The organism is Labrys sp. WJW (assembly GCF_001676615.1).
GTDB lineage: Bacteria > Pseudomonadota > Alphaproteobacteria > Rhizobiales > Labraceae > Labrys > Labrys sedimenti.
On record NZ_LYXZ01000039.1, the window covers coordinates 115,344 to 172,265 of the forward strand.

Below are 56,922 nucleotides of genomic sequence, written 5' to 3' on the forward strand. Positions count from 1 at the left end.
GATCGGTGTCCGCCTTGGGATTGCCGTTCATCCTGAGGCCGAAGGAGAGGTTCCGCTCCACCGTCATGTGCGGATAGAGGGCGTAGGACTGGAACACCATGGCGATGCCGCGATCGGCGGGCTCGACCTCGTTGACCACCTGGCCGCCGATGCTGATCTGCCCGCCCGAGATGTCCTCGAGCCCGGCGATCATGCGCAGCAAGGTGGATTTGCCACAGCCCGAGGGACCGACGAAGACCACGAACTCGCCGTCGGCGATGTCGAGGTCGACGCCATGGATGATCTCGAAACTGCCGAAGCGCTTGACCACGGAACGGAGCGTGAGGCCTGCCATGTCGCTCTTGTCTCGCTTTCTTGAGATTACTTGACGGCGCCGGCCGCGATGCCGGCGATGAAGTGGCGCTGCAGGAGGAGGAAGACGGCCAGCATCGGGGCGGTCAGCAGCACGGCCCCGGCCATGATGCCGCCCCAGCTCACATTGGAGATGCCGATCAGGCTGCCCAGCGCCACGGGCGCGGTGAACATCGCCTTGTCGCCGGCGATCAGGAGCGGCCACAGATAATTGTTCCAGCTTGTCAGGAAGAGGATGATGCACAGTGCCGCCAGGGTCGGGCGCGCCAGCGGCAGTGCCACGAACAGGAAGATGCGCCATTCCCTCACCCCTTCTACCCGGGCGGCGTCGAAGAGTTCCGCCGGCATCATGGTGAAGGCCTGGCGCATGAACAGCACGCCCAGCGAATTGAACAGGGGCGGCACGATCAGGCCGAACCAGCTATTGGCCATGCCGAGGTCGCGCGCCACCAGGATGAATTGCGGGATGATCACCACGAAGAAGGGCAGGGAGATCGTGCCGAGGATGATGGCGAGCACCACGCCCCGACCGAAGAAGCGATAGCGCGCCAGCGCCCAGCCGGCCATGGCCGTCAACCCGGCCGAGAGCACGGTATAGGCGAGCCCGACGATGACCGAGACGGTCATGGCATGCAGGAAGTTGGTCGTCCGCTGCAGGTTGGCGAGGTTGTCGAGGAAATTGGTGCCGAACCAGAAGGAGAGGTCCGGCGCATAGATGCCGTAGTCGGGCATGGTGGCGAACACGCCCATCATCCACAGCGGAAACAGCCAGACGAGCGACATCGGCACGATGAGGGCGTGCAGGATGACGGCGTTGAACTTTTGGCGACCGGACCTCGTCATTTCGCTTCCCTCGACAGGCGTAGCTGGATGAGCGAGACGATCATCGCCAGGCCGGCAATGGTGTAGGCGATGGCGGAGGCGTAGCCGACATTGCCGGAGAGAAAGGCCTGGCGGTAGAGCAACAGGCCGAGGGTCTCGGTCGCCCCGCCCGGACCGCCGTGATTGGTGATCAGATAAGGCTCGGTGAAGAGCTGCATGGTGCCGGAGATCGACAGGATCACGCTGAAGGTGATCACCGGCTTCAAGAGCGGCAGGGTGATGAAAAAGAACTGGCGCACCTTGGAGACGCGATCGAGCGTGGCTGCCTCATAGACGTCGCCGGGGATGGCCTGCAGGCCGGCGAGGATGATGATGGCGTTGTAGCCGGTCCAGCGCCAGGTCAGGGCGATCATCACCAGCGCCAGCGCGGCCGTCGGGTTGGAGAGCCAGTCGATGGCGGGCAGGCCGACGGAGGAGAGCAGCTTGTTCACCACACCGAAATCCTGGGCGAACATCAGGCGGAATACCGCCGAATAGGCGACCTCGCCCACCACGACGGGGGCAAAGAAGGCAAAGCGGAACAGGCCCTTGGCCTTGAGCAAAGGCGAATTGAGGAAGACGGCGATCACGGTGGCGAGGCCGATCATCACCGGCACTTGGATGATCAGGATGATCAGCGTGTTCTTCAGGGCGTTGAAGAAGGCGGGATCGGAGATCAGCCGCCCCCAATTGGCCGCCGGCCTGAATTGCCAGGGCGACACGCGCGTCTGATGCAGCGAGATCACGAAGGAAGAGATGATCGGCCAGATCCAGAAGGCGAGGAAGATCGCCAGATAGGGCGCAAGGAAGCCATAGGCCGCGCGATTGTGCCGCTGCATCGGATGGTCTCCGCCAGGAGAGGGAGAAGCGGGTGTCAAAGCTGAATGAAATCCCGACACGGCCGGGAAAGGCTCGATTTTGTCATGCCCGGGCTCGACCCGGGCATCCAGCACGCCGCGAACACCCTTCACGGCCGCTCTGGATCACCGGGTCAAGCCCGGTGATGACAAACGCCCCGTCATTTCGAGTTTCTGCCAGCCTCAGGGGGCCACCGGCAGCCCCGAGGCCGACGAGATCTGGTTGGCGGCATCATCCAGCGCGGCCTTGGCATCGGGGTAGCCGCCGCCCAGGAACTTGGTCTGCACGGTCTTCAGGGCCGCTTCGGCATCGTTGAGGAAGGCGGTGCCGTGGGTGGACTTGATCTTGGGCAGGGTGGCGAGGATGTCGGTCCAGATCGCCTGGTTGCCCCAATAGGGCTGGCCCTGCTTCACATAGGGATCTTCCAGTGCCGAATTCAGCGACGGCACTAGGCCATAGGCCTTGAGCATGGTGACCTGGCCCTCATCGGTGGAAAGGGCGTATTTGACGAAGGCGAAGGCCGCTTCCTTGTTCTTCGAACTGGCGGGGATGGCCAGCGACGAGCCGCCGATATTGGCGGCGCGCGGACCGTCCGCCGTCAGGCTCGGCATGCGATAGACCCCCCATTTGCCGGCGAGCTCGGGCGCGTTGGTGCGGATCGTGCCCTCATACCAGCCGCCGAACATGATGGTGGCGACCTTGCCGGCCTTGAGGGCCTGGATCTTGTCGGCCCAGCCGGCCGAGATGATGGTGCCGGCGTCCTTGAGCTGCTTGAGCTTGTCGTAGACGGCGATGCAGGCGGGCGCATTGACCGTGACGGCGCTGGCGTCCGGGGCGAAATAATTGCACCCCTGCTCGTTGCCGACCATGCGGAACCATTCGGTGGTACCGTCACCGTCGAGATCGGTGGCGCTCATGGTCACGCCGGGATTGGCAGCGGCGATCTTCTTGCCGGCGGCGATGAAATCATCCCAGGTCTTGATGCTGGCCGGATCGACGCCGGCCTTCTCGTAGAAGTCACGCCGGTAATACATCACGACCGGGCCCGAATCCCAGGGCATGGCATAGGCGGCATCGCCCTTTTCGAGTTCCGCCCGCTTGAAATCGGCGAACTTGCCGGCCACCTCCGCCGTGTAGCCGAGCGGCTTGAGATCGGCGAAGCAGTCGGGGAACTGGTTCCAATAACTCTCCGCCTTGTAGTTCTCGATCGAGACGACGTCGGGCAGGCCCGCTCCGCCGGCGGCACAGCCGGCCTGGGTCTTGGAGAAGACCTGGGCGTTGCCGAGATCCTCCACCGTGACCTTCACATTGGGGAATTGCTTGTTGAAGCCTTCGATATTGGCTTTCAGCGAGGCGGCGGCGATGTCCCAGCTCCAGACCCGGATCTCCCCAGATTGGGCCAAGGCCGTCGACGCATGAAGGCCCGCGGCAACTGCCAGCGCGGCGCAGCCGATCGTCTTGCGCATTCCATTCCTCCCCTTTTCATTTGCTCTTGTGCGGCGGGAAGCTACTCTAGGCAGGCAGCTCGGTCTGTCTGCGATAAAGGGAAGATGGACTTGCCTGAAAGTAAGATGCAGGAACGCTCCTATTATCAGCCGACGGCCAACAGCGTCGAAAACCTGCCGACCGTACTGCAGACCTTCCACAATACGCCGCGCGTCATGCTCTCGCCCCATTGGCACGCCCAGGTCGAGGTGAACTTCATCGTCCAGGGCTGGGTGCATTACCGCATGGCCGGCTACGAGCTCAGGCTGGCGGCGGGCGACATGGTGCTGTTCTGGGGCGGCCTGCCGCATCAGATGGACGATGCCTCCGACGATGCCATCTATGCCGGCGCGCATCTGCCGCTGGTGCATTTCTTCCGGCTGCGCCTGCCCGAGGAGGTGCCGGCCCGCCTGATGGCCGGCGCGACCCTGCTCATCCGCGAGACCGACTCGTCGGATGGCGCCAATTTCGCGCGCTGGAACGGCTATACCCGCTCGGGCGACATGGTGCGCGCCCAGCATGCGGTGAGCGAATTGCTGCTGCGGCTGGAACGGGTGCGCTTCGAGCCCTATGCCCTGTTGCCCAGCCTCGATGCCCATGCCGGCCAGGCCAGTACCGCCGATCCGCAGGCCCTGCGCCATGTGCGCAACCTGTGCGATTTCATCGCCGACAATTTCCTCGACGACATCGACAGCGCCGACATCGCGGCGGCCGCCGGCCTCCATCCCAAATATGCCATGAGCCTGTTCAAGAAATGCACGGGCATGACGCTGAACGACTATGTCAGCCTGCTGCGCCTGTCCTATGCGCAGGCGCGCCTGATCAGCGGTGACGGCAACATCCTGCGCGTGGCGATGGAGTCGGGCTTCGGCTCCCTCTCGGGCTTCAACAAGAGCTTCCGCAGGATCGCAGGCATGTCGCCCTCCGATTTCCGGCGCAGCGGACAGGGCGAGCGCCCCATACTCGCTCCCGTCGAACCGGGAGCGGCGCCTCAGGCGTGACGCTTCCCGCCGAAATTCGTCAATTCGCTTGAAATATTTGCCCTCTGTGGCGAAAAAATCACCTTTTCGTCACGATTGATATGCTACAGATCCACCATCTGAGCGCCGCTTTATTGCCCCGCCGGTTATAGATTTTCACATTTCCGAGTTTTCCATGCCCCGTCCCGTTGCCGGCGCGGCGCTGGAGCCTGCCGTGCGGCGGGAGCCCCAGCCGTCCTTTGCCGAGTTCGTTCTCGTGATTGCCCTGATGATGGGGCTCAGTTCCCTCTCCATCGACAATCTCCTGCCAGCCTTCTCCGCCGTGCGGTCGGAATTCGGCATTGCCGATGCCAACCGCATGCAACTGATCATCACCGCCTATATGGCGGGCTTTGCCATCATGCAGCTCGCCTGGGGGCCGATTTCCGATTCCATCGGCCGCCGCAAGGTGCTGATGATCGGCCTGGGCATCTATACTGCCGGCACGCTCCTGGCGATTTTCGCCCCCAGCTATGAGGTGCTGCTGGCAGCCCGAGCCATCCAGGGCCTCGGCGCCGGCTCGGCACGCGTGCTCTCCATCGCCATCGTACGTGACCGCTACGAGGGCCGCGAGATGGCACGGGTGATGTCGCTCACCTTGATGATCTTCATCATCGTGCCGGTGATCGCGCCGGCCACGGGCAGCGCCTTCCTGATGCTGGGCGACTGGCGCACCATCTTCATGAGCATGCTGGGCCTGGTGCTGGTGGTGGTGTTCTGGTTCGGCCTGCGCATGCCCGAGACGCTGCATCCCGAATATCGCCGGCCGCTGTCGCTGCCCGCCGTCGCCAGCGGCATGCGCCGGGTGGTGACCACGCGCGCCTCCTTCGCCAACATGCTGGCGATGGGGCTCGCCATGGGCTGCCTGATGACCTATCTCGGCTCGTCCCAGCAGATCTTCGAGACCGACATCTACAAGCTCGGCCCGCTCTTCCCGCTGGCCTTCGCACTGATCGCCATCTGCATGGGCCTGGCTTCCTTCGCCAATTCCCGGCTGGTGAGGCGGCTCGGCATGCACCGGCTGTCGCGCTTCGGCATGGTCGGCTTCTGGCTGATGGCGATGCTGCTGCTCGGCTTGGCCGTGCTGTTCCAGGGCCGGCCGCCGCTGATCTATTTCGGCATTGTCATGGGCGTGGCGCATTTCCTGCTCAGCCTGACCATGCCGAATTTCAACGCGCTGGCGATGGAACCGGTGGGCGATATCGCCGGCACCGCTTCCTCCTTCATCGGCTGCGTCACCACGCTGATGGGAGCGGTGATCGGCGCGGTGATCGGCGAAGCCTATGACGGCACCATCTTCCCGCTCGCCTGCGGCTATCTCGGCCTTTCCAGCCTGTGCATGCTGGTGCTGGTGTGGTCGAGCGAACGCGAGGCGGCGGTTCCCGACCCGGCAGCGACCCCGGCGCTGGTGGCGGGGGAGTGAGGAACAGGCCTATCGAGGGAGGTGCCATGCCGGCGTGATCCCCGGTGAGCTGACATTCGGGGCTTCAGGCGGCGCGGCGAGTGCCGCCTGGGCCTGCTGGATCTTCGCCATCACCATTGCAGCATCGGGGATCGCCTCGAACCGCGCCGGCTCGGGAGGGGGCGGGTCCTCATCCCGATCGAAATGACCGGGCCTGCCGTCCTGCGGCTTTTGGCGAAGCCAGCCCATGAGGTCGATCCAGACGCCGCCGATCCAAAAACCGCCGGCCAGCAAGGAGTTGAGGCCGCCATCCGGGCCGAAGGTGATGGTGCCCAGGCCGTCGCGTCTTTGCGTGAGGGCGATCTGCTGCAAGGTCCTGAGGTCGATCGACAGCACCTTGCGACTGAAGAAGCCACCGATGATCAGGGCGCGGTGCGAGGTCAGGCCATAGACCATGTCCCGGCGCACATAGGCATCGACAAAAAAGCGCCCGACCAGCAAATAGATGCCAAGCGTGGCAAAGATCGCCAAGGCGGCCATCTCCACCGGATTCATCGTCCTGCCGCGAGCGTCCCAGTAAGGCCTCAGGGCCATTCCGAGGAAGACAAGGCTGACGGGAATGGCGAGCCAGTCCGACTTCCTGAACATCAGACCTTCTTTCGGCTTGCCGGCCCACAGAAAATCTTCATTGCCCAGTAGCGGCGCCATTTCCTGGGGCATGGACGGTGACAACAGATCCGACATGCAGTCTTTCTCCGGTACCAGTCGATCCGCACTGGCTGGGGCGTCGCAGAGGAGGAAGTGGAGAGGAAATCAGGATTCCCCGCACGCAGGTTTGGGTCGTCAGCTCGCCCGAGAGATCGGGTTCAGCAAGGCTGCCTGCGCGTCACGAATGCATGCCATCACCTTCGCGGCATTGGGAATGCCCTCGAATTGCGGTGGAGGCGGGGGCGAGGTCTGGTTGCCAAATCGAAGGCGGCCCCAGGTGGCATTCGAGCCCGTGCCGAAGGTCAAGGTGCCCTTGTCATCACCAGCAAGGGAAAGCGACATTTCCGGCAAGGTCCGCAGTTCGAGCGACGTAACGGTGCGCTTGAGAAGTCCGCCGACGATGAGCACGCGCTCATTGGTGACGACGTAGGCCGTTTTCCCTCGTTCCCACGCATCCGCGAAGAAGCGTCCGGCGATCAGGTAGAGACCGACCAGCACGAAGGGAATGCCCCAGAGCCTGAAGAAGAACGGGGCGCCGGACATCACCGCGGTGGTTTCCCAAAAGATGGCGAATCCACCCCACATCAAGCTGAACGGGATGAAGGCTGCATCCGAACTGCGCAGCATCAGGCCCTGCTTGGGCCTTCCACTCCAGAGAATGCGTTCGCGATTGGTCAAGAGGCGGGAGATTTCAGGCGGCAGAGATTGGAATGACATGCGAAATGCCTAGGCCGCGATACTTGTACACTGTTGATTCTACGCCTTTCCGTAGCGGTTTCAACTGAAACCGGATCGAAGCTCGACCCCCGACTCCATGCGAATTTTGAGCAATGGCACGTTGCGGAGCGTCGTGGCAGCAGGCAAACCAGTGCAAACCTTCTGCTCATTATTTTGCGCCACACTGGCGGCATGAACGCTTCGCCGCCAATCCTCGTCGCTGCCTCCGACCTTGCCGCCGCCAAGGTGCAATGGCTTGCCTATCTCGCCGTCGAGCGGCGCATGAGCCCCAAGACGGTGGAAGCCTATGACCGCGACGTCACTACCTTCCTGCGTTTCCTGACCGGCCATTTCGGTGAGCCGCCGGGATTGGATGACATCGCCTCGCTTGCCCCCCGCGATGTCAGGGCCTTCCTGGCCGCGCGCCGGGCCGATGGGCTGAAGCCCCGCTCGCTGATGCGGGCGCTCGCGGCGACACGCGCTTTCGCCCGTTTCCTCGAACGCCAGGGCCATGGTGCCAGTGCGGCGCTGTCAGCCGTGCGCGGGCCCAAGCTGCCGCAGAGCCTGCCCAAGCCGCTCGCCCCGGAGGTCGCCCGCAAGGTGGCTTCTGCCGATACCCGCCTGGGCGAGGCGCGCGAACCCTGGATCCTGGCCCGCGATGCCGCCGTACTGGCGCTGTGCTACGGGGCGGGCCTGCGCATTTCCGAAGCGCTTGGCCTGACGCGCAAGGATGCGCCAGTCAGCGGGCGCGACAGTCTCACCGTCACGGGCAAGGGCAACAAGATGCGTTCGGTGCCGGTGATCGCGCCGGTCGCGCGGGCGGTGGAGGATTATCTGAAAATCCTGCCCTATCCGGGCGGGCCGGACGATCCGCTCTTCGTCGGTGCGCGGGGCGGCCCGTTGTCGCCGCGCATCATCCAATATGCCATGCAGCATCTGCGCGGTGCGCTCGGCCTGCCGGACAGCGCCACGCCCCATGCGCTGCGGCATTCCTTCGCCACCCATCTGCTCGGGCGCGGAGGGGATCTGCGTTCCATCCAGGAACTGCTCGGCCATGCCAGCCTGTCGACCACGCAGATCTACACCAAGGTCGATGCGACCGAATTGATGAGGGTCTACCAGTCGGCCCATCCTAGAGCACGAAGTTGAGAGTGGTGTGGAGAGGCCTTCCCCGCGATGCGGGGAAGGCAGCTTAGATTTCTTACAGCGCCGCTTCGACCATGATCTCGACATCGAGGCCGGGGCCGGCGAGCTTGGCTTCCACCGTGGCGCGGGCCGGGGCCTGGCCGGCAACCACCCAGGCGTCCCAGGCCTCGTTCATCTCGGCCCAGGTGCCGATGTCGGTGAGCCAGATATTGGCCTTGATCACCTTGGTCTTGTCGGTGCCGGCCTGCTTCAGGGTCTCATCGATCTGGGCGAGAATGTCGGCGGTCTGCTCCTTGACCGACTTGCCGACCGTGGTCTCGGCGACATAGCCGGACAGGTGGATCTTGTCGCCGTGGATGACGGCATCGCTCATGCGGTTGCCGGCGCCGATACGCTTCAGGGTCATGTCAGTCTCCAGGTTTGGTTGGGGTGGCGTTGTCCGGGGCCCTGATGCGTCGGCATCTTCGGGACCGTGGATTACTCGGCGCGCGGGGGACGCGACAGCAATTGCTTGATGGCCTGGTCGACGCTGGCCTTGCCAGCCACCAGACCGGCGACGGCGGTGGCGATCGGCATGTCGACATGTCTGTCCGCCGCCATGCGCGCCAGGATCGGGGCGGTCCAGACGCCTTCGGCCAGGCCGACATCGGCGATTGCCGTTTCCAGGCCGATGTCCTTGCCGAGTTCCTCGCCGAAGCGCCGGTTGCGGGAGCGAGACGAGGTGCCGGTAAGGATGAGATCGCCGAGGCCCGACAGGCCTGCCAGCGTTTCCGGGCGGGCGCCGAAGGCAAGGCCGAAGCGCGTGAGCTCGGCGAAGCTGCGGGCGAGGAGGGCCGCCACCGTGCTTTCGCCGAAGCCGCGGCCGGCGGCGATGCCGGCGGCGATGGCGAGCACGTTCTTGGCCGCTCCGCCGATCTCGACACCCCGCAGATCGTCCGTATGGTAGAGACGGAAGGTCGGGGAGCCGATGGCCTTGACCAGGCGTTCGCCGAGCGAGCGATCCGCACAGGCCAGCGTCAGGGCCGTCGGGTAGGCCTTGGCGATGTCGGCGGCGAAGCCCGGTCCGGAGAGCACGGCCGGGATGCAGCCCGGCAGGATCTCGGCGGCGACCTGCGAGACGAACTCACCACTCGAGCGCTCGATGCCCTTGGCGGCCAGGATGAGCGGGGTATTGGCCGAGACCATGCCGGCCAGCCGCCCGCAGACATCGCGCAGGGCCTGGGTCGGAACCGCCAGGATCAGGGCGTCGGCGCGCGCGGCCTCGGCAAGATCGGCGGTGGGGTGGATGGCTTCGGGCAGGGCAAGGCCGTCGAGCTTCGGCAGCCGGCGTGTCTCCGTCAGTGCAGCCATGGCCGCGGCATCGCGTCCCCACAGGCTGACATGACGGCCGGCGCGGGAGGTGGCGCAAGCAAGCGCAGCACCGAAAGCGCCGGCGCCGATGACCCCGATGCTTTTGAACCCGGAGCCGTTCAAGCCAGAAGCACTCAAGCTTTCGCTCCCTTGCCGACGCCGGCCTTGCCGAGGCCCTGCTTGCCCGCGCCCGGTGCATTTGGGTCGAGCGGCCAGCGGGCCCGCGGGCTCACGTCGAGGCCGTCGGTGATGCCGGCAGAGAGGCGCTCGGCGCCCGCCCAGGCGATCATGGCGCCATTGTCGGTGCACAAAGCGGCCGGCGGCATCACGATGCGCAGGCCCGTCTCCGCGCCGAGGCGCTGCAGGCCGCGACGGATGGCAAGATTGGCAGCTACGCCGCCTGCGATCACCAGGGCGCTGGGGGACTGCCCGGCGGTCTCGCGGAACCGCCTCAGGCCGACGCGCGTGCGGTCGACCACCATGTCCACCACCGCCGCCTGGAAGGAGGCGCAGAGGTCCCTGATATCCTTGGCGGCGAGCGGCGCCAGCCTTTCGGCTTCGAGCCGGACCGCCGTCTTCAGGCCCGACAGCGAGAAATTCGGATCCGGCCGCCCTTGCAGAGGGCGGGGAAAGGCGAAGCGGGCGGCGTCGCCGCTCATCGCCTGCGCCTCGACGGCGGGGCCGCCGGGATAGCCCAGGCCCAGCATCTTGGCGGTCTTGTCGAAGGCCTCGCCGATGGCATCGTCGATGGTGGTGCCGAGCCGGACATAGTCGCCGAGGCCGCGCACGGCCAGGAGCTGGGTGTGGCCGCCGGAGGCCAGCAGCAGGAGATAGGGGAAGGTAACCTGGTCGGTGAGGCGCGGCGTCAGCGCATGCGCCTCCAGATGGTTGACCGCGACCAGCGGCTTGCCGAGCGAAAGCGCCAGGGCCTTCGCGGTGGTGAGGCCGACGATCACCCCCCCGATCAGGCCGGGGCCCGCGGCCGCGGCGATGCCGTCGAGCTTGTCGAAGCGGACATCGGCCTCTTCCAGCGCCTGCTCGATGATGTGGTCGAGCACCTCGACATGGGCGCGCGCGGCGATTTCCGGCACCACTCCGCCATAGGCGGCGTGCTCGGCGATCTGCGACAGCACGACATTGGACAGGATCTCGCCCTCGCCGTCCTGATTGCGTGCGACGATGGCGGCGGAGGTTTCGTCGCAGGTGGTTTCGATGCCGAGAACGAGCATGGGGCGGGTGGGTACCTGGGCGCTTTGCGATAGACGGATCACCAACAATCGCAAAGACGTGTTGCAAGGGGAACCACAGCAAAGAAACGCTTGCGCCGAAACGCGCCTTTGCTTTTGGAGCTGATGGCACACCCTATAGCACGATCCGCTCGCCGGGATAGGGGCGAGGCCATTCCCGCCGAGCACGGGAGGCTCCCGTTTCAGCCGTGCCAGTGCGAGCAGCGGATCACCGAGCAGAAATTGCCGCGCTGGAAATGAGGCTCCTTGTCGGCGATCACGTCCGCCTTGACGTTGCCGAAGGTGGTCTGGGGCTTGTGCCGGATGCCGTCATAGAAGGCCTGGATGATGTCCTCCTTGAAATGCGGCGTGCGCGGATGGGCGCCGACCACGGCCTCGCGTTCGGCCTCGCCATATTGGTCATAGGTCAGGCCGAGCACGTCCATCTCGACGCCTGCCGTCACCAGGGCGACGACCGGGTGCATGTGCTCGGGAATGCCCGGCGTGGTGTGCAGTGCGATCGCCGCCCAGACGAGGTCGATGTCGGCAGGCGTGATGCCGCGGCTCGACAGGAAGTCGCGGGCGGCATTGGCGCCGTCGACCTCGAAGCGCTCGGTCGCGCTGCTATGGCCAGGCATCAGCCCGATGTCGTGGAACATGGCGCCGGCATAGAGGAGCTCGGGATCGAAGGTCAGCCCACGGCGCTTGCCGGCCAGGGCGCCGAAATAGAAGACCCGGCTGGAATGGTGGAACAGGAGCGGGGTTTCGGTGTCGCGGATGAAGGCAGTGATGTCCCGGCACAGGCAGCTGTCCGGTATTTCGATGCCTGAAATGGCGGTCATTTCGATATCTCCAGTGGATTTCACTGGCGCAGAGCCTAGGCTCGTCCTAGGTATGGCTTCAATCGGTGTATTACTCCGATTTCTGCCAAAACCGGTTGCAAGCGGACGCTGATGCCGGGAGTGCCCATGTCGGGAATGCTGATGTCTGGGAACGAGACCAAGACCATTGCGATACTGGCCCTGCAGGGCGTGCAGCTGCTCGACGTATCCGGGCCGATGGACGTCTTTGCCGAGGCCAACACGCAGGCTGGCCGGGAGGTCTATCGCCTCCTTGTCGCGTCCCGAAGCGAGGAGGCGATCCGCAGTTCCTCGGGCGCCCGCCTGCTGCCCGACATCGTGATCGGGGCGGATGGCGGCGAGCCCGTCGATACGCTTCTCGTTGCCGGCAGCCCCAACGCAGCGGTGACCGAACCCGATGCGGCCGTGCTCGCCTGGCTGAAGCGGGTGGCTGCCACGACGCGGCGCTATGGTTCAGTTTGCGCCGGAGCCTTCGTCTTGGCTGCTGCCGGGTTGCTGGCGGGCCGGCGGGTCGCCACCCATTGGGCCGTGGCGGATCGTCTGGCCCGGGCCTATCCCGACATTGCCGTGGACCCCGACGCCATCCATATCCGCGACGGGCGGCTGCGTACCGCGGCCGGCGTGACGGCCGGGCTCGACCTTGCACTGGCGCTGGTTGAGGAGGATCTGGGACGGGAAATCGCCATGCGCGTCGCCGCGCAACTGGTGATGTTCTTCAAGCGTCCCGGCGGCCAGATGCAGTTCAGCCGCCGTGAGGAAGCCCTTCCCGCAGGACGCTCGGCGCTGCAGGAGCTCCAGCGCTGGGTGGCCGCCAATCCTGCCGAGCGGCACAGCGTCGCCAGCATGGCCAGGCGCCTCAATCTGAGCCCACGTCATTTCGCCCGGGTCTTCGCCATGGAGGTCGGCGTGACGCCGGCGAGTTGGGTTGAGGCGTCCCGTATCTCCGTCGCCCGGCGCCTGCTCGAGACAGGTCAAAGCCCGCCCAAACAGGTGGCGGCGACGTGTGGATTCGCCAATGCCGACGTGCTGCGCCGGGCCTTCATGCGGCATGTCGGCGTCACGCCCGCCGATTATCGCAGGCGCTTCACGCCGGAGGATTGATCGACATCTTCGGCCTTGGCGGGGGAAAACGGCCGGCCGGGGTTTGCCTGGCTGCTGCCGGAAACGCTAAACGTTTCACCACTGCCGGATCATTGAGTCGGCGAGAAAGGGGGAAGCATGGGCGAACAATTCGACATGTTTCGGACCGAGGCGCTTCCGGAGAGGCGCCCACCGGCCACACGGGCCAAGCGTGCCCTTCCCGCACCGGCCCGCCAGCACGAGGCGCTCGACGAGGCTGCCCTGGTCAGCATGCTGGAGGCAACCGGCCGCTACCGCATCCTGCGCAAGCTGGAGCCGCGCTCCGTCATCCCGCGGGACAAGAGCCGGTTTCCGCGCCTGGCTGTCATCGTCGATACCGAGACCACCGGCCTCGATCATGAGAAGAACGAGATCATCGAGCTCGGCATGGTGGCGGTCACCTATGATCCGGCCGGCCAGGTCGGCGATGTCGTCGGCGTCTTCAATGCCCTGCGCCAGCCCGGGGAACCGATCCCGCCCGAGATCACCAGGCTGACCGGCATCACCGACGCCATGGTGGCCGGCAAGCATATCTCGCCGGCCGAAGTCGAGGCCTTCATCGAGCCCGCGGACCTGGTCATTGCGCATAATGCGCGGTTCGACCGTCCCTTCTGCGAACGCTTCGCGCCGGGGTTCTCGCCCAAGCCCTGGGCATGCTCGAATGTGGAGATCGCCTGGTCCGACCGTGGCTTCGAGGGTACCAAGCTCGGCTATCTCCTGGGACAATCGGGCTATTTCCACAACGGGCATCGCGCGGTCGACGATTGCCATGCGCTGCTGGAGGTGCTTGTCCGGCCGAGCGGACCGGGCAGGACCGCCCCCTTCGCCGAACTGCTGAAGGCATCGGAACGGGCCCGGATCAGGATCTCGGCGACCAACAGTCCCTTCGACATGAAGGATCGGCTCAAGGCGCGCGGCTATCGCTGGAACGACGGCAGCAATGGCCAGCCCAAGAGCTGGTGGACCGAAGTCGGCGAAGAGGACGCGGAGGCGGAGCTGAAATTCCTCCGCGCCGAGATCTATCAATGGCCGGAGGCCAGGCCCCTGACGCAGCGCCTGGCCGCGACGGATCGGTTCAAGGCCTAGCCGGGTGGACTTACCCCTCCGGCTGCCTGTCTTCGGAGCGTTCAGGCCGCCAGATTGTGCCGGAACCAGGATACGGCGCTGCCCACGATGGTATCGATCTCGCGGTGCTGGGGATGCCAGCCCAGCAATTCGGCAGCCCTGGTGGCGGCGGCGTAGAGGCTGGCGGGGTCGCCGGGCCGCCGCGGCTGGAAGCGGATGTCGAGCTTGCGGCCGGTGCAGCGCTGCACAGCCTCGAGAATCTCGATCACCGAGGTGCCGATGCCGGTGCCGAGATTGAAGGCGGAGCTTTCGCCGCCCGCCTTGAGATAGTCGATGGCCCGCACATGGGCATCGGCGATATCGGCGACATGCACATAGTCGCGGACGGCCGAACCGTCGGGCGTGGGATAGTCCCGGCCCAGCACGTTGAAGATGGGCCGATGGCTGAGGGCGGCCTGGATGGCGAGCGGGATGACATGAGTTTCCGGCTCATGGCGCTCGCCCAGTTCGCCGTCGAGATCGGCACCGGCGGCATTGAAATAGCGCATCGCCGCCCATTTCAAGCCATAGGCGGTGCCGTAGTCGGCCAGGGCATGCTCCACCGCCAGCTTGGTCGCGCCATAGGGGCTGATCGGATTGCGCGGTGCGCTCTCCAGGATCGGCAGGCAGGTGGGAATACCATAGGTCGCGCAGGTCGAGGACAGGATGAAGGTCTCGATCTCGTTCTGGCGTACCGCCTCGAGCAGGGTCAGCGAGCCCACGACGTTGTTGGAATAATATTTGGCGGGATCGGCGACGGATTCGCCCACCGTGGAACTGGCCGCGAAATGCATCACCGCTTCGGGCTTGTAGTGGGTGATCACCTTGTTGAGGAAGGCGCTGTTGCGGATGTCGCCGACTTCCAGCGGTCCCCATTTGACCGCATCGGCATGGCCCAGGGAGAGATTGTCGACGACGACGGGGTCATAACCTGCCAGGGCCAGGGCCTTGCAGGCGTGGCTGCCGATGTAGCCGGCGCCACCAGTTACCAGAACACGAGTCATGTTGGTTCCCATACTTGCAGGGCTCAATCGGCCCGGTCCCGCGTATCGGGACTTCTCACCGCGATTGGCCTGTCAGGTGCGTCACTGCTGTTAACCAAGATGTAACCCCAGATTGCGGGCGCGACTAGCTGGGAATGAGCGGTATTGCCGCACCGAAAGGATAGGGGGCTCACGCGTCGGCCCCCCTCCCAAAAGATTGAGCCACCCGCCCATTTCGGTGGCGGCGCCGGCGCCGGCCTCCCAACGAGCGGGGCGGCGGGTCTTCCCGCAGATCGCGGGGAATATGGAATCGCAGGGCGCCTTTAGCCGTAAACGGCCGCCCGGAGGGCATCGGGATAGGCACCGCCGACACCCGCGACCGCCGTGTTGGTGAACATGACCACCGAAAGCTTGCGTGCGGGATCCACGAACCAGCTGTGACCATAGACGCCGCCCCATTGCCAGCATCCGGGCGAGCCGGGCATGCCGGCAAGGGCGGGATCGCGCAGGATCGACCAGCCGAGGCTGAAGCCGCAGCCGGGGTCCTCGATGGCGAGAGCGGCGACCGCATCCTCGCTCAGGAGGCGCTGGCTTTCCGGGGAGAGAATCGGCGCCCCACCGCTGCGGACCGCTTCGAGAAAGGTGAGGAAGTCGCCGGCAGTGCCCACCATGCCGGCGCCGCCGGAGGGGAAGGACGTGGGGTCGAAAGCCCGCTGCGGCGCGAAGGTGAGCCACCAGCCATTGTGGCATACACGCTGGATCTCGCCCATGCGCACCGGGCGGGGCACGCCATCGGCATAGGCGGTCGCCAGGCGGTGGGGCTTGCTGGCCACGAATTCGGTGTCGGCCATGCCGAGCGGCCCGGTGACGCGTTCGGCCACGATCTCGGGCAGGCTCTTGCCGGCGGCCTTCTCCATCAGCCCGCCCAGCACGTCGATCGCCACCGAGTAGCGCCAGGCGCTGCCGGGCGCGAAGGCCAATGGTTGGGCCGCGATCTTGTCGAGATTCTCCGCCATGCCGCGGCCGAGCCGGTCGAGACCGCTGGAGATGTCGGCGTCGTCGCCGTAGTCATAGCCCAGGCCGGCCGTGTGGCTGAGGAGATGACGCACGGTGATCACCGGCTCGCTGCCATCGGGGAGCCTGGGGCGGAACGTCGGAAGGTGACGGGTCACGGGGTCGTCGAGGCCGAGTTGCCCGGCCTCGATCAGCGCCAGCGCGGCGGCGGCCACCATCGGCTTGGTCACCGAGGCGAGGCGGAAGATGGTGTCCCCGGCCATCGGCACGCCGGCTTCGCGATCGGCGTGGCCAGCGGCACGGCGATAGACGATCTCGCCCGCCTCGGCCACCAGCACCACGGCGCCGACGATGCGTTCCTCGGCGATGGCGGCGTCGATCACGGCATCGAGGCGCTCCATACGGGCTTGGCTGATGGCGGGGGAAGGCTGGCCGTGCATGGGGAAGCTCCGAAGCGGGATGGTGCCGGACAATCGGCAACAAACCCGCTTCTTTCAAGCCCCTTTCCGGGGGCACCCCGTGGTGGTCACTTGCCGGCCTGGTCGCTCCAATTGGCGTTCTCGCTCTTGCCATCGAGGAAGGGCAGGGCGGCAGCCGTGAGTTGCGGCGACAGGAAGATGTCGTAATGGGTCAGGCCCGGCAGGATGGCGAGGCGGTTCCTGGCCATGTGCTCGCGCTGCCAGCCGGCATCGCGCAGGCCACCGCCGAGGAGCTGGTAGAACTTGACCACGTGCTCGGGCCGATACATGTCGCTGTCGCCGAAGATCAGCATCACCGGCATGGTCAGCTTCGGCACGTCGGACGACCAGTCATAGGGCTTGCGCATCAGCGCGCCCATGGCGTCGAGCAGGCGCGGGAATTCGGCCGGATCGGGCGCGACCTTGACATAGGACTGGTACATCGGCGTGGCCTTCATCATCTCGGCCATGCCGGCGCCGACCTGGGCCTGCATCGGCAGCATTTCGGGATAGAAGCCGTCCTGGGCGAAGCCCGCCGAGACCAGCACGAGCCGGCGCACCTTGTCGGGATGCTGGGCTGCGAGCTGGAAGGCGACGCCGCCGCCCATGGAGTAGCCGAACACGTCGACCTGGCCATAGCCGAGCTTGGCGAGGATCTGGCCCATATCGTCGCCCATGGCCTTGAGGTCGATCGGGCGCGTGCCGAGCGGCGTGCGACCATGGCCCTGGAGATCGACGGCGATGATCTGGCGGTGAGCTGTGAATACCGGCATGACGGGCTGGAACATGTCGATCGAGCCGAGGCCGCCATGCAGCAGGAGGAGCGGTTCGCCGCTGCCGCGGATCTCGTAGTAATAGTTCACGCCGCCGGCCTCGACATGGCCGCTCTTCACCGGTGCCTGTTCGGTCGTCGTCTCAGTTGCCGCCACGGCGCCCGCTATGGCGGCCAGGCTGCCGGCACCGACCACAAGGGCAACCAGCAGGGATTTCAGGATGGAGGCTTTCGGCATGGTTCGTCACTCCTGTCTCGACGGATGGGGTCGATGGTTTCCGATTTTTCGCCGCGCGAGCCGTTCTGCGCTCGTGGGGTGTCGGGCAGAGGACGCCGGCAGGCGGGTCTGTCCGACATCGGACGAATGATTTTTTACGCGGAGCGGCTGGCCGGCCGGGGGAGGAATCAAGGAGTGAGTCGATTTGAGACGGACTGTGGCGATTTTGCTCTATCGAAGGAGCGACAAGCGGTGTTATAAATCCGTACAAGATGCTAACTGTATGGCTCTGTTGAATTTTTTGTTTCCGATCCGGTTAAGTGAAATAGCCGGCTCGAAGCAAGGCGAGCGGCTTGGTCAAGACCAAAATTCGTGTGATGCAGGTCGCTGACGCAGGCCGTGTTTCACGTTGATCTCACGCCGAACGCAGACAGTGCCGCGGGGACGCGCCTGGGCCGGGGAACAAGGTAGGTCGACATGATGGATGATATCGATGACCTCGAGGGCAAGAGTGGAGCGATCGAAGCACCGGTGCTGACTAGCCTGCTGCGCCTCGCCTCACCCCCTAGCGGTCGTTTCGTGCTCGCCGAGTTCCATTTCGACGGGGACGCCGTCCTGAAGGTGCCCCTCTCGCCTGAAGCCGCCGAGGCCCTGCACACCGCACTCGGCCTCTGGCTTGCCACCACCGGCGGCTCTCCCCCGGTACGGCACTAGCGGAATCACCGTTGCAGCTTCTTCCGGATGTCGACGCGCCGAGCGATGTCCAGGGCATAACGCCCACCGTCATGCAGGCTTTGTGATCTTCCTCCATAAGGTCGCCTTTGACTCCCCCAACCTCCGGCGCTAAGCAGCCGCGAGCTGTTTGGGAAAAATATCGATCGTGTCCATTCTGTTGCGCCTCGGCACGCGAGGCAGTCCGCTTGCATTGGCGCAGGCCCGGCAGACGCAGGCCCTGCTGGCCGGTCTCCTGGAGATCGCGCCCGAGCGTATCGAGATCCGGGTGATCAAGACCTCCGGCGACATGATCCGCGACCGGCCTTTGTCGGAAGTGGGCGGCAAGGGGCTGTTCACCAAGGAGATCGAGCGGGCTCTGGAAGACGGCGAGGTCGATATCGGTGTGCACTCGTCCAAGGACATGCCGACGATATTGCCCGATGGCCTCATGCTGGCGGGCTTCCTGGAGCGTGAGGATGTCCGGGATGCCCTGATCGCGCCCGGCATCGCCTCCTTCGCGGAGCTGCCGCAAGGCGCCGTGGTCGGCACGGCGGCGCTGCGGCGCCAGGCCCAGGTCAAGCATCTCAGGCCCGACCTCCAGACCGTACTGTTCCGCGGCAATGTCGAGACGCGCCTGCGCAAGCTTGCCGAAGGGCAGGCCGATGCCACGCTGCTGGCCGTGGCCGGCCTGAAGCGGCTCGGCCTCATTGCCCATGCCAGCGCCATCCTGTCGGAAGAAGATTTCCTGCCGGCCGTCGGCCAGGGCGCGATCTGCCTGGAAACCCGGGCTGACGATGGCGAGACCATTCGCCATGTCGCCGGTATCGACCACCGCGATACCCACCTTGCCGTGACGCTGGAGCGGGCCTTCCTCGCCGTGCTGGACGGCTCCTGCCGCACGCCGATCGCCGGCCACGCGGTGGTGGAGGGGGATGCCATCCGCTTTCGCGGCCTCATCCTCAAGCCGGATGGCAGCCAGGTGCACGAGGCCCGTCGCAGCGGTAGCGTCGCCGATGCGGAAGCGCTGGGGCGTTCGGCTGGCGAGGAGCTGCGTGCATTAGGCGGCGAAGGATTCTTTGCCGGCTGATTGCCGGAATGCCCCCTTGCCGCGCAGACCGCGCGACCGGCGGCTTTTCGGCGGAGGGATGATCATGGCGCGCATACTCGTCACCCGGCCGATCGAGGAGGCAAGGCAGACGGCGCAGGCGCTTGCGCTTCTGGGCCATGAGCCGGTGATCGAGCCGATGCTGGAGATCGTGTTCGGCGGCGATGCGCTGCCGGCCGGGCGCTTCGATGCGCTCATCGTCACCAGCGGCAACGCCCTGGCGGCCCTTTACGAGAGGCCGGAGTTCCATGGCCTGACCGCCACGCCGCTGATCGCGGTCGGTCGCCGTACCGGGGCCGTCGCCCGCGCCATGGGCTTTGAGGATGTCGAGACCTTCGGGCGCGATGTCGCCAGCCTGATTTCCCATGTCCGGCAGGCCTGGCGCGAACCGCACCGGGCTCTCTATTTGGCCGGGGCCGACCGCACCGGTGATCTCGTCGGGGCCCTGGGGGGAATGGGGCACCGCATCGAACTCGCCGTCGTCTATACTGCGCACCAGGCGGCGCGATTCCGGCCCGAGATCGCGGCTGCGCTGGCCCAGGGCAAGCTCGATGGCGTGCTGCATTACTCCGCGCGGACGGCCGAGGCCTTCATCGCCTGCGCCGGTGGCGCCGAGGCCGTGGCGCGCCTGCCGGTGCGGCATCTGTGCCTGTCGCGCAAGGTGGCCGAAGTGATATCGGCCACCGGTGCCGCCGAGGTCGCCTTTCCGGCGCGCCCGGAGGAGGATGCGCTGCTGGCGTTGATCTGAGCGCTTCCCCGGCTCGCGCGTTGGAGCAAGCTGCGATCAGCGGCCCTGGCTCGAATGCAGGTGTTCGGGCAGGATTTCCGGCGGAATCGGGCTTTCGAAGGGCCGGCCACCGGTGCGCCGCTTGAGTTCGGCCTTCGCCCTGGCGATCAGGTCTGGCTTGCTCAAGCAGTCGGCGGCCGTGCTGGCAAGCGCCTTCGCGGCCGCGACCATGCCCTTGTGGGCCGCCGGCTCCAGGCCTTGCGTCACCAATTGCCAGCTGTGGAAAGGAGTGCCGATCGCAAAGCAGGCGGTGTGGCACTGTACCGTCGGCGCAATCCAGCTGACATCGCCGACATCCGTGCTGCCCATCTGCACGCTGGCATGCCTGGCCATGGGCAGGATGCCTTCGTGCAGGCTGTGGGCGGCCAGGGCGGGATCGTGCGAGGCCACGCTGGCGGCGATGTCCTCGTCCGACAGGCTGACCCGGCGCAGCCGGTCGGCGAAGTCGCGGTCATCGCCGTCGAAAGCCGGGGCGCCGATGCGAACCATGTTGTCGTGCATGGCTTCGAGCAGGGTCTCGTTGGGCACGAGATTGAGCCCGGCATCGGTCACCTGGTAACTGGCTTGCGTCTCCGTCATCAGGGCGGCGCCCTCGGCCGCCTTCCTGACGCGCTCGAACAGGCGCTTGGTCTCGGCGATATCGGGAGAGCGCACCAGATAGAGCACTTCGGCATTGGCCTGCACGACATTGGGCGCGATGCCGCCGCTGTTGGTGACGGCGTAATGGATGCGCGCTTCTGCCGGCATATGCTCGCGCATATAGTTGACGGCGATGTTCATCAGTTCCACCGCGTCCAGCGCCGAGCGGCCGAGATGGGGGCTGGCCGCCGCATGCGAGGCGCGGCCGGCGAAGCGGAAATAGCACTGGATGAAGGCGAGGCTGGAAGCGGCCACCACCTCGTTGACGACATTCGGGTGCCAGCAGAAGGCGACGTCGACATCGTCGAACACGCCGGCTCGTGCCATGAAGCTCTTGCCCGAGCCGCTCTCCTCGGCCGGGCAGCCATAATAGCGCACGCGGCCCTCGATGCCTGCCGCGGCCAGTGCGTCCTTCAAGGCTACCGCGGCCAGGGCCGCGCCGGCGCCGAGGAGGTTGTGGCCGCAGCCATGGCCGGGACCACCGCGCTGCAGCGGCTCGGCCTTTTCGATGCCCTTGGCCTGCGAGAGATCGGGCAGGGCATCATATTCGCCCAGAAAGGCCAGCACCGGCCCGCCTTCGCCATATTCGGCCATGAAGGCGGTCTCGATGCCGCCCGCCTTGCGCGCGATGCGGAAGCCCTCGGCCGCCAGGGCGGCGACATGCTCCTCGCAGGACCGATACTCCTCGAAAGCAAGCTCGGGCATATGCCAGATGCGGTCGCTCAAGGCGCAGAAGGATTGCGCCTTGGCGTCGACACGCTCGATGATGTGCTGGAGCGTCAGACGGTCATTCTGCGTCATCTCTGCGCTTCTTCCCTGTCGAGGCGGTTGAGCCGCCAATTGTCTTCGATGGCCGCGATTCCGGCTGCCGCAGGCTAGAGGCTGTTATGGACCATGGACAGGGTTTTGACATGAGCGATTTTGGCCGAGGAGAAGGCGTTTGGCGTTCGCTCCCTACGCCGGTCGCTGTCCAGCGCACTTCGGTTCGGGCAAATTGGCTTGTCGGGTTTTCATGCTATAGGCTGGGCCTGTTGGGGGTCTCCATGGGGGTCGCATGGCACGGGAAGACAGCACGCAAGGCAGGCCAAAAAAGCAGAAAAGCGCAGGCCTCGGTCCCGCGACGTTGGATTTGAACGCCACGGAAGTCGTCGAATCGCCCGCAGCGTCGACAGCGCCGCCGACGCAGGCCACCGGCGAGGAAGCATCCGCCTCCAGCCCCGAATCTGCCGCCGAGGCACAGCCCGCCACCGGCGAGACGCCGAAGATCGAGGACACAGCTCCCGCCGCCGCGGCGGAGGCCGGGGAGACGGCGAACCCGTCCATCTGGGCGCAGCCATCGGCCGATGGCGAAAAGGCCAGCGGCGATACGCCGCGCACCGAGGCAGTCGCCGAACCGGAGGCTTCCGCTCCTCCGCCCCGCCCCGATCCCGAATTCACGCCTCCGCCTCCTCGCCCGCCGCCCCGGTCGGGCTTGTCGACCCTCGCTGCGGCGCTGGCCGGCGGCATCGCCGGTGGCGTGCTGGTGCTGCTGGCTGGCGCCCTTGGCCTCGTCCCGCTCGGCAAGGGCGGCGGCGATGACGGGCTGGCTTCCCGGCTCGCGATGGCCGAGCAGGAAGCCGCCAGCGCCAAGAAGACCACGGATGGGGTCCTCGACCGCCTCACGGCCCTCGAAACCGGCGTCAAGACGACGCAGGAAGCAGCGAACAATGCCCTCACTCTCGCAGGCGAAGCCCAGAAGGCTGCGAGCGCCGCCGGCTCGTCGGCACCGGCAGCTCCCTCGGCCGGTCCCGACATTTCCGGCCTGACCGAGCGCCTCGCCAAGGCCGAAGGCGAGCTTGCCACGCTCGGCGACGGCCTGCGCCAGGTCGGCACTGCCGCCAACGGCCTCTCGCAGGAGGTCGCGCAGGTCAAGCAGACGGTGAGCGCGACTCCGGACAAGGCGGCCGCCTATGCCGTCGCGCTCGGCCAGGTCAGCGAAGCCATCCGCAGCGGCAAGCCCTTCGCCACCGAATTGCAGACGGCCACCGGTCTCGGTGGTGATGCCGGAGCCCTGGCACCGCTGGCGAGCCTCGCCGCGGCGGGTGTGCCGTCGGTCGAGGCCCTGGCCACCAGCTATGACGCGCTGAAGCCGAAGATCGAGGCCGCGCTCACGCCCAAGCCCGAGCCCCTGTCGTCCGATGCGAGCGTGATGGATCGTATCACCGCCAGCCTCGGCAACATCGTCACGGTTACGCGCGAAGGCGAGGGCGGGGACGGCGATCCGGTCGCCTCGGCCGAAAAGGTCTCGAAGGCCTTGCACAACGGCGACCTGACGGGGGCCATCGCGGCCTTCAGGGCGATGCCGGAGGCGGGCCAGCAGGCCGGCGCCGCCTGGCTCACCCAGGCCACGGGAGCCGCCGAAGCCCTGGCCTTGATCAAGGCACAGACCGGCGCCGCCCTGCAGAAATTCTCTCAACCGTGAGGCGTCGATGATCCGGGCTCTCGTCACCGTTCTCGTTCTCGCTCTCGCGGCCTACGGGCTCTATCTGCTGGCCGGCCGGCCGGGCGAGGTCGCCCTGACCGTCGGGCTGACAACCTATAAGGTGAAGCTGGTCTGGGCCGCCGTCGCCGTGCTGGTGCTGGTCGGCGTCCTGATGGCCGTTATCGGTTTCCTGCGCTGGCTTCTGCGTTCGCCCGCCAATGTCGCCGGCTTCTTCCGCACCCGCCGCCGCTCCAAGGGCTTCAATGCGGTGACGCAGGGCATGATCGCCGTTGGGTCCGGCGATGTCCGCCGCGCCCAGCGCCAGGCCTCCGATGCCGAGCGTATCCTCGGTTCCGAGCCGCTGGCCCTGCTCCTGCGGGCGCAGGCCTCTCAGCTTTCGGGTGATCGCGCCGGCGCCGAAGCCGCCTTCCGGGCCATGCTCTCGGAAGCGGAGACCAAGCCGCTCGGCCTGCGCGGCCTGTTCGTCGAGGCCCGGCGCCGCGGCGATGCCCATGCCGCCCGCCGGCTCGCCGCCGAGGCGGTGAAGACCTCGCCGACCCTGCCCTGGGCCGGTACGGCCCTGCTCGAATTCCAGTCGATCGAGAAGGATTGGAGCGGCGCGCTCTCGACCCTGGCCCGCAACGCCAATCATCGCCTGGTCGACAAGGAGACGGCCAAGCGTCATCGCGCCGTGCTGCTCACCGCCCAGGCAATCGAGCAGGCCGAGCGCGACCGCGCCGGCGCCAAGGCCAGCGTGCTCGAGGCTCTCAAGCTGGCGCCGGGCCTGGTGCCTGCCGCCGTGCTGGCAGCCAAGCTGCTCTCGGAGGGCAACGATATCCGCAAGGCTTCCAAGGTACTGGAGACAGCCTGGCGCCTGTCCCCACATCCCGACATCGCCGAAGCCTATACCAATGTCCGGCTCGGCGATTCCGCTCGCGACCGCTATGCCCGCGTCCAGACCCTCGCCGCCCAGATGGCCGGCAATCCGGAGGCGGCGATTGCACTGGCCCGGGCCGCCCTTTCCGCCCGCGATTTCGCGGTTGCCCGCTCGGCGCTGGCGCCCCTGCTGGCATCGGGCGCCACCGAGCGCGTCTGCCTGTTGATGGCCGACATCGAGGAAGCCGAACACGGCGCCACCGGCAAGGTGCGCGAATGGCTGTCGCGGGCCGTACGAGCCCCGCGCGATCCGGTCTGGACCGCTGATGGCATGGTCTCGGACGTCTGGCTGCCGGTCTCGCCCGTCACCGGCCGGATCGATGCCTTCGAGTGGAAGACGCCGGTCGAACGCCTGGGCGCACCGGTGGTCTCCTATGCCGACGACGTTCTGGCCGATGTCGACGAACCCGAGCAGCCCAAGCTGGCCGAGACGCGTACCAAGCCGGTCGAGCCGGCTTTGCCGATGGTGGAGAGGCTGGTGGAACCGGCCGCCGAAGTGCCGCCGGTACCCGTCGAGCCCGCCAAGGTCGAACCGGGGAAGGTCGAGCCTGCCAAGATCGAAGTCCTGGCGCCCGAGCCTGCCAAGCCCGAACCGTTGAAGCCGCCGCCGCGCCGTCCGCCGCCGCCCATGCCCGTGGTGCCGTCCCATCCGGTGCCGGACGATCCGGGCACGGGGGAGGAAGAGCCGAGCCGGGTGGTGCGTTTCCCGATCAACGGCTGATAGCGGGAACTATCGGCATCTTTGAAATCGGGCAGTGCAATGCGCGGGCGCACGGACAGCGCGCCCGCAATCTCGTAGAGTATCCCGAGCTGCGCATCGTCGTCCGGAGGGCCGCATGAGACGTCATTTCCCGACGCGTGTTCTGTCGGCACCGGTGGCCCTTGCCCTGATGGCGGGCATGGCGTCTCCCGCCCTGGCGGCCGGCTCTGCGCCCGACGAAGCCTTCCAGCGCCAGGTTTTCGGCCGCGTCATCGGCAAGAACAGGATCCATGCCTGCTATCGGCGGACCTATGACGTGGCGCATCTGGGCAGCCATCCGCAGCAGAATGTGCGCACCATGACCCTGTTGGTCACGGGCTCGGCGGAAGAGGGGGCTGACCCCGGTTATACGCTCGGGCTGGGCGTCACCTTCCGCAAGGCCGGCACGCATTTCGAGACGTTCGGGGGCTGTGGCGCGATCGGCTCCGCCACGTCGCCGGCGGCCAAGGCGAATGTGGCCCATTGCAGCGTCGATTGCGACGGTGGTGCCATTGACATCAGGCTCAAGAACGACAAATCCGTCCTCGTCGCCATTCCCGACGGCGCGCGCATCTGGAAGGCCGGCAGCGACAGCGAGGACAGCGACGAGCGCAAGCGCTTCGGCGCGGACGACAAGCTGTTCCGGCTCGACCGCACCGCGCTGACCGATTGCCTTTCCCTGGTCGGGGACGAGGACGAGAAGGCGATGCTGCGCCGGGGCCAGTGAGCCGCTTCGACGAAAGGGAGCGCGGACATCCTGTCCGCCTATCCCTGACCCAAACACAGTTGTTGAGGAAAGGGAGGGCGGACTGGAAGTCCGCGCTTCGCAGGAGGTCCCGATGGATCGCAGAACCGCCGTGAGGGCCATGCTGGCAAGCGGTCCGGCCATTCTGGTTGCCGGCGCCGGCGGTTCGTTTGCAGCAGAGGCCAAGCCGGTGCCGCGCATCGCCTATCATCTCGCCGATCTGGAGAAGGCCGGCTTCGTGCTCGGCAATCTGCGCAACCATGTCGACGGCATGGGCGGTCCCGATGGCGTGAAACTGGCCGTGGTGGTGCACGGCCCGGCCCTGCGTGCCTTCCGGGCCGATGGCGGCAACGAGGATTTCAAGGCACGTTTCAGCCGGCTCGTGCAGGAGGGCGTTGCCTTCCATGCCTGCCGGCACACTATGGACGGCATGAAGCTCGGCCTTCCCGACCTGCTGCCCGGTTTCGCGGTGGCGGAGAAGGGCGGGGTGGTGCTGCTGGCCGAACTCCAAGGCGAGGGCTGGCTCTATTTGCGGCCATAGTCGCGGCGGCTGATCCCAGACCGCCTTGCGTCCTTGCCATGCGGCAGATGCCTGGGCGTCGTCACCCCATCCTCTCTGACCAGCCACAAGCTGACGCATGTCCTCTTGACGCTTTCGGCAAACTGCCGGATGCAACCGGGAGACGATGTCGAGGCCGCGATGGAAACCTTCGAGTGGATCATTCTGCTGTTGCTGGGCGCTGCCCTGCTGTCGACCCTCGCCCGGCGCCTCGGCGCGCCCTATCCGACCTTCCTCGCCATTGGCGGTGCCTGCCTCGCTTTCGTGCCCAACAGCCCGGAATGGACGCTGGATCCGCACCTGGCCCTCACCCTGTTCGTCGCGCCCGTGCTGCTAGACGCTGCCTATGACACCTCACTGCGGGACCTGCGCGACAACTGGGTGCCGGTTGCCAATCTGGTGATCGTCGCCGTCGGTGTCACCACGGTCGCCGTCGCCCTGCTCGCGCGCTGGCTGGTGCCCGGCATGCCCTGGGCGGCGGCGATCGCACTCGGTGCCATCGTGGCCCCGCCGGATGCGGCCGCCGCCACGGCGATCGTCCGACAGGTCAAGCTGCCGCATCGTCTGACCAAGATCATCGAGGGCGAGAGCCTGCTCAACGATGCCAGCGCCCTCCTGATCTATCGCCTCGCCGTGATCGCTATGGTCTCCGGCGGCTTCTCGCTCGGCGGCATCGGCCCGGCCTTCTTCGTCACGGTGTTCGGCTCGGTCGCCGCGGGCATCGCCATGGGACTGGCCTTTCCCTATGTGATCGGGCGGTTCGACGATGCTCCGACCGCCCTGATCGTGCAGTTCGCCACCACTTTCGGCGTCTGGATGCTGGCGGAAGCGGTGGGGCTGTCCGGCATCCTCACCATCGTCTGCTACGCCATGACCATCGCGCGCCGGCGCGACGCCCCCATGCCGGCGCGGCTGCGCGTGCCCGTCTACGCGGTATGGGAGACGGTGGTGTTCATGCTGAACGCCTTCGCCTTCGTGCTGATCGGCCTGCAACTGCGCCCGATCTGGGAGCGGCTCGACATGGGGCTGCGCCTGCAATATTGCGCCGTCGCCCTGGCCGTGCTGGTCACGGTCATCGTGGTGCGCTTCCTCTGGGTGATGACCTACAACACTGCCGTCCGTTTCAAGATTTCCCGCTATGGTTTCCACCCGCCGCGGCCGATGGCACGGCCGACGGCGCGCGGCGGCATCGTCATCTCCTGGGCCGGCATGCGCGGCATCGTCACCCTCGCCGCCGCCTTCGCCCTGCCGGAGCACCTGGCGGACGGCACGCCGTTTCCCTATCGCGACCTCATCCTGTTCACCGCCTTCTGCGTGGTGTTCGGCACGCTCGTCCTGCAGGGCCTGACGCTCAAGCCGCTGATCCGCTGGATGAATCTGCGCGATGGCGATCCCGTCGGCCAGGAGGTGAAATGGGCCCGCACCGAGGCCTATCGCGCCGCCATCGAGGCGATCAAGGACGACGACTCCAAGCATGCCAGGCTGCTGTGCAAGGAATATGGGGCGGTGGTGGAGCTGAGCGAGGCGAGCCCGCTGCAGGGCGAGATCGGGGATCTGCCCGGCAATCCGCTCAGGCGGCAGGCGATCGCCGCCGCGCGTCTCAAGGCGAACGAACTGCGCCGCGAAGGAGCGATCGGCGACGATGCCTATTACGTGCTGGAGGAAGAGTTCGACTGGGCCGATCTCAGCGCCGGCGCGGCACGGAGCGCGTGAAGGGCCGCGACAACGAGGTGGAGAGAAGTGCGATCCGGAGAAATCGCATTTTGTCCTAGAGCAAAGCGCGTTTACACGGAAAACGCTTGTTTGCTCTCGCTCTTTGGTTCGACGCGTCTTTGCGATTCGAGATGATTCCGTCTAATCGCAAAACGCTCTAGCGCGCCGCCTTCGTCGCCTGATAGAGCCGGCGGAAGGCCGACACCTTTTCGGCATAGGCCTGCGTCAGCTCGGGTCGCGGCTCGGCGACGTCCAGGATCGGCGGCTTGGTGGCAATGGCGGTGATCGGCTCGCCGCTGGCTGCGGCGCGTGCCAGGCGGGCGGCACCGAAGGCCGGTCCCTTTTCGCCGCCGCGATAGCGCTTCAGCCTGAGGCCGAGCACATCGGCGAGGATCTGCACCCACAAGGCGCTGCGGGCGCCACCACCGATCACGGCCGCTTCGCTGAGCTCAGTACCGGCTTCGGCGAGGCAGGCCGCCGCATCGGCGAAGGAATAGGCGACGCCTTCCAGCACGGCGCGGATCAGGTCGGCCTTGCCGGTGCCGCCGGTCATGCCCGTGAACAGGCCGGTCGCCTCCGGATCGTTATGCGGGGTGCGCTCGCCGGCGAGATAGGGCAGGAACATCACACGGCCCGGGCCGGAGGGCTGGGCGGCGACGTCGGCCAGCAGCTTCTCGATCGGCTCGCCCACCAGTCCCGCGGCCCAGGCGAGGCAGGAGGCACCGTTGAGCAGGGCGGCCATCTGCACCCAATGGCCGGGCACGGCATGACAGAACGTATGCAGGAACTTGTCGGGCAGCGGTCGATAGTCGGTTCCGGGCACGAAGAACTGGCCGGAGGTGCCGATCGAGAGGAAGGCACCGTCGGCAATGGTGCCGATGCCGATCGCTCCCGCCATGGCGTCGCCCGCGCCGCCGGCCACCGGGATGCCGGGCTTGAAGCCGAGCCGATTGGCCAGCGCCGGGCGCAGCCGGCCGGAGATTTCGGTGCCTTCGATCAGGCGCGGCACCTGGCTGCGCTCGACGCCGGTTGCCGCCAGCGCCGCATCGGACCAGTCGCGCCGGGCCTGGTCGAGCCACCAGCTTCCCGCCGCGTCCGACATTTCGCTGACATGCTCGCCGGTCAGCCACAGGCGCACGAAATCCTTGGGCAGCAGCACCCGCTTCAGACGGGCGCGCAGCGCCGGCTGGTGGCGGGCGAGCCACAGCAATTTGGGTGCGGTGAAGCCGGGGGCGGCCGGTACGCCGAGTTGCCAGGCGAGTTCGGGATGCTCGCGGTTGAGCTCGGCGGCCTCTGCCGCGGCGCGTCCGTCGTTCCACAGCATCACCGGGCCGAGCGGCCGGTCCTCGGCATCGAGGCAGACGGAGCCGTGCATCTGGCCGGACAGGCCAATACCCTCCACGCCGGCCAGCAGAGCGGGCTGCTCGGCCCGCCAGCGCGTCAGGATGGCTTCGATCGCGGCGATCCAGTCATCGGCGTTCTGCTCGCTGAGGCCTGGCCCGGGCCGCGACAGGGAGAGAGGCTGCTCGCTCTCGGCCAGCACGGTCTCGTATTCGTCGACGATGACGGCCTTGACGGCCGAGGTTCCGATATCGAGGCCGAGATAGAGCATGGCGATCATCTCAATCTGGTGGGGGCCGCAAGCGGCGCCGAAACAAAGGGTCGTTTGCGCCTTTGCCCGTATCGCGCCGGCGATGCAAGGGGGAAGATTGGGGCGCTGCCCCGGCCGGCATCAGTCGGGCCGGATCACCGCGTCGCGCGGCGCGATCGTCGTGCCGGTGGAATCGGGGATGAAGTCCATGCGGACATCGACCTTGCGGTTGCAGCCGCTCAGCGTCCAGGTTTCGGACCAGGGCGCCTTGAGGCCCCCGCCCGTTCCAGGCGGGGGACTCGAAGCCGGAGCCTTGGTATCGATGACCAGAAAATTCTTGCAGTCGGCCACGGCACGCGTGGCGCCGAGATTGGCATAGAGCAGCGCGTCTCGCTGGAGCAGCGGATCGGCGAGCGTGGTGCCGGGCAAGGCGGCACCGGCCTGGGGCTTGCCGTCGGCTGCCACCGAGAAATAGAGATTGAGCACGGTGTCGTTGCCGCAGCCGCTGATCGGAAAGGATTGCTTCCATCGTCCCGCAGCGGGGCTACCCTGCGGGCCGGCGGATACGGGCTGAAGGATGGTGACGGAAGAATCCCGCGCCACCAGCGTCGGACAGCGTGTGAAGATGGCCGGCGGGATGCCTGAAAGGGCTTTGCCGGTGATGTCCCGGTAGCTCTGGCTCGTCATGAAGACTTTCAGGACGCCCATGCCCTGATCATCGTCCTGAACCTTGCCCTGAGCGTGGCCGAGCCCCGGCACGACCAGTGCCGCAAGACAGGCGAGCCAGCGGATGTGCGCGGCCGGAGATGACATCGGAATCGTCCGCACCGGTCGAGCCATAAATCCACCTCCAGTTCCTGCAACAAGCAAGAACTGGGTTAAGCCCATGCATGGCCGATGGCAAGATGCCGGCGATGGCCGACCTCCCGCCGCCGACCAGGCGCCGGCCTTCTATTCCGAGAGGAGCCGGCGCAGCAGATCCACTTCTTCGGCCAGGCCGGTGTCCTTACCGACCAGGCCCTCGATCTTTCGCACGGCATGCAGCACCGTGGTGTGGTCGCGCCCGCCGAAGCGACGGCCGATTTCGGGCAGGGAACGCGGCGTCAGCGATTTGGCGAGATACATCGCGACCTGGCGCGGCTTCACCACCGTGGCAGTGCGGCGCAGCGACAGGATGTCGGCCCGGCTGACATTGTAGTGCTTGGCCACGATACGCTGGATGTCCTCGATCTTGACCCGGCGCGGCTCCCGGTTCTTGACGAGATCGCGGATGGCGGCCTCGGCCGTCTCCAGCGACATGCCCGAGCCGGACAAAGCGGAGTGGGCGAGCAGGCGGTTGACGGCGCCGTCCAGGTCGCGGCCATTGGTGGTGACCTGGTGGGCGACATAGGCCACGACATTGTCGGGCACGTCGAAATTGGCGTGGTGGGCCCGGGCCGCCTCGATGCGGGCCTTCAGGATCTTGATGCGCAGTTCCTCGTCGAGCGCGCCGATCTCCACCACAAGGCCGCCCGACAGGCGCGAGCGCACCCGTTCGTCCAGGGTCTCCAGATCCGCCGGCGGCCGATCGGCCGCGACCACGACCTGCTTGCCGCCGTCGATCAGGGCGTTGAGGGTGTGGCAGAATTCCTGCTGGATCGACTTGCCGGCCAGGAACTGCAGGTCGTCGATGACGAGCAGGTCGATGGCGCGCAGCTTTTCCTTGAACTGGATGGCCGTCTGCGCCTTGAGGGCGGCGACGAAGCCATACATGAAGCGCTCGGCCGTAAGGTAGAGGGCGCGCTTGCCCTGGAGCTCGGACTGATGGGCGATGGCCTGGATCAGATGCGACTTGCCCAGGCCCACCGAGGCATGGATGAACAGCGGATTATAGGGCAGCGGATCGGCTGCGCCGGCCTTGGCGACCTGCAGGGCCGCGGCATGGGCGAGCGCGTTGGATCGGCCGATGAAATAGGCTTCGAACGACATGCGCCGGTCGAGCGGGGAACCGGCAAGGTCGTCCTCGCGTGCCGGCGTTTCCACCGCCCGCAGGAAGGGGACGGCCGGCTTGGCGGCCGCCGTCTCGCCGGCGGGCTTGGCGCATGGCGCAGCATCGCGCGCTGCCAGCGGGCGGGCCACGGCGGTGCGGACATTGAGCGCGATATGGCCCGTGCCCGGCAGTTCGGTCGACAGAAGGCCAAGGATCTTGTCGATGTAGTGCGCCTGGATCCAGCTGCGCAGGAAGCGGGTCGGTACCGACAGATTCACGGTGTCGTCGATGACGGCGTCGAGTTCCAGGCGGGCGAACCAGCTGGAAAACACGTCCTCGCCATATTCGGCGCGCAGGCGGCGCTTGACGCGATCCCAGGCCGCTGCCGGCTGGATTGCGCCATCGGCGACGGAGGAATCGGAATCCAGGCCGGAAACGGCTTTTGCGGTTTGGCTGGCAATGACTGACAGGCGTTCGCTCGAGGTCATAGGGCTATCGTCTGGCAAAATGAGTTCAAGAAACAGCTCCGGCCTTTTCCGGTCCTGGACCGGCGGCTGCAGAGCGCGAATTGGTTTTTTTAGGACTGGATCCAGGGCAAACCGGAGGCTTTCCAGCCTTCGACAATGCCACGATGCCGCGAAGCATCCATCGGGCCCTCGAAGCCCGCGGCTATGTTGCGAGCACCCTTCCAACCGGCAGCCAACATGGCCTGGGCGGCCGCGAGCGAACGAGCGCCCGAACGGCAGAGGAACAGGACGGGCTGGTCCTGTCCGACGCCACGGCGCTCGAGTTCGCGCTCGAGCTGGGAGACGAAATCGGTAGCGACTTCCATGCTGGGGTAGCGCTGCCACTCGGCGAGGACAGGTTCCTTGCCGAGCGCGGAGAGGTCGGGAACGCCAACGAACGACCATTCGGCCCGGGTACGGACATCGACAAGCTGTGCCTTAGGCTGCTGGCTGAGGAGCTCATAGGCTTCCTGCGCCGAAACGTCTCCCGCATAGTCATTCAACCACCCCGACGACATGACACCCCAATTCCGTCTTCTTCAGACTTCGTTCGTAATTATACACAACATGCCGTGTAACGCCGGCACGGGACGCTTCACCAGAAGGTCCATCTCATTATTGGTTTCGAAAGCAGCAATCGAATGCCGACGCTATTACCTTACTGTTTTCAAAACTATACGTAGCCATCAAAGCATACCTCACCGATGCCCCGGAATGGACGGACGTCCGCTCGCAATATCGGGAAGGAACCTACACATGACCCGTTCCGAGAAAAAACATACCGAACCGGCCCAGTCGGGTGCAACAGGCAAATCTCAATGATTCGTTAATGGCCCCTCAATGTTCCCGATTCGGACAGCAGGCGCTTTGACTGCCACAGCCGCAAGGTGTTGAGGAGTCGATGGAATCATGGAGGCGGCAAAATGACTCAAAAATATTCATTTCGGATGCGTAAAGATTGCGAGGCTTCGTAATTTGCCCGGCGCGTGCCGGGATGGCTGCCGGGCTACTTTTCTCTTATCCCATAAAGCTATGAAATATATGGAGAAATTTTGACCGACCACGGAGGGGTGATGGGCATCTCAGCCAAACCTTGAGTCAAGGGGAAAGATTGCCCAGTTCAGCGTTGTTAGTATTATGATACCTTAATTGTCGAATATTGTTACGTGACAATGACAATCATGGGTCGCGGTTTCCGGCGGCACTCCACCCGGAACAAATGTTTCCAGGACGCCGTCCACTGCGTTGTCTGGAACGTCGGTCAGGCAGGGACGGAGCCGGAACAATGTCGTGCGCTACCGGAAAGGGCCGCAGGTTCCGAGCGCGGTCCTTCCCTTCCGCCGGTAAAGCTCAACAAGAAAAACCCGGCCTTGCGGGCCGGGTTTCTTCACCTAAGGGAAATTAAATAAAGCGGCTTGATCGCCTGCCTCTATTCGACTTCCGCCGTTCGACTCAGGCGCTGAGCTTCTTCACGGCATGGGCCAGGCGCGACACCTTGCGCGACGCCGTGTTGGCCGGCAGCACGCCCTTCTGGGCAGCGCGCATGATTTCCGGCTCGGCGCTCTTCAGCGCGTCGGCAGCCTTGACCTGGTCGCCGGCAGCGACGGCGTCCTCGACATTGCGGATGAAGGTGCGCATACGCGAGCGGCGCGCCTTGTTCACTGCGGTGCGCACTTCGATCTTGCGCGTAGCCTTCTTGGCCGACTTCGTATTGGCCATGATCCCTGCCTGTTAAGCCGGCCGCATCCATAACGATCCCGAAAGATCGCCGAAAGGCCGTGCGTTGCCTGAAAATGATAAGCCGCGAGCGCTTCGGGCGCTCGCTATTGGAAGGCGGCTCTTTACATCCCAATGGCTTCGGCGTCAACGATGGACTTCACTGAAACAGCGAAATAACGGCCTGATGCAAGGGATTGGCCGGGTCGAGCAGCAATTTGACGGCAACCGAGCAGCACACCAGCACCAGGAGGGGCCTGATCACCCGCGCGCCCTGGCGCACCGCCATATAGGAGCCGGCCTGGGCCCCGAGGAACTGGCCCACGCCCATGACCAGGCCGACCACCCAGACGATCTTGCCTGCCAGGATGAACAGGATCAGCGAGGCGAAATTGGAGGTGAAGTTGAGGAGCTTGGTGTTGGCGGTGGCATGGATGACGCCATAGCCGCACAGCGCCACGAAGGCGAGCATGAAGAAGGAGCCGGTGCCCGGGCCGAACAGGCCGTCATAGAAGCCGATGAGCGGCGCCATGGTAAGGGTGAACAGGCCTGGGCTCATGCGGGCCTTGCCGTCCTCGATGCCGGCCTTGGGCGAGAAGCGGGAGGAGAAGGCGAAATAGAGCGCCATGGCGATCAGCAACACCGGCAGAGCCGCCGAGAGCAGTGACAGCGGTGCGACGCTGACGGCAGCCACGCCCAGGCAGGCGCCGAGCAAGGTCGTCACCACCATCCAGCGCGTCTGGTGAAAGTCGATATGGCCGCGCCGGGCAAAGGCGATCACCGCCGAGCCCGAACCGAAGCTCGACTGCAGCTTGTTGGTGGCGAGCGCCGCCACGGGGTCGAGCCCGGAGAGCAGCAGGGCAGGGATGGTCAAGAGGCCGCCGCCGCCGGCGAGGGCATCGACGAAGCCGGCCACCAGGCCGACGGCGCCCAGCATGGCGATGAGAGTCCAGGTCAATTCCACGAGCGAGGATCTTCCTTCCAAGAGGCCTGCAGCCGGCACGCTTGGAGGTCCGGAAGGCGGGAGAGCCTCCGGCTAGGCCATTGCAGGGCACTTGGCAAGGCATTCGCGCCGTTGGAAGCGGCGTCGGCAAGGACTCAGGGGGGTTGTCGGACGATCCGCTCTTGGAAACGCTACGCCTGCAGATAAGGAGAGCGGACGGGGACGTCCATAGGCGCTAAGATAAGGCGAGAGGCGCGAAGCCGGCCCCCCCTTCGCCCCGTTTCCGGGGAGAAGGTAAGGATGAGGGGCGGCGCGACCTCACAAACTGACGCCGTCCGTAGCCCCTCACCTCCATCCTCTCCCCGTAAACGGGGCGAGGAGGCTCATATGTCGAGCTCGATCTCCAACCGCCTCATCTCGCCCAAACCCTTATCTTAGCGCCTATGGACGGGGACATTCGCGCTCCCAGGAGTGGAGCCTATTCGGCCGCCTCGGCCAGGACGGGATTGAGAGTGGCGTCCTCGGCTTCGGCGCTTGCCGCGGCGAGGGCTTGGGGTTGGGCCGGAATGCCGGTCCACACCGTCGAGGCCGGGAGCGCCTCGCCCTTCATGATCAGCGTCAGCAGCTCGACCTGGGCGAAGGGGCCGATCTCGGTGTCGTAGAGCACGGTTGCTCCGGTGCCCACGGTGGCGCCCTCGCCGATGCGGATGCGGCCCACCTTCATAACCCGGTCCTCATAGAGGTGGGTCTGCGGGCAGGAACCCATGTTGAGCACGGCATGATCGCCGATCTCGGTGCAATCGAACTCGCAGATGTCGGTGGTGTTGATCCAGGTGCCCTTGCCGATCCTGGCGCCGAAGGGGCGCAGCAGCCAGGGCAGGAAGGGCGTGCCCCTGAGATAGTCGAGCAGCATCTTGCTGGCGAGGCCGCCATAGATCACCGCAACGCCTTCCGTGCGCATGGCCCACCAGGACCACATCGGCCGCATCATCGGCTTGTAGGTGCCGATCAGGAGCCATTTCACCGCGACGGCGGCCAGATACATCAGGCCGGAGATTGCCAGCCCGGCGACGAGGAAGATGCCGGTGGCGGCCAGCCAGGCGCCCTGCGAGATCACCGAGGCCAGGATGTCGGCGGTGATGTAGGCGGCGGCGATCAGCACCGCCGTCGGCAGCGAGGTGTGCAGCGTCTCGAACACCACACGCAGGAGCTTCATGCGGAAGGGAGGCGCATAGGTCGTGCCGGCGGCCGCCACCACCTTCTGGCGGGTCGGCATGGCGATGGGCGGGCTGCCGAGCCAGGTCTCGCCGCTACCCACCTTCAAGGAGTCGGGCAGACGCGACTTGATGCCGATCAAGGCATCGTCTTCGACCACCGAACCCTGCGACACCACCGAGGAATTGCCGAAGAAGCAGCGGTCGCCGGTCTTCAGGCGTTTGAGGATCATGCGGCCATTGCGGATTTCCTCGTCGCCGAAGATCGTCTCGTCGCCGATGAAATTGTCGCGGCCCATCTCGATCAGGTCGTAGCGCCCGGCAAAGCTGGCCGAGATCTCGGTGCCCTTGCCGATTTTGGCGCCCATCATGCGGTACCAGTTGCGCATGAACACGGTGGCGTAGAGCGAGTTGAGTGTCTCCAGCAGGGATTCGGTGGACAGGCCGATCACCCATTTGCGGAAATAGAGCGAACCGAAGATCGAGTAGGAACCCTCGCGCACCTTGGGCAGCAGCAGCCAGCGCAGGGCCACCATCACCGCCATCGAGACCACGATCAGCGCGAGCGCTGCCGGCCAGGCCGCGACCGCTACCAGGCTCCAGGACAGAGGCTGATCGGGATCGGCGCCGAACAGGGTTTCGACTTCCGAGAACAGCGAGAAGGCCGGGAAGATCGGCAGGAGGCCGATGACCAGGCACAAATTGTAGGCGATGAAATAGCCCACTGCCTGGGTGGCGCGGCCAAGGCGGCCGAGGCGGGGATGTTCCGCCGGGTCGTCCTGCTCGGCGGGGCCGATTTCGGCGGCCGGAGCGCCTTCCCAATGGGTGCCCGGCGCCACCATCGTGCCGGGCGGCAGGGCGGTGAGGTCGCCGATCTCCGCACCGTCGCCGATGACGACGTCGCCGCCGATCACGCTGCCATTGCCGATGCGCGCGCCGGCGCCGATCTCGATGCGCCCGACATGGACCTCGTTGCCGATCACCTCGACATTGGCGAGCTTGAGCTTGGTGCCGAGGCTCGCGCGGTCGCCGATGGTGACGAGGTCGATGGCACCCTCCTCGAAATCGTCGATCATGGCGTCATCGCCGATGCGGGCGCCGAGGGCACGCAGATAGATGCGGATCAGCGGCGAGCCCTTGAGGAATTTCGGCGTGGTCAGCTGCACGACGCGCTGCATCAGCCAGATGCGGAAATAATAGGCCCCCCAGAGCGGGTAGACGCCGGGCCTGGTACGGCCGATCACCAGCCATTTCAGGCCGATCACCGCCAGCTTGATGGCCAAGTTCAGGAAGACATAGACCCCGCACAGCACGGCAAGCTCGGTCAGGATGGAAGCATTGTCGCCCACCAGCAGCATGCTGGCGAGCAGCAGGCCGATCCATTGCACCGAGACGAGGGCGACGATGAAGGGCAGCGTCACGGCCTGGGCCAGGCCGCACAGGAAGCGCCGGGCGAGCGGCACCGGTTCGAAGCTGCGGTCCGGCGGCGGCGCGGCCGCTGCAGCAGCCGCGCTCTCGTCCAGGGCCTTGGCGAGGTTGCGCAGAGTGCGATGGGTATAGAGGTCGCGGATGGCGATGCCGGACAAAGCCGGCACGCGGCGAACCTCTGAGACGAAGCGCGCCGCCAGCAGCGAGTGGCCGCCGAGTTCGGTGAAGAAATCGGCCTCGAAGTCGACCGTCGGGGCGCGCAGCAAGTCCTGCGCCGCCTTGAGCAACTGGGCTTCGGTCCAGGAGCGCGGGGGCTCCTGCTCGCCGGCCGTGGCCTGGCGTTCCGGCACCGGCAGGGCGGAGAGGGCCTTGCGATCGACCTTGCCCGACGGCAGCACCGGCAGGGTGTCATGGAGCTGGAAGGCCGAAGGCAACATGTAGCGCGGGATCTTGGCAGCAAGGTCACGCTTGATGCGGTCGAGGTCAATCTCGCCCTGCGGCACCAGATGGGCGACCAGCGTATCGCCGGCCTCGCTCTGGTTGGCCGTCACCACCGCAGTGCGGATGGCGGGATCGGCGGCGAGCAGGCTTTCGATCTCGCCGAGCTCGATGCGATAGCCGCGGATCTTGACCTGGCTGTCGATGCGGCCCTGGAAGACGATCCGGCCATCCGGCTTGAGGCTTACCGCATCGCCCGTGCGGTAGAGCACCGGGTCGGAGCCGTCCAAGGCAAACGGATTGGCGATGAACTTGGCCGCCGTCATTTCCGGCAGGTTGAGATAGCCCATGGCGACGCCGGGGCCGCCCACCAGCAATTCGCCGGTCTCGCCGGGCGCCAGCAGGTTGAGCTGGTCGTCGACGACATAGGCGGTGTAATTGGGGATCGGGCGCCCGATCGTGACGTCGTCGCCGGCTTCCAGCTCGGTCGAGGTCGCCACCACCGTGGTCTCGGTGGGGCCATAGGTGTTGAGGAGCCGCCGGCCGGGCCGGGCGAAGCGGGCGACCAGAGCGGGCGGGCAGGCTTCGCCGCCCAGGATGATGGTGTTCAGCCCAGCGACGTCCCGGCTGAACATGGACAGCAGGGTCGGCACCGTGTCGATCACGGTGATGCCCTCGGCCTCGAGCATCTGGGGCAGGGCGTCGATGTCCTGCAGCACGGCGGCGCCGGCGATCTTCAGCGTGGCGCCGACCATATAGGGAATGAAGATCTCTTCGAGCGAGAGGTCGAAGGCGATCGAGGCCTGCTGGAGCACCACGTCATCAGCCGTGATGCGCAGGCGTTCGTTGCCGGCGCGCAGATAGTGGCAGATGTTGCGATGGGAAACCTTGATGCCCTTGGGCTTGCCGCTGGTGCCGGAGGTATAGATGGCATAGGCCGCATCGGTCAGCGCCGGCGCCTGGCCGGCGGGGACGTCGCGGCGCGGATCGGCCAGCAGCGTCTCGATCGTCACCGTCTCGGCCTCGACGGCGGCATATTTCTCGGCCTGCGGCGCATGCGAGATCAGAAGGCCCGCACCAGCGTCGACAAGGCTCGCCGTCACCCGCTCGGGCGGAATGTCGGCATCGAAGGGAATGAAGCTGGCGCCGGTCTTGATCAGGCCGAGCAATGCCACATGCAGGTCAATCGAGCGCTGGAACCAGAGGCCGACGAACATGCCGGCGCCGACGCCGCGACGGGAGAGAGCGGCCGCGACCCGATCGGAGCGCTCATCGAGCTCGCGATAGGTCAGGCGCTCTCCGCTGCCGATGGCACCGAGGGCCTGCTTGTCGGGAAAGGCCGCGGCGGACGCCTTGAAGATCGTCGCCAGGGTTTCGTCGCGGAGAAGGTCGGGACGCTGCTCGCCGCGAACCACGGCGAGGGGCCCGGCGGCATTTACTGGTACGGGAAAAGACAACACACGCGTAATCCTTCGGCCGGCGATTCGGATGGTGGCCAAAATCGTTTCCAGCTATTCTAGCGAGGTGCGCGTTGCGAGCGTCTGACAGCGCCTGCAAGCCAATTGCAAGCTTGGTTTCGGTAGACTGTGAAGCAAGACTATCGAAAGCAACCTGCAAGTGACCCAACAGTTGCGGAATACCCGGCGAGGCCCGTCGGGAGCCTTGCCAGCTATCCTGCTTAGGAGATTCATGACGGCTTTTAACGCCAGGTCTTTTAGCGTGAGGTCCAGCGCCTGTGCCGGACTGTTGCTGACAATCGCTTGCTTCATGCCGCCGCTTGAAGCGGCGATGGCCGGCCCTGCTCATCACGGCCAGCCCAGCGGCGTGTTGATCCGCCGCCCGGGGGCACATTCGTTCAAGGATATTTCGGCCGCGGTTGCCCGCGAGGTGCCGGGACGCATCCTGCGCGTGCGCGAACTGCGGCGCGGGGGGCGCCTGCTCTACATGGTCCGCGTTCTCAGACCGGACGGCAAGAGGCGCGACGTGCTCGTCGATGCGGTGACACTGGCCTTGGTCGATAAATAGGCCTAATGTCCGGCCCGGCTCGACGACCCGTTTCCTCGCCCGGCCGTGTCAGCCCATGAGATCCTAGCCCCGTACCATGCGCATCCTGGTCGCCGAAGACGAACGAGCCATCGTCGACGATATTCGTCGCAGTCTCGAAGCCCAGCAATATATCGTGGTGACGGTGTTCGACGGCGAGGAAGCCCTCTTTGCCGGCGAGAACGAGCATTTCGACCTGGTTATCCTCGACCTCGGCCTGCCCAAGCTTGATGGGCTGACGGTGCTCAGGCGCTGGCGCCTGGCGCGGCGCGGCATGCCCGTGCTCATCCTGACCGCGCGCGATGATTGGCGCGACAAGGTCGACGGCATGGATTCGGGGGCCGACGACTATTTGACCAAGCCCTTCCGCATGGAGGAACTGCTGGCGCGCGTCCGCGCCTTGGTCCGCCGCGCCTCCGGCCAGTCCTCCCCCGTGCTGTCGAACGGCGTGCTGGAACTCGACACGCGCCAGCGCGCCGTCTCCTTCTATGGCAGCCCGGTGCAGGTGACGCCGCTGGAATATCGCTTGCTTGCCTATCTCCTGCACAATGCCGGTACCGTGATGTCGCAGTCCCAGATCACGGATTCGATCTACGACCAGGACGTGGAACATGATTCCAATGCCCTCGAAGTCGTGGTCGCCCGTCTGAGGCGCAAACTCGACAACAGCGTGATCGAGACGCGCCGCGGCCAGGGCTACGTCATCCCGGCCGAGCCTCAGTGACCGTGACCTCCTTCTCCCTCAGGCGGCGCATGCTGCTCGGCTCGGTGGTGGCGATCGTCATCGCCACCATCCTGGCCGGCATCGGCATCGATGCCATCTCGGGCCTGGCGATCCGGGCGCTCGAACTGTCGGAGATCGAGGATGAGATGCGCCTCCTGCTCGGCAGCATCGAGGTCAATGCCTCCAACCAGCTCACCATCGACGAGGGGCCGCAGGATCCGCGCTTCGAATTGCCCAATGGCGGGCTCTATTGGCAGGTCGGGCGCGGCGGCAATGTCGAGCTGCGCTCGCAGTCGCTATGGGATCAGGGGCTGCCCTGGTTGCAGGCAACGGCGGCCAAGGGCGGCGGCAAGGTCAATGATCTCGTCGGGCCGAATGGCAGCCAGCTGCTGGCGGTCGAACGCTCGATCGTCATCTCGACCGCGAGCGGCGACCAGACCGTCAATGCCCTGATCGCGCTCGACAATGCCCAGCTCTCGCCGGTGAAATGGCGCTTCTTCTATGCGATGGCGCCCTCGCTCGCCGTGCTGATGGCGGCGCTGCTCGGGGCGGTGATCGCCTTCCTGCGCTACGGCTTCCGCCCGCTCGACAAGCTCAGCGTCGAATTGCTGTCGCTGCGCAGCCGTCCGGCCCGCAAGATCAGCGGGCGCTATCCCGACGAGATCCAGCCTTTGATCGACAATCTCAATGCGCTGATCGCTTCCCGAGAGGCGCAGCTCATCGAGGCGCGCAGCCGGGCCGGTGATCTCGCCCACGGCCTGAAGACGCCGCTTGCCGTGCTGGAAGCCACGGCGCGTTCCCTGGCCGATGGCGGGCAGGTGACCGCGGCCAATGCCATCCGCGACGAGGTCTGGCGCATGGATGCCCAGGTCAAGCGGACCCTGGCGGAGGCGCGGGCGAGTCTCGCAGCGGCGCAATTGTCCGGACGCGTCGATACCCATGCCGTGCTGTCCAAGCTGGTCTCGACCATGCACAAGCTCTCGCGCGACAAGGACATGAGGTTCGGCCTCGAGGCCCCGCAGGGCGTCGTGATCGCCATGGATGAGAGCGACTTCACCAATATTGCCGGCAACCTGCTGGACAATGCCCGCAAATGGGGAAACTCCCAGGCAAGGGTACGCCTGACGGCCGAGACGGCCTCGCCCGTGATTGTCCTGTCGATCGAGGATGACGGGCCCGGCCTGCCGCCCGATGCCGAAAAGTCATTCATCGAGCGGGGCAAGCGCCTCGATGAAAGCGTGCGCGGCACCGGCTTCGGCCTTGCCATCGCCAAGGACATCATCGAGGCCTATGGCGGCGAACTCCACATCGCCAGGTCGGGTCTTGGTGGCCTCGGCGTCGAAGTGCACCTGCCCAAGCGGTTGATCGTCACCGATGCGGGCGATGACGCCGCCGCCGGCGAAGGGCGACCCTCGGCCTGAGGCCCGGTTGTTGCTGCTCACAATGCGAGACGCATCACCTGGCGACGCGACCCGGCCTTGCCGGCGGGAAAGAAGCCGCGCCCTGCGAACAATTTGACGAAACCCATGAAACGGTAGCTGGGCGAGCCGGGATCGACCGGATAGGCTTCGACCGCCTGCGCGCCCTGGCCGCGGGAATAGGCGATGGCGCCATCGAGCAAGGCGCGGGACAGGCCGGCCTTGCGGTGGTCGCGTCGCACGAAGAAGCAGGTGATCGACCAGATGCCTGCCTCCCCGTCGTCCTGGTTGGGCGAGAGCCTGAGGAAGCTCTCGCGCGGAGCCACGGAGCACCAGCCGACGGGCTCGCTGTCGAGATAGCCGAGAAGCCCGATCGGCGTGCCGGTTCTGACCCGGTGGTGGAGCGCCTGCTTGCGGGCGGCGTTGTCGGCCGAACCCCGTTCTTCCATGGGGCGCCAGGCCATGCACCAGCAATATTTCGGCGCGCCCCAGCCTTCGAACAGCGCCTCGAAATCGGACCAATTGGCCGCGGTGACGGGCCGGGCAGCGAATGTCGGAGCGATCATCCCGGCTGCCCCCTGATTGTCCGCGGCGCTGGCTTCGCCCATGCCCGGATCCGTGCCGTCCAGTCTCCGGCATTTGGGGCGATGATGCCAGCCGTGATTTTGGATGCCGAGCCGGCGAACCGTCATATGGCTGTCACCTCGAAACGGCAGGGATAAAACGTGGCCTTATTTCTGCACAGCTGTGCAAGAGAGGTTGGCCCGTCAGTAAATCCGTTTTCGTACCGTGGGAGCGGATTCCAACCACTCAGGATCGAGCAGGCGATTGCGATGGAATGGCTCTGCGCTATTGACAGGAGTTTCGGGCAGAGCGAGCATTGCACAGCTGTGCAATCAGACATGGCGATGAGGAAACGAGAAGGGACGGCACCTCGGGCTGCAGGCATCCTGCCCGACCCGGGTTCTGCCCGCGGGAGGGTGTGCCATGAAGCCGAGTGACCAATCCCTGGCGATGGCTCCTTCGGCGCCGGCGCGGCAACCCTTGCTCGAGGTCGACAGGGCCTCGGTGCGGCTGGGCAATACCCAGGTCTTCGAAGATCTGAGCGTGACGGTGGGCGAAGGCGAATTCGTCGCCCTGCTCGGCTCGTCGGGCTGCGGCAAGACCTCGCTGCTGCGCACCATCGCCGGCTTCATCCGGCCGCGCTCGGGCGCCATCCGCGTACGGGGACGCGACATCACCGGCGAGCCGCCCGATCGGCGCGGCATGGCCCTGGTGTTCCAGACCTATGCGCTCTGGCCGCATATGACGGTGGCGCAGAATATCGGCTATGGCCTCAAGCTGCGCCGGCTGGGGCGCGGTGAGATCGCCGCCAAAGTCAGGGATATCACCGCCCTTCTCGGGCTTTCCGGGCTGGAGGAGCGCAAGCCGGCGGCGCTCTCCGGCGGCCAGCGCCAGCGCGTAGCACTCGGCCGGGCACTCGCCATCAGCCCCGACATCCTCTTGCTCGACGAGCCCCTCTCCAATCTCGACGCACGCATCCGCCTCACCGTGCGCCAGGAAATCAGCGCCCTGCAGCGCCGGCTCGGTATCACGGCCATCCATGTCACGCATGACCGCGAGGAGGCCATGGTGATGGCCGACCGTATCGTCATCCTCGATGCCGGCAGGATCGCGCAGATCGGCACGCCGGAGGAGGTCTACAACAAGCCAGCCTCCGCCTTCGTTGCTGCCTTCATGGGCGCCGAAAACAGGCTGAGGCTGCAGGCCCGGCCTGCAGACCCGGGCGAAAGCCTGCTGCAGGTGGTGTGCGAAGGTAGCACGTCCGCTCTTATCGCGCCTGGCCGTCCGGTCGCACCTGGTGCCTGCCTGGCCCATTTCCGCGCCGAGGCGGCGGAGCTGCATGCGGCCGCACCATTGGCAGGGCCGACGCGGGGCTTTCTCGTCCTGCCCGGCGAGGTCGGCCAGGTCAGTTTTCCCGGCGGGTTCTGGCGCCACGTCGTGGCCACCCCGGCCGGTTCCGTCGTCGTGGACGCGCCCAAGGCATGGCCCGCCGGTTCGAAGGTCAATGTTCATATCCCCGAGACAGGCCTGTTCGTCTTTCCGGACGCGCCAGGCTGAGCAGCAAGACAAGACAGGAGAGTTCGGATGAGACTGACAGCGTTATCCGCGGTCGCGGGGCTTCTTGCCGCCGCACTGCCCCTGGCAAGCACCGTCGCATCGGCGGAGGAGCTGACGGTGATCACGGCCGGCGACCAGAACATGGTCGACTACGTCAACAATTTCCTGGCGCCGGCCTTCGAGAAGCAGAATCCGGGCACGACGGTCCGCGTGGTCGGTACCGGCCCCGGTGATGCCGGCTCGCAGAAGATCGTCGAACGGCTCGATGCCCAGAAGAAGGCCGGCAAGGAGATCTATGACGTCGATGTCGCCGTCATCCACGAGAAGGTGGCGGGCAAGCTGGTCCAGGACGGGCTGCTCGACAAATATCGCGGCAATATCGACACCGGCAAGCTGGTGACGCGCACCAATGCCAAGCTGGCGCTTGGGGCCGATGTCGACGGCTATGTCATGCCGATGTTCAACAGCCAGACCGCCATCGCCTACAATCCGGACCTGGTGGCCAATCCACCCAAGACCTTCGACGAGCTGGTGGCCTGGACCGAGAAGAACCCCAAGCAGTTCGGCTATAACGGCATCAAGGGCGGTGCCTCCGGCGTCTCCTTCGTGATCAGCTGGATCTACAATTATGCCGGCGACGCCAAGGTCCTGCAGGAAGGTCCCTATGACGCCAATGAAAAGACCAAATGGGACGACGCCTTCGCCAAGCTCAAGGCCTTCAACAAGAATGTCGCGCTGACCCCCGGCAATGCCGGCACGCTCGACATGCTCAGCCGCGGCGAGATCGCCATGGGCGCGGTCTGGGTCGACATGTTCTATTCCTGGAAGGCCAATGGCCAATTGCCGCCCACCATGAAGCTGGTGCTGCCGGCGCCCGGCATGCCCGGCCAGCCGATGCATTACGTCATCCCGGAAAAGACCGCCCACAAGGCCCTGGCCGAGAAGTTCGTCGCGCTCGCCACCAGCCCCGAGGTCCAGGCCAACGGCATCGTCAAGCAGTTCAACTGGTATCCGGGCATCGATGCCAAATATGTCCAGGACAAGCTCGACCCGGCGATCTGGCAGAAGCTGTTCACCGACATCTCGCCCGACGATCTGGCCCAATACGGCAAGTCCTTCCCAATCGGGCCTTACTACGCCGATTTGCTCGAAGCCTATGAGAAGAAGGTGGCGGAGTAGGAGGCGACGTCGGCACCCCTCATCCGGCTGCCGCCACCTTCTCCCGCAAGGGGAGAAGGGGCCTGATTGGGAGTCGTGAAGCTCCTCGACCCAACCGAAAGAACGCCTTCTCCCCTTGCGGGAGAAGGTCCCGGCAGGGGGATGAGGGGAGTGGTCGCCACGCCATCATCCCCCTGCCGGATGCCCATCATCAGGATCTCCACCATGGCTCCTTCACGCACCGCTCCCTCCCTCGCCGGCCTCATGCTGGTGGCGCCGGCGCTCGCGGTGGTGATCCTGCTATTCGTCGTGCCGCTGGCAAGCTCGGTCACCGGATCCTTCGCCACGCCGGAGGGGCCGGGGCTCGGCAATTTCCGCAAGGCCTTCGAGCTCTACTGGACCGACATGGTCTTCTCGATGGTGATCATCCTGGTCTCCACCGCACTGATCGTGCTGATCGCCGTCGCCATCGCCGGCTATCTCACGCTCGGCTCCAATCCCTGGGCGGTTTCGGTCTTGCGCTGGCTCTATCGCTGGCCGCTCTTCGTGCCCTTCATCGTGGTCGGCCAGATCCTGCGCACCTTCCTGGCCAAGAACGGGCTGATGAACTCGCTCCTGATCAATGCCGAGCTGATCACGCCGCTGCAGGCGGTGAGCTTCCTCGACTGGCGGGGCATCGTGATCGCCTTCGTCTGGAAGCAGATGCCCTTCGTGACCTTGCTCACCGCCGGAGCCATGGCGTCGCTCGATCGCTCCACCATCGAGGCCGCGCGCAATCTCGGTGCCTCGCGCCTGCGCATCCTCCTGGAGATCGTGGTGCCCCAGGTCGCCTCCACCTTGCTGGTCGGTGCCGTGCTCAGCCTGGTGACGATGATGTCGGTGCTCTCCGTGCCGCTGATGATCAATGCGCAATCGCCCACCATGATTACCGCCGACATGGCCTTCCGCATCAATTCCTATGGCGATTATGGCGTCGCCAATGCACTCGGCCTGCTCTCGCTCGCCTTCACCGGGGCGGTGGCCTGGATCTATCTCCGGCAGACCATGAAGGAGAATGCGCGATGAGCAATACCGGTCACGCGCTTTCTGCCAGCACCTCGCAGGCAGAGCCTTGGCGGATCGACTGGCTGTGGATCCCGCGCGGCATCGGGCTCGGCCTCCTCGCCTTCGCCATCTTCGGCCCGCTCGCCAATCTCCTGTTGTGGACGGTGGCGGAGCGCTGGTATTTCCCGCACAGCCTGCCGCTGCAATATGGCTTTTCCTTCTGGCCGCGCGTTTTCGCCCCGCGCGGCGATGCCCTGGCCTCGCTCGGCACCAGCGTCTCCATCGCCCTGCTCACCGTGGCCTTGTCCCTCAGCCTTGCGGTTCCGGCCGGCTATGCGCTGGCGCGGCTGAGGTTGCCCTTCCGCGCCGCCATCCTCCTTCTGCTGCTCTTGCCGCAGGCCTTTCCAAACCTGCCCGTCTACGTCAACATCGCCCGGCTGTTCTACGAGATCGGCCTGAACGGCACGGTCCTCGGCGTGGTGCTCGTCCACACTACCCATGGCCTCGTCTATGCGGTGTGGATCGCCACAGCCTCCTTCTCCGCCGTGCCGGTGGACCTGGAGGAGGCCGCGCGCTCGATCGGCGCCAGCGGCCTGCGGGCCTTTCGCGATGTCGTACTGCCGCTCGCGGCGCCGGGCTTGATGGCGAGCGCCATCTTCGTCTTCCTGGAATCGCTGGACGAGTTCACCGGCACCTATTTCGTCGGCGCCCCCGACATCAAGACCATGCCGCTGCTGCTCTATACCGCCAGCGCCGGCGGCAACTACCAGATCGCCTCGATCACGGCCCTGGTGCTGCTGGTGCCTTCCATTGCCTTCATGTTTGTGGTCGAGCGCTTCCTCAGCGCCGACGTGCTGGCCAAGGTGGGGCGCTGAGATGGCGGAGAATATGCATTCCGTCTGGCTGATGCCGGCTCCCGAGGATGCGCTCGTGCTCGGCCGCATCGTTGCCGAGCTGGCCGAGACCTTTGCTACGCCGCGCTTCCAGCCGCATCTCACTTTGGTCGAGGACAGGCTTTGCAAGGAGGAGGAGCTGGCGCGCCAGCTTGAGGCTGTCGCCACCGGCATCGCGCCCTTCGCCGCCGATATCAGGGAAATCGGCACGAGTGATCTCTTCTTCCGAGCCTTTTATGCCCGCTTCGAGCGCGCGGGGCCTTTGCTCGAACTGAAGCAGCGGGCCATCGCCTCCATCGCCGCTTCCGCGATCGAGAGCTTCATGCCGCATGTCTCTCTGGCCTATGGCGTGCAGGGCGGGCTTCACCGGCAGGCGGCAGCGCGGCAAGTGGAGGAACGCCTGGCCAGGCGCGCCATCCGCTTCGATCGCATCGCGGTCGTCCGGTCGGCGCAGAGCATTCCGATCGAGGATTGGACCGTCAGGGCGACCATTCCGCTGGGTTGATTGGCCAATCCTGGAGAACGGGCAAGATACCCGTACCTCCGGAAGCTCGCTTTCCTTATTTCTGGCAGTGCCGGCACCAATAGGTCGAGCGCCCAGATTGCACCAGGCGCTCGATGCTGCCGCGGCAGTCCGGTGTCGGGCAGGCTTCGCCCTCGCGGTCATAGACGCGAAAACGATGCTGGAAATAGCCGAGCGAGCCGTCCGTATGCCTGTAGTCCTTGAGGGTCGAGCCGCCGGCCTCGACCGCTTCGGCCAGCACCTCGCGGATCACGCCGGAGAGGCGTTCCGCCTGCCCGTCGCTGAGCGTGCCCGCGGCCCGCTCGGGTGCGAGGCTGGCACGGTGCAGCGCCTCGCAGACATAGATGTTGCCGAGCCCGGCAATCAGGCCCTGGTCGAGTAAAGCGGCCTTGAGCGGCGCCATCTTGCCCGCGAACAGCCGGGCGATCGTTTCCCCGCTCAGTTCATTGCCGAGCGGCTCGATGCCCATGGCCTTGAAATGGCGTGAAGTTTCCAGCCCGACGCGTGGAACCAGATCCATGAAGCCGAAACGGCGCACATCGTTATAGGTGATGGTGAAACGATTGGAGAGACGGAAGACGACGTGGTCGTGCTTGGCATCCTCCTTGACCTCGTTTGCGAATTCGCCCGGCTCCTCCACGCCGCCATCCGGCGCCGTGATCAGGAAACGACCGGTCATGCCCAGATGCATCACCAGGACTTCGCCGGAAGAAAGATCCGCCAGGAGATATTTGGCGCGCCGCCCCATCGAGAGGATGGTCTGGCCGGCGAGGCGGCGGACGAAATCGGCGGGCAGCGGAAAGCGCAGATCCGGCCGCCTTGCCTCCACCTCGACGAAACTGGCACCCGTCATGGCCGGCTCCAGGCCGCGGCGGACGGTTTCGACTTCGGGCAGTTCGGGCATGATTCCTCCGGCGTAGGCTGAGGCAGACAGATAGGATGAAGCGCAGCCTTGCGCCAGATGCGGTTCACCTTGGCCTTGCGATGGTCTATAGCACCGGCAGACCTTGTCCGGAGTTCACCCGATGACCGCCAGCACCGACACCCATTTCGGCTTTTCCACCGTAAGGCTGGAAGAAAAGCAGGGGCTGGTGGACGATGTCTTCCACAAGGTGGCCGCGCGCTACGACCTGATGAACGACCTGATGTCGGGCGGGCTGCACCGGCTGTGGAAGGATGATCTGGTCAACATGCTCAACCCGCCGCGCCAGCGGCCCTTCCGCCATCTCGACGTGGCGGGCGGCACGGGCGACGTCGCCTTCCGCATCGTGAAGGCCGGCGGCCCGGATACCCACGTCACCGTGCTCGACATCAACGGCTCGATGCTGGAAGTCGGCCGCCAACGCGGTGAGGAGCGCGGCCTTGCCGGCCAGCTCGATTTCGTCGAGGCCAATGCCGAGGAACTGCCCCTCGAGGCGGGCACCTTCGACGGCTACACCATCGCCTTCGGCATCCGCAACGTGCCGCGCATCGACAAGGCGCTGGCCGAGGCCTATCGCGTGCTCAAGCGGGGCGGGCGCTTCCTCTGCCTTGAATTCTCCACCGTCGACATGCCCGGCCTCGACAAGATCTATGACCTCTATTCGTTCAAGCTGATCCCGCCGATCGGCCGCATGGTCACCGGCGATGCCGAGCCCTATCGCTATTTGGTCGAATCGATCCGCAACTTCCCCAAGCCCGCCGCCTTCTCGGCCATGATCCGCGAGGCCGGCTTCTCGCAGGTCAGCCACCGTTCGCTCACCGGCAACATCGTCGCCATCCATTCGGGCTGGAAGCTGTAGGCGAAAAGCACCTGCGATCTCGGGAACACGTCACCTGCCCGAAATTTATGCCTGCCCGCTGCGATTTTCGGTTGGCGAAGCAGGGTCCTTCGTTGTTCGATAGGCACAATCGAACAATGTGGGGGCGGGTTTGGCTGGAGCGGTCGATCTCTCGGCTTTGAAGGATGCTTTGGTGGTGCTCGGCACGGCCGGCGTGGTGGTGCCGCTCGTGCGTCGCCTGCATGTCAGCCCGGTGATCGGCTTCCTGGCTGCCGGTGCCGTGATGGGCCCGACCGGCGTCGGCGCGCTCTCCTCCTATGTGCCCTATATCGACTGGATCGCCATCAGCGAACGCGAAACCATCGCCCGCATCGCCGAGTTCGGCGTGGTGTTCCTGCTTTTCGTCATCGGGCTCGAGCTTTCGCTCGCCCGCCTGATGACCATGCGCCGCCTGGTCTTCGGCCTGGGCGGCCTGCAGGTCGTGGCTTCCACCGTCATAGTTGCCGTGCTCGCCCGCCTGGTACTGCCGTCCGAAGCCGCCCTGGTGGTCGCCGCGGGGCTAGCCCTGTCGTCCACCGCCATCGTGGTGGAGGTGCTGGCGGGGCAGAAACGCATGGCTTCGGCCACGGGGCGTGTCAATTTCGCCGTGCTGCTCCTGCAGGACCTCGCCGTGGTGCCCGTGCTGTTCCTGGTGGGAACGATGGGCGGGCACGCCGACCGCTCCGTGCTGGTCGGCCTCGGCTATGCCCTCGGCCTGGCAGTGCTCACTATCGCCGCCATCGTCGTCGCCGGGCATTTCCTGCTGCGGCCTTTGTTCCGCCTGGTCGCCAATCCGGAGAATCCGGAACTCTTCATCGCCGCCACTTTGTTCGTAGCGATCGGGGCCGGCGTGGCGGCGGCAAGCGAAGGGTTGTCCATGGCCCTCGGCGCCTTCATCGCCGGGCTGCTGCTGGCCGAGACCGAATATCGCCGCGCCATCGAGGCGACGATCGAGCCTTTCAAGAGCCTGCTGCTCGGCGTGTTCTTCTTCACCGTCGGCATGAGCGTCGATCTCGGCGTGGTGGTCAGCTATCCGCTACTGATCTTGGGCGCCGTGCTGGCGCTGGTGCTGGTCAAGGGCCTGTTGATCTTCGGCCTCTGCCGGCTCTACCGGCTGCCCAAGGCCGTCTCGATCGAAACCGCCTTCCTGCTGGCCTCGGCCGGCGAGTTCGCTTTCGTGGTGTTTACGCTCGCCACCCAGCTTTCCATCCTCACGGCGGAACAGTCCGCGTTGGTTGTGGCCATCGCATCTCTCTCGATGGCCTCGATCCCCCTGCTGGGCGTGCTCGGCCGTCGTATCGCCAAGCGCTACGAACTGGCGGTGCCGGTTGAGGCCGCGGCCCTGGAAGGACCGCCGGAGGACAAACAGCGCCGTGCCATCGTGGTGGGGTATGGCCGCGTCGGCCGCCTCGTGGCCGAAATGCTCGCTGAGCACAAGATCGCCTATCTCGCCGTGGATGCGAACGCCAAGGCGGTGGCGCGCTGGCGCGAAGACAAGAAGCCGGTCTTTTGGGGCGATGCCACCAACGCTGCCTTCCTCGAACGCTGCGGCCTCGCCGAAGCCTCGGCCCTGGTCGTCACCATCGACCAACCCCGCCAGATCGAGGCGGTGGTCACCACCGCGCGGGCGCTACGGCCGGATCTCGTCATCGTGGCGCGCTCGCGCGATGCCGATCACGCCAGCAAGCTCTACGCGCTGGGCGTCACCGATGCCGTGCCCGAGACGATCGAGGCGAGCCTGCAACTGTCCGAGGCAGCCCTTGCCGGTCTCGGTGTGCCGGCAGGGCCGGTGATCGCCTCCATCCATGAGCGGCGCGATGTCTTCCGCCGCGAACTGCAGACGGCGGCCGGGCGGGAAACCCACGCCGTGAAGCCCAAGCGCCCCCGCCGTTCGGCAGTCACCCCGTCCTAGAGCAAAGCGCGTTCAAGCGTGAACGCTTATTTGCTCTAGCTCTTTGATTCGACGCGTCTTTGCGATTCGAGGTGACTCCGTCAAATCGCAAAACGCTATAGACCTGGTCGCGACGGGGTGCCTTGTCATCGCCGGCACCTTCGGCGGCGCCGGGGATGACAAACTCGTTCCTTTCAAACGGGTGCTTCGAAACCTTCGTCAGCGCTTCAGGAATTCGGCGAATTTCTCGGCATAGTCCGGATGCCAGCGCGACAGAGGCGGGCGGTTCTCGATGATGTCGCCGGCAGCCCAGGCGATGCGGCGTTCGTCGAGTGAGCGCGGCACCTCGTTGTCGGGGCAGAGAATGTAGAAATCGCCGGCTTCCAGGCGTTCCAGCATGAAATCCACGGTCTGCTCCGGCGTCCAGGCTCCGGCCGGCTTGTCGGTGCGGCCCTTGGCGGCGAGCGGCGTGAAGACGAAGCCCGGGATCAGCAGATGGGCTGAGATCCGGCAGCCCTCGGTGTTGCGCAACTCGTGCTGCAGGGCTTCGGTGAAGGCCTTCACCGCCGCCTTCGAGACATTGTAGGCGGGATCGCCGGGCGGGGTAGTGATGCCCTGCTTGGAGCCGGTGTTGATGATGAGGCCGGGGCGTCCCCGCGCGATCATGCCGGGCGCAAAGATCTGGGTGCCCTGGATCACGCCCTTGAGATTGACCGAGAAGATGCGTTCCCAGGTCTGGTCCTCGCGGGCATCGAACAGTTTCGAGCCCGGCTGGATGCCGGCATTGTTCATCAGCACATCCGTGCCGCCGAAGCGCTCTTTTACTTTCCGCTGAAGGCCGAGCAGGGCCTCGACGTCGCTGACATCGGTGACCGAGGCGAGTACGGCCTGCCGTCCCCCTGGCGCGGCTGCCGCGATCTTCTCGGCGGCTGTCGCAAGTTTCTCCTCGCCGAGATCGGCGATGGCGACCTTGAGGCCGAGGGAGGCGAACTTGACGGCCGCGGCGAGACCGATGCCGCTGGCCCCGCCTGTCACGACGGCGACAGAGCCAGGCACGAGTGCTGGATGGGACATGGTGATGCTTCCTTGCAGGAACTAAGACTGTTCAACGCTGCCGAAGGAGTTCCTGCAGCGCTGACATCACAACGACATGCTTGCATGTCGTGATGCCTGCTCTTGTAAACACCGCGCCGGGGATGAGGAAGCCGTCGCGACATGCACACACGTCGCTGTGATATTCGGGCTCTCGGAATGTCCGTAGGAGTCAGGCGCTCTTGCCGAAGGAGGCGATCACCCCCTCGGCCATGCGCACGAAACGGGCGCTCGGGCCCTCCGGGCCGGCGCTCTGGCGGCTGACGCGGGCGCCTTCCAGCAGGAGATGCAGTGTATCGGCGACCAGATCCGGCTGGTCGAGACCCGCCTCCCTGCAAAGCAGAGCCAAGCGGTCGCGGTGCCGCTTCTTGAATTCTTCGACCAGGCGTCGGGCCGGGTGATCCTCGCCCGAGAGCTCGACCGCCGCATTGGCGAATTCGCAGCCCCGGTTGTCAGCCTCGATATAGTCGGCGCATTTGCCGACCCAGGACAACAGCTGGGCGTGGGCATCGCCCGGATGCTCGGCCTCGAGCTGGGCCCAGCGCGCCTGATTGTCGATCTCCGCCGCCCGCAGGCATTCGACGATGAGATCGTCTTTCGAGCCGAAATGACGATAGAGCGTCATCTTGTTGGTGCCGGCGACCTTGGCGATGGTGTCGACGCCGATGGTGTTGATGCCATGTCGGTGGAAGAGGTCGCGCGCAGTGACGACGATGCGGTCTCGCGGACGCTGTCCGGGGCAGCAGGGTGACTCTTCGCTTGGTTCCAAAATTTTCTGGCTCATGGCTTGACCAAACTGTTACCGACCTGTAACAGTGTCGCTGTTACTGATCGGTAACAGCTTGGTAAGGCGTCGTCAAGGCCGTTTCGTCATCGCACTGCGATCCAGCCTTGTTAGAGAGACAATTCACCAGGAAACGACACATCGTCAAACGGATTGGGCGGAGCATGCATCCATGTTTCCGCGCTGGAGGAGTCATGGCTCAGCAAGGCTGCAATATGACCGTCGATCAGCTGCTGAACGACCCGTTGACGCTTGCCCTCATGCGGGCCGACGGGGTCGATCCGGTTTCATTGAGGACGATGCTCGCCGGGCAGGCGCGCCGTCTCGCCGAAGCGCAGGACGTGCCGCCGATCCTCCTGACATTTTCTGACACCGTCATGCCACATGGTGGCATCCAAGGCGGCTGACGCAGAGCTTCACCATGGTCAATTATTTCATTCAACGTCCGATCTTCGCCTCGGCCATCGCCATCATCATGGTGATGGCGGGGGCGATTGCCTATTTCCTGCTGCCGGTCGCCCAGTTTCCCAACATCACGCCGCCCCAGATCCAGGTTAGCGCCTCCTATCCCGGCGCCAGCTCGCAGGTCGTCGCCGATACGGTGACCACGCCGCTCGAGCAGCAGATCAACGGCGTGCCGGGCATGATCTACATGTCCTCGGCCAGCTCCAATGACGGCTCGTCCAACATCACCGTCACCTTCGATGTCGGCTATCCCCTGAACATCGCGGCGATGGACGTGCAGAACCGCGTGGCCCAAGCGGCCTCCTCCCTGCCGGCGATCGTCAACCAGTCCGGCGTCTCGGTCACCAAGGCCAATCCCAACTTCGTGCTGATCGTCGACCTGACCTCGCCCGACAATTCGGTCGATTCGGTCGCGCTCAGCAATTACGCCTATCTGCAGATTGTCGATCCCCTAAAGCGGCTGCCGGGCGTCGGCGACGTCAGGATCTTCGGCGAGCGGCGCTATTCCATGCGCATCTGGCTCGATCCCGACAAGCTCGCCAATCTCGGCATCACCGCCGTCGACGTGCAGAATGCCGTCGCCGAGCAGAACGTGCAGGTCGCGGCCGGCAAGATCGGCCAGAATCCGGCACCGGCGGGCACCGCCTTCGAAATGCAGGTCAACGCCACCGGCCGCCTCAGCGACCCGGAGGAGTTCGGCAACATCGTCGTCCGGGCCAATCCGGCCGGCGGTTCGGTGGTGCGCCTTCGTGATGTCGCCCGCATCGAACTCGGCTCGCTGCAATATTCGTCCTCGGCCTATCACGGCGAAAAGCCGATGGTGGTGCTCGGCGTCTTCCAAGCGCCCGGCTCTAACTCGCTCAAGCTGAAGGAAGCCGTCGAAGCCAAGATGAAGGAGCTCTCGGCGCGCTTCCCCAAGGGCATCGAATATTCGATGAAATACGACACGACCCGCTTCGTGTCGGCCGCGATGGAGGACGTCGTCAAGACGCTGGTCGAGGCGCTCATCCTCGTGGTCCTCGTCGTCTACATCTTCCTGCAGAACTGGCGCACCGTGCTCATTCCGGTCATCGCCATCCCGGTCTCGCTGATCGCGACCATGGTGGTGATGCTGGCCATGGGCTTCTCGCTCAACATGCTCTCGCTGCTCGGCATGGTGCTCGCCATCGGCCTCGTCGTCGACGACGCCATCGTGGTGGTGGAGAACGTCGAAAGACAGCTCGAGGCGGGGCATCCGCCGCTGGAGGCGGCCAAGATCGCCATGAAGGAAGTCACCGGTCCGATCGTCGCCACCACGGCGGTGCTGATGGCGGTGTTCGTTCCCGTTGCCTTCATTCCCGGCGTCGCCGGCCAGCTCTACAACCAGTTTGCCCTGACCGTGGCGATCTCGGTCGGCATCTCCGCCTTCAACTCGCTGACCCTGAGCCCGGCCCTGTCGGCCGCCTTCCTCAGCCACAAGCCGGCCTCCCGCTTCTTCCTGTTCCGCTGGTTCAATGCCGGATTCGACAGGCTGTCGCACGGCTATGCCGCCTCGGTGCGCGGCTTCATCAAGCTGCGCTGGCTGATGATGGGGGCGTTTGCCATCGTGCTGGCTGCCACCTACTGGATCTCGACGCGGGTGCCTTCCACCTTCCTGCCGTCGGAAGACCAGGGCTACTTCTTCGTCGTGCTGCAATTGCCGGATGGCGCCTCGCTCGAACGCACCGATGCCGCCGCCAAGCAGGTGCGGCAGATCCTGATGGCAGAACCCGGGGTCGAGGACATCATGTCGATCTCAGGCCTGAACTTCCTCACCAACGCCCAGCAATCGAGCGCTGCGGTCGAGTTCGCCATCCTCAAGCCCTGGGATGAGCGTGGCTCCGGCCTCAGTGCCACCGATATCGTCAACAAGGTGCGTCCGAAGCTGTTCGGCATTGCCGATGGTTTCGTGCTGGCCTTCGAGCCGCCCTCCATCCAGGGCCTCGGCACCACCGGCGGCTTCGAGTTCCAGATCGAGGATCTGAACGGGCGCGGTCCGTTCGCGGTCAACGAGGCGGCGCAGGCCCTGCTTGCCGAGGCGCGCAAGCAGCCCGAGCTCAATCCGCAGACCCTGTTCACCACCTTCTCGACCTCGACGCCGCAGTTCAACTACGACCTCGACCGCAACAAGGCCAAGCTGCTCGGCCTCAACCTGCCGGATATCTTCAACACGCTGCAGATCTATCTCGGCTCGCTCTATGTGAACGACTTCAACCAGTTCGGGCGTACCTTCCGCGTCACGCTGCAGGCCGACAAGGATTCGCGTGCCGATCCCGGCGACATCAGCCGTCTCTATGTCCGCAACGCCACAGGCAACATGGTGCCCCTGTCGACTCTGGGCTCGCTGAAGCCGATCGTCGGGCCGGAGACGGTGACCCACTACAACAATTACGGCGCGGCCCTGATCAACGGTGCCCCCGCACCGGGTTACTCGTCGGGCCAGGCCATCGAGGCAATGCAGAGGGTCGCGGCCGCGACCCTGCCGAACGGCTTCAGCCATGAATGGACCGGCATCACCTTCCAGGAGCTCAAGGCCGGCTCGATCGCAGCGGCGGTGTTCGCCCTTGCCATCGTGTTCGTCTTCCTGATCCTGGCCGCCCAGTATGAGAGCTGGTCCATGCCGTTCATGGTCCTGCTCGCGGTGCCGCTCGGCCTGTTCGGTGCGCTGCTCGCCATCTGGCTGCGCAGCATGCAGCTCGACGTCTATTCGCAGATCGGCTTCGTCATGCTGATCGGCCTCGCCGCCAAGAACGCCATCCTGATCGTGGAGTTCGCCAAGCATCTGCGCGAGCAGGGCCATGGCATCGTCGAGGCGGCGATGGAAGCCGGCCGGCTGCGCCTGCGCCCGATCCTGATGACGGCCTTCGCCTTCATCCTGGGCGTGGTGCCGTTGGTGAAGGCGACCGGTGCCGGCGCGGCCAGCCGCCAGTCGCTCGGCACGGCCGTGTTCGGCGGCATGCTGGTGGCTACCGTGCTGACGCTGGTCTTCGTGCCGGTGTTCTACGCCATCATCGAGCGTTGGCGCGAGCGCCGACTCTCCGCCAAGAGAGATTCACACCATACCGACAGCACGCCTGAGGAGTCCGAGGACGCCAT

General features: G+C 65.7%; 50 protein-coding genes (2 of these 50 running past the window's edge). 25 read left to right on the forward strand and 25 right to left on the reverse strand.

What is annotated here, in order from left to right:
- The 4 genes from BA190_RS23060 to BA190_RS23075 form a co-directional block, all read right to left on the reverse strand.
- Window positions 1-334 carry the start of an ABC transporter ATP-binding protein gene (locus tag BA190_RS23060; protein WP_068292887.1) on the reverse strand. Its footprint begins 755 nt before the window's first position, so 334 of the gene's 1,089 nt are visible here — the first part of the coding sequence; it begins with the start codon at window positions 332-334; its stop codon lies off the left edge, out of view.
- 26 nt (window positions 335-360) lie between these two features.
- Window positions 361-1,194: a carbohydrate ABC transporter permease gene (locus BA190_RS23065; RefSeq protein ID WP_068292889.1), complete on the reverse strand. Its 834-nt coding sequence runs from the start codon at window positions 1,192-1,194 to the stop codon at window positions 361-363.
- The gene (locus BA190_RS23070; RefSeq protein WP_068292892.1) at window positions 1,191-2,051 is read right to left on the reverse strand and encodes a carbohydrate ABC transporter permease; all 861 of its coding nucleotides are present in this window, start codon (window positions 2,049-2,051) and stop codon (window positions 1,191-1,193) included. Before BA190_RS23070 ends, BA190_RS23065 begins: the two co-directional genes overlap by 4 nt.
- 201 nt (window positions 2,052-2,252) lie before the next feature.
- Window positions 2,253-3,536 carry an ABC transporter substrate-binding protein gene (locus BA190_RS23075; RefSeq protein ID WP_068292895.1) on the reverse strand — a complete coding sequence of 428 codons (1,284 nt, stop codon included), beginning with the start codon at window positions 3,534-3,536 and terminating at the stop codon, window positions 2,253-2,255.
- Window positions 3,537-3,620: 84 nt separating this feature from the next.
- Between BA190_RS23075 and BA190_RS23080 the strand changes: the two genes are divergently transcribed.
- Window positions 3,621-4,556, forward strand: coding sequence for a helix-turn-helix domain-containing protein (locus BA190_RS23080; protein WP_245314914.1), 936 nt, complete (start codon window positions 3,621-3,623; stop codon window positions 4,554-4,556).
- A gap of 154 nt (window positions 4,557-4,710) precedes the next feature.
- Entirely contained in the window at window positions 4,711-5,997 is a 1,287-nt protein-coding gene (locus BA190_RS23085) for a multidrug effflux MFS transporter (protein WP_068292901.1), read from the forward strand.
- 9 nt (window positions 5,998-6,006) lie between these two features.
- Here BA190_RS23085 and BA190_RS23090 read toward each other — a convergent pair whose 3' ends face one another.
- Window positions 6,007-6,720, reverse strand: coding sequence for a PH domain-containing protein (locus BA190_RS23090; RefSeq protein ID WP_068292904.1), 714 nt, complete (start codon window positions 6,718-6,720; stop codon window positions 6,007-6,009).
- A 99-nt stretch (window positions 6,721-6,819) separates the two neighbouring features.
- Window positions 6,820-7,401, reverse strand: a complete 582-nt coding sequence (locus BA190_RS23095; RefSeq protein ID WP_068292906.1) for a hypothetical protein — start codon at window positions 7,399-7,401, stop codon at window positions 6,820-6,822.
- 192 nt (window positions 7,402-7,593) lie between these two features.
- Between BA190_RS23095 and BA190_RS23100 the strand changes: the two genes are divergently transcribed.
- Window positions 7,594-8,550, forward strand: a complete 957-nt coding sequence (locus BA190_RS23100; protein ID WP_068292909.1) for a tyrosine recombinase XerC — start codon at window positions 7,594-7,596, stop codon at window positions 8,548-8,550.
- A gap of 52 nt (window positions 8,551-8,602) precedes the next feature.
- Here BA190_RS23100 and BA190_RS23105 read toward each other — a convergent pair whose 3' ends face one another.
- From BA190_RS23105 to BA190_RS23120, 4 genes are all read right to left on the reverse strand, one after another.
- On the reverse strand, window positions 8,603-8,953 hold the full coding sequence (locus BA190_RS23105) for a RidA family protein (RefSeq protein WP_068292912.1): 351 nt from the start codon (window positions 8,951-8,953) through the stop codon (window positions 8,603-8,605).
- Between the two features lie 71 nt (window positions 8,954-9,024).
- Window positions 9,025-10,035: an NAD(P)H-dependent glycerol-3-phosphate dehydrogenase gene (locus BA190_RS23110; RefSeq protein ID WP_245314915.1), complete on the reverse strand. Its 1,011-nt coding sequence runs from the start codon at window positions 10,033-10,035 to the stop codon at window positions 9,025-9,027.
- Window positions 10,032-11,126 (reverse strand): tRNA (adenosine(37)-N6)-threonylcarbamoyltransferase complex transferase subunit TsaD, encoded by a 1,095-nt coding sequence (tsaD, locus tag BA190_RS23115; RefSeq protein ID WP_068292917.1) that lies wholly within the window; start codon window positions 11,124-11,126, stop codon window positions 10,032-10,034. Before tsaD ends, BA190_RS23110 begins: the two co-directional genes overlap by 4 nt.
- A gap of 200 nt (window positions 11,127-11,326) precedes the next feature.
- Window positions 11,327-11,965, reverse strand: coding sequence for an HD domain-containing protein (locus BA190_RS23120; protein ID WP_068292920.1), 639 nt, complete (start codon window positions 11,963-11,965; stop codon window positions 11,327-11,329).
- A 141-nt stretch (window positions 11,966-12,106) separates the two neighbouring features.
- Between BA190_RS23120 and BA190_RS23125 the strand changes: the two genes are divergently transcribed.
- Together BA190_RS23125 and BA190_RS23130 are read left to right on the forward strand one after the other, a co-directional pair.
- Window positions 12,107-13,084, forward strand: coding sequence for a GlxA family transcriptional regulator (locus BA190_RS23125; protein ID WP_202908509.1), 978 nt, complete (start codon window positions 12,107-12,109; stop codon window positions 13,082-13,084).
- A gap of 117 nt (window positions 13,085-13,201) precedes the next feature.
- Window positions 13,202-14,188 carry a 3'-5' exonuclease gene (locus BA190_RS23130; RefSeq protein WP_068292926.1) on the forward strand — a complete coding sequence of 329 codons (987 nt, stop codon included), beginning with the start codon at window positions 13,202-13,204 and terminating at the stop codon, window positions 14,186-14,188.
- A 41-nt stretch (window positions 14,189-14,229) separates the two neighbouring features.
- Here BA190_RS23130 and galE read toward each other — a convergent pair whose 3' ends face one another.
- The 3 genes from galE to BA190_RS23145 all read right to left on the reverse strand — a co-directional run bounded on the left by galE (window position 14,230) and on the right by BA190_RS23145 (window position 17,671).
- A complete protein-coding gene (gene galE / locus BA190_RS23135; RefSeq protein ID WP_068293139.1) occupies window positions 14,230-15,210 on the reverse strand; it encodes a UDP-glucose 4-epimerase GalE in 981 nt (326 codons plus the stop codon).
- A 302-nt stretch (window positions 15,211-15,512) separates the two neighbouring features.
- Complete coding sequence (locus BA190_RS23140) at window positions 15,513-16,643, reverse strand: serine hydrolase (RefSeq protein ID WP_068292929.1); 1,131 nt, start codon at window positions 16,641-16,643, stop codon at window positions 15,513-15,515.
- A gap of 86 nt (window positions 16,644-16,729) precedes the next feature.
- Window positions 16,730-17,671: an alpha/beta fold hydrolase gene (locus tag BA190_RS23145; RefSeq protein ID WP_068292931.1), complete on the reverse strand. Its 942-nt coding sequence runs from the start codon at window positions 17,669-17,671 to the stop codon at window positions 16,730-16,732.
- Window positions 17,672-18,127: 456 nt separating this feature from the next.
- On the opposite strand from BA190_RS23145, the gene BA190_RS23150 reads away from it, so the two are divergent.
- The 3 genes from BA190_RS23150 to BA190_RS23160 all read left to right on the forward strand — a co-directional run bounded on the left by BA190_RS23150 (window position 18,128) and on the right by BA190_RS23160 (window position 20,217).
- Window positions 18,128-18,364, forward strand: coding sequence for a hypothetical protein (locus BA190_RS23150; RefSeq protein WP_068292934.1), 237 nt, complete (start codon window positions 18,128-18,130; stop codon window positions 18,362-18,364).
- A gap of 163 nt (window positions 18,365-18,527) precedes the next feature.
- Entirely contained in the window at window positions 18,528-19,451 is a 924-nt protein-coding gene (hemC, locus tag BA190_RS23155) for a hydroxymethylbilane synthase (RefSeq protein WP_068293142.1), read from the forward strand.
- A gap of 64 nt (window positions 19,452-19,515) precedes the next feature.
- Window positions 19,516-20,217, forward strand: a complete 702-nt coding sequence (locus tag BA190_RS23160) for a uroporphyrinogen-III synthase (RefSeq protein WP_162275187.1) — start codon at window positions 19,516-19,518, stop codon at window positions 20,215-20,217.
- Between the two features lie 36 nt (window positions 20,218-20,253).
- On the opposite strand, the gene BA190_RS23165 is transcribed toward BA190_RS23160, so the two are convergent.
- Window positions 20,254-21,696 (reverse strand): amidohydrolase, encoded by a 1,443-nt coding sequence (locus BA190_RS23165; RefSeq protein WP_068292940.1) that lies wholly within the window; start codon window positions 21,694-21,696, stop codon window positions 20,254-20,256.
- A 328-nt stretch (window positions 21,697-22,024) separates the two neighbouring features.
- On the opposite strand from BA190_RS23165, the gene BA190_RS23170 reads away from it, so the two are divergent.
- The 5 genes from BA190_RS23170 to BA190_RS23190 all read left to right on the forward strand — a co-directional run bounded on the left by BA190_RS23170 (window position 22,025) and on the right by BA190_RS23190 (window position 28,048).
- Window positions 22,025-23,356: a COG4223 family protein gene (locus BA190_RS23170; protein WP_156771669.1), complete on the forward strand. Its 1,332-nt coding sequence runs from the start codon at window positions 22,025-22,027 to the stop codon at window positions 23,354-23,356.
- Window positions 23,357-23,363: 7 nt separating this feature from the next.
- On the forward strand, window positions 23,364-25,013 hold the full coding sequence (locus BA190_RS23175) for a heme biosynthesis protein HemY (RefSeq protein ID WP_068292947.1): 1,650 nt from the start codon (window positions 23,364-23,366) through the stop codon (window positions 25,011-25,013).
- A gap of 115 nt (window positions 25,014-25,128) precedes the next feature.
- Window positions 25,129-25,758: a hypothetical protein gene (locus tag BA190_RS23180; RefSeq protein WP_068292951.1), complete on the forward strand. Its 630-nt coding sequence runs from the start codon at window positions 25,129-25,131 to the stop codon at window positions 25,756-25,758.
- Between the two features lie 112 nt (window positions 25,759-25,870).
- The gene (locus tag BA190_RS23185; protein WP_068292954.1) at window positions 25,871-26,317 is read left to right on the forward strand and encodes a DsrE family protein; all 447 of its coding nucleotides are present in this window, start codon (window positions 25,871-25,873) and stop codon (window positions 26,315-26,317) included.
- A 159-nt stretch (window positions 26,318-26,476) separates the two neighbouring features.
- Window positions 26,477-28,048, forward strand: coding sequence for a Na+/H+ antiporter (locus BA190_RS23190; protein ID WP_068293146.1), 1,572 nt, complete (start codon window positions 26,477-26,479; stop codon window positions 28,046-28,048).
- A gap of 157 nt (window positions 28,049-28,205) precedes the next feature.
- On the opposite strand, the gene xylB is transcribed toward BA190_RS23190, so the two are convergent.
- From xylB to BA190_RS23225, 7 genes are all read right to left on the reverse strand, one after another.
- Window positions 28,206-29,669, reverse strand: a complete 1,464-nt coding sequence (gene xylB, locus BA190_RS23195; RefSeq protein WP_371260376.1) for a xylulokinase — start codon at window positions 29,667-29,669, stop codon at window positions 28,206-28,208.
- Between the two features lie 111 nt (window positions 29,670-29,780).
- Window positions 29,781-30,452 (reverse strand): hypothetical protein, encoded by a 672-nt coding sequence (locus BA190_RS23200; protein ID WP_068292957.1) that lies wholly within the window; start codon window positions 30,450-30,452, stop codon window positions 29,781-29,783.
- 138 nt (window positions 30,453-30,590) lie between these two features.
- Window positions 30,591-32,096 (reverse strand): chromosomal replication initiator protein DnaA, encoded by a 1,506-nt coding sequence (gene dnaA, locus BA190_RS23205; protein WP_082979981.1) that lies wholly within the window; start codon window positions 32,094-32,096, stop codon window positions 30,591-30,593.
- A gap of 89 nt (window positions 32,097-32,185) precedes the next feature.
- Complete coding sequence (locus BA190_RS23210) at window positions 32,186-32,632, reverse strand: rhodanese-like domain-containing protein (RefSeq protein WP_068292959.1); 447 nt, start codon at window positions 32,630-32,632, stop codon at window positions 32,186-32,188.
- A 934-nt stretch (window positions 32,633-33,566) separates the two neighbouring features.
- Window positions 33,567-33,833, reverse strand: coding sequence for a 30S ribosomal protein S20 (rpsT, locus tag BA190_RS23215; RefSeq protein ID WP_068292962.1), 267 nt, complete (start codon window positions 33,831-33,833; stop codon window positions 33,567-33,569).
- A gap of 157 nt (window positions 33,834-33,990) precedes the next feature.
- A complete protein-coding gene (locus BA190_RS23220; RefSeq protein WP_068293162.1) occupies window positions 33,991-34,767 on the reverse strand; it encodes a TSUP family transporter in 777 nt (258 codons plus the stop codon).
- A gap of 484 nt (window positions 34,768-35,251) precedes the next feature.
- Window positions 35,252-39,313: a Pls/PosA family non-ribosomal peptide synthetase gene (locus BA190_RS23225; protein WP_082979990.1), complete on the reverse strand. Its 4,062-nt coding sequence runs from the start codon at window positions 39,311-39,313 to the stop codon at window positions 35,252-35,254.
- A gap of 328 nt (window positions 39,314-39,641) precedes the next feature.
- On the opposite strand from BA190_RS23225, the gene BA190_RS23230 reads away from it, so the two are divergent.
- The 3 genes from BA190_RS23230 (at window position 39,642) to BA190_RS23240 (ending at window position 42,041) form a co-directional block, all read left to right on the forward strand.
- Window positions 39,642-39,878, forward strand: coding sequence for a PepSY domain-containing protein (locus tag BA190_RS23230; RefSeq protein WP_068292964.1), 237 nt, complete (start codon window positions 39,642-39,644; stop codon window positions 39,876-39,878).
- Between the two features lie 76 nt (window positions 39,879-39,954).
- On the forward strand, window positions 39,955-40,620 hold the full coding sequence (locus BA190_RS23235; protein WP_068292966.1) for a response regulator transcription factor: 666 nt from the start codon (window positions 39,955-39,957) through the stop codon (window positions 40,618-40,620).
- Window positions 40,617-42,041: a sensor histidine kinase gene (locus BA190_RS23240; protein WP_245314916.1), complete on the forward strand. Its 1,425-nt coding sequence runs from the start codon at window positions 40,617-40,619 to the stop codon at window positions 42,039-42,041. The genes BA190_RS23235 and BA190_RS23240 overlap by 4 nt, the downstream gene beginning before the upstream one ends.
- 17 nt (window positions 42,042-42,058) lie before the next feature.
- Here BA190_RS23240 and BA190_RS23245 read toward each other — a convergent pair whose 3' ends face one another.
- Window positions 42,059-42,730, reverse strand: coding sequence for a GNAT family N-acetyltransferase (locus BA190_RS23245; RefSeq protein ID WP_082979982.1), 672 nt, complete (start codon window positions 42,728-42,730; stop codon window positions 42,059-42,061).
- A 295-nt stretch (window positions 42,731-43,025) separates the two neighbouring features.
- Between BA190_RS23245 and BA190_RS23250 the strand changes: the two genes are divergently transcribed.
- The 5 genes from BA190_RS23250 to BA190_RS23270 all read left to right on the forward strand — a co-directional run bounded on the left by BA190_RS23250 (window position 43,026) and on the right by BA190_RS23270 (window position 47,759).
- Window positions 43,026-44,159, forward strand: a complete 1,134-nt coding sequence (locus BA190_RS23250) for an ABC transporter ATP-binding protein (protein ID WP_245314918.1) — start codon at window positions 43,026-43,028, stop codon at window positions 44,157-44,159.
- Between the two features lie 27 nt (window positions 44,160-44,186).
- A complete protein-coding gene (locus BA190_RS23255) occupies window positions 44,187-45,338 on the forward strand; it encodes an extracellular solute-binding protein (protein WP_068292968.1) in 1,152 nt (383 codons plus the stop codon).
- A 204-nt stretch (window positions 45,339-45,542) separates the two neighbouring features.
- Entirely contained in the window at window positions 45,543-46,382 is an 840-nt protein-coding gene (locus BA190_RS23260; RefSeq protein ID WP_068293184.1) for an ABC transporter permease, read from the forward strand.
- Window positions 46,379-47,236 (forward strand): ABC transporter permease, encoded by an 858-nt coding sequence (locus tag BA190_RS23265; protein ID WP_068292972.1) that lies wholly within the window; start codon window positions 46,379-46,381, stop codon window positions 47,234-47,236. The genes BA190_RS23260 and BA190_RS23265 overlap by 4 nt, the downstream gene beginning before the upstream one ends.
- Window position 47,237: 1 nt before the next feature.
- Complete coding sequence (locus BA190_RS23270; RefSeq protein ID WP_068292975.1) at window positions 47,238-47,759, forward strand: 2'-5' RNA ligase family protein; 522 nt, start codon at window positions 47,238-47,240, stop codon at window positions 47,757-47,759.
- Between the two features lie 55 nt (window positions 47,760-47,814).
- On the opposite strand, the gene mutM is transcribed toward BA190_RS23270, so the two are convergent.
- The gene (mutM, locus tag BA190_RS23275; RefSeq protein ID WP_068292977.1) at window positions 47,815-48,681 is read right to left on the reverse strand and encodes a bifunctional DNA-formamidopyrimidine glycosylase/DNA-(apurinic or apyrimidinic site) lyase; all 867 of its coding nucleotides are present in this window, start codon (window positions 48,679-48,681) and stop codon (window positions 47,815-47,817) included.
- A 121-nt stretch (window positions 48,682-48,802) separates the two neighbouring features.
- Between mutM and ubiE the strand changes: the two genes are divergently transcribed.
- Together ubiE and BA190_RS23285 are read left to right on the forward strand one after the other, a co-directional pair.
- Entirely contained in the window at window positions 48,803-49,558 is a 756-nt protein-coding gene (gene ubiE, locus BA190_RS23280; protein ID WP_068292982.1) for a bifunctional demethylmenaquinone methyltransferase/2-methoxy-6-polyprenyl-1,4-benzoquinol methylase UbiE, read from the forward strand.
- Window positions 49,559-49,688: 130 nt separating this feature from the next.
- Complete coding sequence (locus BA190_RS23285; protein WP_068292985.1) at window positions 49,689-51,488, forward strand: cation:proton antiporter; 1,800 nt, start codon at window positions 49,689-49,691, stop codon at window positions 51,486-51,488.
- 198 nt (window positions 51,489-51,686) lie between these two features.
- On the opposite strand, the gene BA190_RS23290 is transcribed toward BA190_RS23285, so the two are convergent.
- Together BA190_RS23290 and BA190_RS23295 are read right to left on the reverse strand one after the other, a co-directional pair.
- On the reverse strand, window positions 51,687-52,541 hold the full coding sequence (locus BA190_RS23290) for an SDR family oxidoreductase (RefSeq protein ID WP_068292988.1): 855 nt from the start codon (window positions 52,539-52,541) through the stop codon (window positions 51,687-51,689).
- A gap of 190 nt (window positions 52,542-52,731) precedes the next feature.
- Window positions 52,732-53,343, reverse strand: coding sequence for a TetR/AcrR family transcriptional regulator (locus BA190_RS23295; RefSeq protein ID WP_068292991.1), 612 nt, complete (start codon window positions 53,341-53,343; stop codon window positions 52,732-52,734).
- Between the two features lie 194 nt (window positions 53,344-53,537).
- Here BA190_RS23295 and BA190_RS23300 point away from each other — a divergent pair, with 194 nt between their 5' ends.
- Both BA190_RS23300 and BA190_RS23305 read left to right on the forward strand, forming a co-directional pair.
- Complete coding sequence (locus tag BA190_RS23300; protein WP_068292993.1) at window positions 53,538-53,750, forward strand: hypothetical protein; 213 nt, start codon at window positions 53,538-53,540, stop codon at window positions 53,748-53,750.
- Window positions 53,751-53,764: 14 nt separating this feature from the next.
- Window positions 53,765-56,922, forward strand: partial view of an efflux RND transporter permease subunit gene (locus BA190_RS23305; protein WP_068292997.1) — the 5' portion only. It continues 28 nt past the right edge of the window; the window shows 3,158 of its 3,186 coding nt (coding positions 1-3,158); it begins with the start codon at window positions 53,765-53,767; the stop codon falls past the right edge of the window.

Coding starts and splice junctions, on each gene's coding strand:
- BA190_RS23065 (WP_068292889.1), bottom strand. CDS start 1,194: ATGACGAGGTCCGGTCGCCAAAAGTTCAACGCCGTCATCCTGCACGCC.
- BA190_RS23070 (WP_068292892.1), bottom strand. CDS start 2,051: ATGCAGCGGCACAATCGCGCGGCCTATGGCTTCCTTGCGCCCTATCTG.
- BA190_RS23075 (WP_068292895.1), bottom strand. CDS start 3,536: ATGCGCAAGACGATCGGCTGCGCCGCGCTGGCAGTTGCCGCGGGCCTT.
- BA190_RS23080 (WP_245314914.1), top strand. CDS start 3,621: ATGGACTTGCCTGAAAGTAAGATGCAGGAACGCTCCTATTATCAGCCG.
- BA190_RS23085 (WP_068292901.1), top strand. CDS start 4,711: ATGCCCCGTCCCGTTGCCGGCGCGGCGCTGGAGCCTGCCGTGCGGCGG.
- BA190_RS23090 (WP_068292904.1), bottom strand. CDS start 6,720: ATGTCGGATCTGTTGTCACCGTCCATGCCCCAGGAAATGGCGCCGCTA.
- BA190_RS23095 (WP_068292906.1), bottom strand. CDS start 7,401: ATGTCATTCCAATCTCTGCCGCCTGAAATCTCCCGCCTCTTGACCAAT.
- BA190_RS23100 (WP_068292909.1), top strand. CDS start 7,594: ATGAACGCTTCGCCGCCAATCCTCGTCGCTGCCTCCGACCTTGCCGCC.
- BA190_RS23105 (WP_068292912.1), bottom strand. CDS start 8,953: ATGACCCTGAAGCGTATCGGCGCCGGCAACCGCATGAGCGATGCCGTC.
- tsaD (WP_068292917.1), bottom strand. CDS start 11,126: ATGCTCGTTCTCGGCATCGAAACCACCTGCGACGAAACCTCCGCCGCC.
- BA190_RS23120 (WP_068292920.1), bottom strand. CDS start 11,965: ATGACCGCCATTTCAGGCATCGAAATACCGGACAGCTGCCTGTGCCGG.
- BA190_RS23125 (WP_202908509.1), top strand. CDS start 12,107: ATGTCTGGGAACGAGACCAAGACCATTGCGATACTGGCCCTGCAGGGC.
- BA190_RS23130 (WP_068292926.1), top strand. CDS start 13,202: ATGGGCGAACAATTCGACATGTTTCGGACCGAGGCGCTTCCGGAGAGG.
- galE (WP_068293139.1), bottom strand. CDS start 15,210: ATGACTCGTGTTCTGGTAACTGGTGGCGCCGGCTACATCGGCAGCCAC.
- BA190_RS23140 (WP_068292929.1), bottom strand. CDS start 16,643: ATGCACGGCCAGCCTTCCCCCGCCATCAGCCAAGCCCGTATGGAGCGC.
- BA190_RS23145 (WP_068292931.1), bottom strand. CDS start 17,671: ATGCCGAAAGCCTCCATCCTGAAATCCCTGCTGGTTGCCCTTGTGGTC.
- BA190_RS23150 (WP_068292934.1), top strand. CDS start 18,128: ATGATGGATGATATCGATGACCTCGAGGGCAAGAGTGGAGCGATCGAA.
- BA190_RS23160 (WP_162275187.1), top strand. CDS start 19,516: ATGGCGCGCATACTCGTCACCCGGCCGATCGAGGAGGCAAGGCAGACG.
- BA190_RS23165 (WP_068292940.1), bottom strand. CDS start 21,696: ATGACGCAGAATGACCGTCTGACGCTCCAGCACATCATCGAGCGTGTC.
- BA190_RS23175 (WP_068292947.1), top strand. CDS start 23,364: ATGATCCGGGCTCTCGTCACCGTTCTCGTTCTCGCTCTCGCGGCCTAC.
- BA190_RS23180 (WP_068292951.1), top strand. CDS start 25,129: ATGAGACGTCATTTCCCGACGCGTGTTCTGTCGGCACCGGTGGCCCTT.
- BA190_RS23185 (WP_068292954.1), top strand. CDS start 25,871: ATGGATCGCAGAACCGCCGTGAGGGCCATGCTGGCAAGCGGTCCGGCC.
- BA190_RS23190 (WP_068293146.1), top strand. CDS start 26,477: ATGGAAACCTTCGAGTGGATCATTCTGCTGTTGCTGGGCGCTGCCCTG.
- xylB (WP_371260376.1), bottom strand. CDS start 29,669: ATGATCGCCATGCTCTATCTCGGCCTCGATATCGGAACCTCGGCCGTC.
- BA190_RS23200 (WP_068292957.1), bottom strand. CDS start 30,452: ATGTCATCTCCGGCCGCGCACATCCGCTGGCTCGCCTGTCTTGCGGCA.
- dnaA (WP_082979981.1), bottom strand. CDS start 32,096: ATGACCTCGAGCGAACGCCTGTCAGTCATTGCCAGCCAAACCGCAAAA.
- BA190_RS23210 (WP_068292959.1), bottom strand. CDS start 32,632: ATGTCGTCGGGGTGGTTGAATGACTATGCGGGAGACGTTTCGGCGCAG.
- rpsT (WP_068292962.1), bottom strand. CDS start 33,833: ATGGCCAATACGAAGTCGGCCAAGAAGGCTACGCGCAAGATCGAAGTG.
- BA190_RS23220 (WP_068293162.1), bottom strand. CDS start 34,767: ATGCTGGGCGCCGTCGGCCTGGTGGCCGGCTTCGTCGATGCCCTCGCC.
- BA190_RS23230 (WP_068292964.1), top strand. CDS start 39,642: ATGGCCGGCCCTGCTCATCACGGCCAGCCCAGCGGCGTGTTGATCCGC.
- BA190_RS23235 (WP_068292966.1), top strand. CDS start 39,955: ATGCGCATCCTGGTCGCCGAAGACGAACGAGCCATCGTCGACGATATT.
- BA190_RS23245 (WP_082979982.1), bottom strand. CDS start 42,730: ATGACGGTTCGCCGGCTCGGCATCCAAAATCACGGCTGGCATCATCGC.
- BA190_RS23250 (WP_245314918.1), top strand. CDS start 43,026: ATGAAGCCGAGTGACCAATCCCTGGCGATGGCTCCTTCGGCGCCGGCG.
- BA190_RS23255 (WP_068292968.1), top strand. CDS start 44,187: ATGAGACTGACAGCGTTATCCGCGGTCGCGGGGCTTCTTGCCGCCGCA.
- BA190_RS23260 (WP_068293184.1), top strand. CDS start 45,543: ATGGCTCCTTCACGCACCGCTCCCTCCCTCGCCGGCCTCATGCTGGTG.
- BA190_RS23265 (WP_068292972.1), top strand. CDS start 46,379: ATGAGCAATACCGGTCACGCGCTTTCTGCCAGCACCTCGCAGGCAGAG.
- BA190_RS23270 (WP_068292975.1), top strand. CDS start 47,238: ATGGCGGAGAATATGCATTCCGTCTGGCTGATGCCGGCTCCCGAGGAT.
- mutM (WP_068292977.1), bottom strand. CDS start 48,681: ATGCCCGAACTGCCCGAAGTCGAAACCGTCCGCCGCGGCCTGGAGCCG.
- ubiE (WP_068292982.1), top strand. CDS start 48,803: ATGACCGCCAGCACCGACACCCATTTCGGCTTTTCCACCGTAAGGCTG.
- BA190_RS23290 (WP_068292988.1), bottom strand. CDS start 52,541: ATGTCCCATCCAGCACTCGTGCCTGGCTCTGTCGCCGTCGTGACAGGC.
- BA190_RS23295 (WP_068292991.1), bottom strand. CDS start 53,343: ATGAGCCAGAAAATTTTGGAACCAAGCGAAGAGTCACCCTGCTGCCCC.
- BA190_RS23300 (WP_068292993.1), top strand. CDS start 53,538: ATGGCTCAGCAAGGCTGCAATATGACCGTCGATCAGCTGCTGAACGAC.